General features: G+C 40.2%; 59 protein-coding genes and 1 pseudogene (2 of these 60 cut by a window edge). 36 read left to right on the top strand and 24 right to left on the bottom strand.

The features are described 5' to 3' along the window. A protein-coding gene (locus POD11_RS08985) for a LexA family protein (RefSeq protein ID WP_016141356.1) crosses the window boundary here: on the top strand, positions 1–44 show its final stretch. It extends 568 nt beyond the left edge of the window; 44 of the gene's 612 nt are visible here — the last part of the coding sequence; the start codon falls outside the window, past its left edge; it ends in the stop codon at positions 42–44. A gap of 73 nt (positions 45–117) precedes the next feature. Here the strand turns inward: POD11_RS08985 and POD11_RS08980 are convergent, their stop codons facing one another. Beyond that, on the bottom strand, positions 118–729 hold the full coding sequence (locus POD11_RS08980) for a LysE family translocator (protein WP_262456991.1): 612 nt from the start codon (positions 727–729) through the stop codon (positions 118–120). Positions 730–886: 157 nt separating this feature from the next. Here POD11_RS08980 and POD11_RS08975 point away from each other — a divergent pair, with 157 nt between their 5' ends. After that, positions 887–1342, top strand: coding sequence for an Lrp/AsnC family transcriptional regulator (locus POD11_RS08975; RefSeq protein WP_000376211.1), 456 nt, complete (start codon positions 887–889; stop codon positions 1340–1342). Between the two features lie 57 nt (positions 1343–1399). Here the strand turns inward: POD11_RS08975 and POD11_RS08970 are convergent, their stop codons facing one another. Next, complete coding sequence (locus POD11_RS08970; RefSeq protein ID WP_262456990.1) at positions 1400–3016, bottom strand: purine-cytosine permease family protein; 1617 nt, start codon at positions 3014–3016, stop codon at positions 1400–1402. Positions 3017–3220: 204 nt separating this feature from the next. Here POD11_RS08970 and POD11_RS08965 point away from each other — a divergent pair, with 204 nt between their 5' ends. The 3 genes from POD11_RS08965 (at position 3221) to POD11_RS08955 (ending at position 8060) form a co-directional block, all read left to right on the top strand. Then, entirely contained in the window at positions 3221–6676 is a 3456-nt protein-coding gene (locus POD11_RS08965) for a hybrid sensor histidine kinase/response regulator (protein WP_262456989.1), read from the top strand. Then, entirely contained in the window at positions 6673–7632 is a 960-nt protein-coding gene (locus tag POD11_RS08960) for a response regulator transcription factor (protein WP_262456988.1), read from the top strand. The genes POD11_RS08965 and POD11_RS08960 overlap by 4 nt, the downstream gene beginning before the upstream one ends. A 143-nt stretch (positions 7633–7775) precedes the next feature. Next, positions 7776–8060, top strand: a complete 285-nt coding sequence (locus POD11_RS08955) for a GNAT family N-acetyltransferase (RefSeq protein WP_017390443.1) — start codon at positions 7776–7778, stop codon at positions 8058–8060. 95 nt (positions 8061–8155) lie between these two features. Here the strand turns inward: POD11_RS08955 and POD11_RS08950 are convergent, their stop codons facing one another. Beyond that, entirely contained in the window at positions 8156–8269 is a 114-nt protein-coding gene (locus POD11_RS08950; protein WP_262446596.1) for a hypothetical protein, read from the bottom strand. Positions 8270–8333: 64 nt separating this feature from the next. On the opposite strand from POD11_RS08950, the gene POD11_RS08945 reads away from it, so the two are divergent. The 5 genes from POD11_RS08945 to POD11_RS08925 all read left to right on the top strand — a co-directional run bounded on the left by POD11_RS08945 (position 8334) and on the right by POD11_RS08925 (position 12223). Beyond that, a complete protein-coding gene (locus tag POD11_RS08945) occupies positions 8334–8993 on the top strand; it encodes an amino acid ABC transporter permease (protein ID WP_001104465.1) in 660 nt (219 codons plus the stop codon). Further along, on the top strand, positions 8983–9648 hold the full coding sequence (locus tag POD11_RS08940; RefSeq protein ID WP_000418067.1) for an amino acid ABC transporter permease: 666 nt from the start codon (positions 8983–8985) through the stop codon (positions 9646–9648). Before POD11_RS08945 ends, POD11_RS08940 begins: the two co-directional genes overlap by 11 nt. 2 nt (positions 9649–9650) lie before the next feature. Continuing rightward, positions 9651–10382 (top strand): amino acid ABC transporter ATP-binding protein, encoded by a 732-nt coding sequence (locus POD11_RS08935; protein WP_262456987.1) that lies wholly within the window; start codon positions 9651–9653, stop codon positions 10380–10382. A gap of 30 nt (positions 10383–10412) precedes the next feature. Then, positions 10413–11273, top strand: coding sequence for a transporter substrate-binding domain-containing protein (locus POD11_RS08930; RefSeq protein ID WP_262456986.1), 861 nt, complete (start codon positions 10413–10415; stop codon positions 11271–11273). 83 nt (positions 11274–11356) lie between these two features. Then, positions 11357–12223 carry a cysteine ABC transporter substrate-binding protein gene (locus POD11_RS08925; RefSeq protein WP_262456985.1) on the top strand — a complete coding sequence of 289 codons (867 nt, stop codon included), beginning with the start codon at positions 11357–11359 and terminating at the stop codon, positions 12221–12223. A gap of 249 nt (positions 12224–12472) precedes the next feature. On the opposite strand, the gene POD11_RS08915 is transcribed toward POD11_RS08925, so the two are convergent. After that, the gene (locus POD11_RS08915; protein WP_262456984.1) at positions 12473–13408 is read right to left on the bottom strand and encodes a LysR family transcriptional regulator; all 936 of its coding nucleotides are present in this window, start codon (positions 13406–13408) and stop codon (positions 12473–12475) included. A 91-nt stretch (positions 13409–13499) separates the two neighbouring features. Here POD11_RS08915 and POD11_RS08910 point away from each other — a divergent pair, with 91 nt between their 5' ends. Next, positions 13500–14138, top strand: a complete 639-nt coding sequence (locus POD11_RS08910; protein WP_262456983.1) for a LysE family translocator — start codon at positions 13500–13502, stop codon at positions 14136–14138. Positions 14139–14785: 647 nt separating this feature from the next. On the opposite strand, the gene POD11_RS08905 is transcribed toward POD11_RS08910, so the two are convergent. The 5 genes from POD11_RS08905 to POD11_RS08885 form a co-directional block, all read right to left on the bottom strand. Then, positions 14786–16747: a family 2A encapsulin nanocompartment cargo protein cysteine desulfurase gene (locus POD11_RS08905; RefSeq protein WP_262456982.1), complete on the bottom strand. Its 1962-nt coding sequence runs from the start codon at positions 16745–16747 to the stop codon at positions 14786–14788. Further along, entirely contained in the window at positions 16722–17654 is a 933-nt protein-coding gene (locus POD11_RS08900; RefSeq protein ID WP_001107602.1) for a family 2A encapsulin nanocompartment shell protein, read from the bottom strand. Before POD11_RS08900 ends, POD11_RS08905 begins: the two co-directional genes overlap by 26 nt. Before the next feature lie 240 nt (positions 17655–17894). After that, positions 17895–18836, bottom strand: coding sequence for a serine O-acetyltransferase EpsC (epsC, locus tag POD11_RS08895; RefSeq protein ID WP_262456981.1), 942 nt, complete (start codon positions 18834–18836; stop codon positions 17895–17897). An 18-nt stretch (positions 18837–18854) separates the two neighbouring features. Beyond that, on the bottom strand, positions 18855–19364 hold the full coding sequence (locus POD11_RS08890; protein ID WP_262456980.1) for a rhodanese-like domain-containing protein: 510 nt from the start codon (positions 19362–19364) through the stop codon (positions 18855–18857). A 238-nt stretch (positions 19365–19602) separates the two neighbouring features. Continuing rightward, positions 19603–20340 (bottom strand): SDR family oxidoreductase, encoded by a 738-nt coding sequence (locus POD11_RS08885; protein ID WP_262456979.1) that lies wholly within the window; start codon positions 20338–20340, stop codon positions 19603–19605. Between the two features lie 126 nt (positions 20341–20466). Between POD11_RS08885 and POD11_RS08880 the strand changes: the two genes are divergently transcribed. Together POD11_RS08880 and POD11_RS08875 are read left to right on the top strand one after the other, a co-directional pair. Next, the gene (locus tag POD11_RS08880; RefSeq protein ID WP_262456978.1) at positions 20467–21369 is read left to right on the top strand and encodes a LysR family transcriptional regulator; all 903 of its coding nucleotides are present in this window, start codon (positions 20467–20469) and stop codon (positions 21367–21369) included. Between the two features lie 28 nt (positions 21370–21397). Next, a pseudogene (locus POD11_RS08875) lies at positions 21398–21498 on the top strand (AraC family transcriptional regulator); the annotation flags it as partial. 49 nt (positions 21499–21547) lie between these two features. Here the strand turns inward: POD11_RS08875 and POD11_RS08870 are convergent. Then, the gene (locus POD11_RS08870; RefSeq protein WP_262457001.1) at positions 21548–22150 is read right to left on the bottom strand and encodes a LysE family translocator; all 603 of its coding nucleotides are present in this window, start codon (positions 22148–22150) and stop codon (positions 21548–21550) included. 153 nt (positions 22151–22303) lie between these two features. Here POD11_RS08870 and POD11_RS08865 point away from each other — a divergent pair, with 153 nt between their 5' ends. Beyond that, positions 22304–22711, top strand: a complete 408-nt coding sequence (locus POD11_RS08865) for a DUF2000 domain-containing protein (protein ID WP_262456977.1) — start codon at positions 22304–22306, stop codon at positions 22709–22711. Positions 22712–22786: 75 nt separating this feature from the next. On the opposite strand, the gene yghU is transcribed toward POD11_RS08865, so the two are convergent. From yghU to POD11_RS08850, 3 genes are all read right to left on the bottom strand, one after another. Beyond that, a complete protein-coding gene (gene yghU / locus POD11_RS08860; RefSeq protein WP_262456976.1) occupies positions 22787–23635 on the bottom strand; it encodes a glutathione-dependent disulfide-bond oxidoreductase in 849 nt (282 codons plus the stop codon). Between the two features lie 33 nt (positions 23636–23668). After that, positions 23669–24295: a glutathione transferase gene (yfcF, locus tag POD11_RS08855; RefSeq protein WP_262456975.1), complete on the bottom strand. Its 627-nt coding sequence runs from the start codon at positions 24293–24295 to the stop codon at positions 23669–23671. A gap of 98 nt (positions 24296–24393) precedes the next feature. Continuing rightward, entirely contained in the window at positions 24394–25299 is a 906-nt protein-coding gene (locus tag POD11_RS08850) for a LysR family transcriptional regulator (protein WP_262456974.1), read from the bottom strand. Between the two features lie 110 nt (positions 25300–25409). Here POD11_RS08850 and POD11_RS08845 point away from each other — a divergent pair, with 110 nt between their 5' ends. Further along, the gene (locus tag POD11_RS08845; RefSeq protein ID WP_262446616.1) at positions 25410–25841 is read left to right on the top strand and encodes a CidA/LrgA family protein; all 432 of its coding nucleotides are present in this window, start codon (positions 25410–25412) and stop codon (positions 25839–25841) included. Positions 25842–25853: 12 nt separating this feature from the next. Then, a complete protein-coding gene (locus POD11_RS08840) occupies positions 25854–26543 on the top strand; it encodes an LrgB family protein (RefSeq protein WP_016141336.1) in 690 nt (229 codons plus the stop codon). Here POD11_RS08840 and pdxR read toward each other — a convergent pair. Next, a complete protein-coding gene (pdxR, locus tag POD11_RS08835) occupies positions 26526–28040 on the bottom strand; it encodes a MocR-like pyridoxine biosynthesis transcription factor PdxR (protein ID WP_262456973.1) in 1515 nt (504 codons plus the stop codon). The genes POD11_RS08840 and pdxR overlap by 18 nt on opposite strands. 115 nt (positions 28041–28155) lie before the next feature. Between pdxR and POD11_RS08830 the strand changes: the two genes are divergently transcribed. Together POD11_RS08830 and POD11_RS08825 are read left to right on the top strand one after the other, a co-directional pair. Continuing rightward, on the top strand, positions 28156–28791 hold the full coding sequence (locus POD11_RS08830; RefSeq protein ID WP_262456972.1) for an FMN-binding negative transcriptional regulator: 636 nt from the start codon (positions 28156–28158) through the stop codon (positions 28789–28791). 42 nt (positions 28792–28833) lie between these two features. Beyond that, on the top strand, positions 28834–29427 hold the full coding sequence (locus tag POD11_RS08825; RefSeq protein WP_262456971.1) for a GNAT family N-acetyltransferase: 594 nt from the start codon (positions 28834–28836) through the stop codon (positions 29425–29427). Positions 29428–29434: 7 nt separating this feature from the next. Here the strand turns inward: POD11_RS08825 and POD11_RS08820 are convergent, their stop codons facing one another. Together POD11_RS08820 and POD11_RS08815 are read right to left on the bottom strand one after the other, a co-directional pair. Continuing rightward, the gene (locus POD11_RS08820; protein WP_262456970.1) at positions 29435–30622 is read right to left on the bottom strand and encodes an MFS transporter; all 1188 of its coding nucleotides are present in this window, start codon (positions 30620–30622) and stop codon (positions 29435–29437) included. Between the two features lie 9 nt (positions 30623–30631). Further along, a complete protein-coding gene (locus POD11_RS08815; RefSeq protein WP_262456969.1) occupies positions 30632–31306 on the bottom strand; it encodes a cupin domain-containing protein in 675 nt (224 codons plus the stop codon). 184 nt (positions 31307–31490) lie between these two features. On the opposite strand from POD11_RS08815, the gene gcvA reads away from it, so the two are divergent. The 10 genes from gcvA to madM all read left to right on the top strand — a co-directional run bounded on the left by gcvA (position 31491) and on the right by madM (position 39819). Further along, positions 31491–32405 carry a transcriptional regulator GcvA gene (gcvA, locus tag POD11_RS08810; protein WP_262456968.1) on the top strand — a complete coding sequence of 305 codons (915 nt, stop codon included), beginning with the start codon at positions 31491–31493 and terminating at the stop codon, positions 32403–32405. 109 nt (positions 32406–32514) lie between these two features. Continuing rightward, positions 32515–34194, top strand: a complete 1680-nt coding sequence (gene mdcA, locus POD11_RS08805; protein ID WP_262456967.1) for a malonate decarboxylase subunit alpha — start codon at positions 32515–32517, stop codon at positions 34192–34194. Further along, entirely contained in the window at positions 34194–35078 is an 885-nt protein-coding gene (locus tag POD11_RS08800) for a triphosphoribosyl-dephospho-CoA synthase (protein WP_262456966.1), read from the top strand. The genes mdcA and POD11_RS08800 overlap by 1 nt, the downstream gene beginning before the upstream one ends. A 2-nt stretch (positions 35079–35080) precedes the next feature. Further along, positions 35081–35380, top strand: a complete 300-nt coding sequence (locus tag POD11_RS08795; RefSeq protein WP_262456965.1) for a malonate decarboxylase subunit delta — start codon at positions 35081–35083, stop codon at positions 35378–35380. Next, on the top strand, positions 35373–36224 hold the full coding sequence (locus tag POD11_RS08790) for a biotin-independent malonate decarboxylase subunit beta (protein ID WP_262456964.1): 852 nt from the start codon (positions 35373–35375) through the stop codon (positions 36222–36224). The genes POD11_RS08795 and POD11_RS08790 overlap by 8 nt, the downstream gene beginning before the upstream one ends. After that, positions 36221–37048: a biotin-independent malonate decarboxylase subunit gamma gene (mdcE, locus tag POD11_RS08785; RefSeq protein ID WP_262456963.1), complete on the top strand. Its 828-nt coding sequence runs from the start codon at positions 36221–36223 to the stop codon at positions 37046–37048. Before POD11_RS08790 ends, mdcE begins: the two co-directional genes overlap by 4 nt. Continuing rightward, positions 37039–37647, top strand: coding sequence for a malonate decarboxylase holo-ACP synthase (locus POD11_RS08780; protein ID WP_262456962.1), 609 nt, complete (start codon positions 37039–37041; stop codon positions 37645–37647). The genes mdcE and POD11_RS08780 overlap by 10 nt, the downstream gene beginning before the upstream one ends. 12 nt (positions 37648–37659) lie before the next feature. After that, positions 37660–38589 (top strand): malonate decarboxylase subunit epsilon, encoded by a 930-nt coding sequence (gene mdcH / locus POD11_RS08775; RefSeq protein WP_262456961.1) that lies wholly within the window; start codon positions 37660–37662, stop codon positions 38587–38589. Positions 38590–38645: 56 nt separating this feature from the next. Beyond that, positions 38646–39062 carry a malonate transporter subunit MadL gene (madL, locus tag POD11_RS08770; RefSeq protein ID WP_224991694.1) on the top strand — a complete coding sequence of 139 codons (417 nt, stop codon included), beginning with the start codon at positions 38646–38648 and terminating at the stop codon, positions 39060–39062. Next, the gene (gene madM / locus POD11_RS08765; protein WP_262456960.1) at positions 39055–39819 is read left to right on the top strand and encodes a malonate transporter subunit MadM; all 765 of its coding nucleotides are present in this window, start codon (positions 39055–39057) and stop codon (positions 39817–39819) included. Before madL ends, madM begins: the two co-directional genes overlap by 8 nt. Positions 39820–39855: 36 nt before the next feature. Here madM and POD11_RS08760 read toward each other — a convergent pair whose 3' ends face one another. The 5 genes from POD11_RS08760 to POD11_RS08740 form a co-directional block, all read right to left on the bottom strand. Beyond that, the gene (locus POD11_RS08760) at positions 39856–40788 is read right to left on the bottom strand and encodes a LysR family transcriptional regulator (RefSeq protein WP_191899268.1); all 933 of its coding nucleotides are present in this window, start codon (positions 40786–40788) and stop codon (positions 39856–39858) included. 100 nt (positions 40789–40888) lie between these two features. Then, positions 40889–42307 (bottom strand): aminotransferase-like domain-containing protein, encoded by a 1419-nt coding sequence (locus POD11_RS08755; RefSeq protein WP_262446631.1) that lies wholly within the window; start codon positions 42305–42307, stop codon positions 40889–40891. 98 nt (positions 42308–42405) lie between these two features. Next, a complete protein-coding gene (locus POD11_RS08750; protein ID WP_000749813.1) occupies positions 42406–42540 on the bottom strand; it encodes a hypothetical protein in 135 nt (44 codons plus the stop codon). 14 nt (positions 42541–42554) lie between these two features. Continuing rightward, a complete protein-coding gene (gene cydB, locus POD11_RS08745; RefSeq protein WP_016141319.1) occupies positions 42555–43562 on the bottom strand; it encodes a cytochrome d ubiquinol oxidase subunit II in 1008 nt (335 codons plus the stop codon). Next, a complete protein-coding gene (locus POD11_RS08740) occupies positions 43555–45000 on the bottom strand; it encodes a cytochrome ubiquinol oxidase subunit I (RefSeq protein WP_016141318.1) in 1446 nt (481 codons plus the stop codon). The genes cydB and POD11_RS08740 overlap by 8 nt, the downstream gene beginning before the upstream one ends. A 643-nt stretch (positions 45001–45643) precedes the next feature. Here POD11_RS08740 and POD11_RS08735 point away from each other — a divergent pair. The 4 genes from POD11_RS08735 (at position 45644) to POD11_RS08720 (ending at position 51103) form a co-directional block, all read left to right on the top strand. Beyond that, positions 45644–46462 carry a hypothetical protein gene (locus POD11_RS08735; RefSeq protein ID WP_262456959.1) on the top strand — a complete coding sequence of 273 codons (819 nt, stop codon included), beginning with the start codon at positions 45644–45646 and terminating at the stop codon, positions 46460–46462. Between the two features lie 118 nt (positions 46463–46580). Further along, entirely contained in the window at positions 46581–47876 is a 1296-nt protein-coding gene (locus POD11_RS08730) for an acyl-CoA dehydrogenase family protein (RefSeq protein WP_262456958.1), read from the top strand. Between the two features lie 174 nt (positions 47877–48050). Further along, positions 48051–49442 carry an LLM class flavin-dependent oxidoreductase gene (locus POD11_RS08725; RefSeq protein WP_262456957.1) on the top strand — a complete coding sequence of 464 codons (1392 nt, stop codon included), beginning with the start codon at positions 48051–48053 and terminating at the stop codon, positions 49440–49442. 194 nt (positions 49443–49636) lie between these two features. Beyond that, positions 49637–51103: an MFS transporter gene (locus POD11_RS08720; protein ID WP_262456956.1), complete on the top strand. Its 1467-nt coding sequence runs from the start codon at positions 49637–49639 to the stop codon at positions 51101–51103. A gap of 60 nt (positions 51104–51163) precedes the next feature. Here POD11_RS08720 and POD11_RS08715 read toward each other — a convergent pair whose 3' ends face one another. Next, complete coding sequence (locus POD11_RS08715; protein ID WP_262456955.1) at positions 51164–52348, bottom strand: hypothetical protein; 1185 nt, start codon at positions 52346–52348, stop codon at positions 51164–51166. A 441-nt stretch (positions 52349–52789) separates the two neighbouring features. On the opposite strand from POD11_RS08715, the gene tauA reads away from it, so the two are divergent. From tauA to tauD, 4 genes are read left to right on the top strand one after another with little or no spacing between them, the layout of a single operon-like run. Then, complete coding sequence (gene tauA, locus POD11_RS08710; RefSeq protein WP_262456954.1) at positions 52790–53830, top strand: taurine ABC transporter substrate-binding protein; 1041 nt, start codon at positions 52790–52792, stop codon at positions 53828–53830. Positions 53831–53839: 9 nt separating this feature from the next. After that, complete coding sequence (locus POD11_RS08705; protein ID WP_262456953.1) at positions 53840–54634, top strand: taurine ABC transporter ATP-binding protein; 795 nt, start codon at positions 53840–53842, stop codon at positions 54632–54634. Then, on the top strand, positions 54631–55500 hold the full coding sequence (gene tauC / locus POD11_RS08700) for a taurine ABC transporter permease TauC (protein WP_001092656.1): 870 nt from the start codon (positions 54631–54633) through the stop codon (positions 55498–55500). Before POD11_RS08705 ends, tauC begins: the two co-directional genes overlap by 4 nt. An 8-nt stretch (positions 55501–55508) precedes the next feature. After that, positions 55509–56390, top strand: a complete 882-nt coding sequence (gene tauD / locus POD11_RS08695) for a taurine dioxygenase (protein WP_262456952.1) — start codon at positions 55509–55511, stop codon at positions 56388–56390. Positions 56391–56459: 69 nt separating this feature from the next. Here tauD and POD11_RS08690 read toward each other — a convergent pair whose 3' ends face one another. Together POD11_RS08690 and POD11_RS08685 are read right to left on the bottom strand one after the other, a co-directional pair. Further along, complete coding sequence (locus tag POD11_RS08690) at positions 56460–57194, bottom strand: aspartate/glutamate racemase family protein (RefSeq protein ID WP_262456951.1); 735 nt, start codon at positions 57192–57194, stop codon at positions 56460–56462. Continuing rightward, positions 57191–57671, bottom strand: the end of a protein-coding gene (locus tag POD11_RS08685; RefSeq protein WP_262456950.1) for an NCS1 family nucleobase:cation symporter-1. Its footprint extends 989 nt past the window's final position; 481 of the gene's 1470 nt are visible here — the last part of the coding sequence; its start codon lies beyond the right edge, outside the window; its stop codon occupies positions 57191–57193. Before POD11_RS08685 ends, POD11_RS08690 begins: the two co-directional genes overlap by 4 nt.

Genomic DNA, 57671 nt, shown 5'->3' with positions numbered 1-57671 from the left:
TGATTTGGGGAGTCGTGACGTATAACCTTAAACGAATGAGATAAATTTTTTTCTTATATTTTATTATTCAAGTTACTGAACCGAAAAGTGAGTCAGTAACTTTTTGCTAAATTATTTTTAAATTTGCCCAATCAATAAACACGTTGCGATAACGACCATCAAACCACCTGAAAAACGGCCGACTAATTGTGCTGCTTGTGGTCTGGTTTTTAAAATAGCCTCTGAACCATAACCCACCATGAAGTAAATAATCGCGCAGCTAATCATGTGTACAACACCAAAGGCAAGAATTTGTGTCGTCACTGACCATGAAGCAGTGGTGTCAATAAATTGAGGAAGCAGGGCTAAAAAGAGCAAAAAAACTTTCGGGTTTAAGCCACTCACATAAACGCCTTTAGTTGCCCAACTTAACCATGACTGCGCTTTTTCAGAATCGGACTGATTCGGGGTAGGAGGGGTAATGAGTAAATTTATTCCCATCCATAATAAATAAGCAGAACCCGCCACCGTCAGAATCATGAGGGCAGTTGGATGATTTGCTATAAGCAAACCAACACCAGCCGCTACCAATAAAATCGTAATAAAGTGCCCAAATAGCATACCTGCAACGGCGGGTACGACGACTTTGCCTTTAATTCCTGCCGAAATAGCATAGGCCCAGTCTGCCCCTGGCGTAATAATAAAAAGAATAGAGACGCTCCAAAATGCAATAAAAATATTAAAAGCCATATGCTTATCTCGGCAAATTATTTTTCCAAAGGTTTCGCTCGTGGTTTAGAAAAAATTCCTATTCATTCGAACTTGTTGAAAATAATATGCTCATGTATTTAGAATGTGCTTTTAAATGTTTGCTCATATCACACGCATTTGGGGTGAATTTTTCTAAATGGATCGCACAGATAAAAAGATTCTTGCTGAATTGCAATTAAATGGCCGATTATCTATTACTGAGTTGGCAGAAAAAGTCGGTTTGAGCATTTCACCTTGTCACAGACGGGTGAAGGCTTTAGAAGAGTCGGGAGCGATAAAAGGCTATCGGGCAGAGCTCGACCCAAACTTAGTGGGATTTGAATTTTCAGCGATTGTTTTTATTACGCTTAAAGAAGGTGATAAACAGGCAGTCGAAAAGTTTGAAAATGCCGTAATTGATATCCCGCAAATTATTCAGGCCCAGCGCTTGTTTGGTGAGCCAGATTATTTATTACATGTGGTCGCTAAAGATTTACCGGCTTTTCAGCGTTTGTATGATGAAAAATTATCTGCTATTCCAAGTGTGCAACGACTCATCTCAACCATTGTGATGAAAGATGTAGTGCCTGAGCGATTATTTCCGATTGGCTAAGAATTATCAGATATAAAAAAAGAAGCTTAAAAGCTTCTTTTTTAGTTTTGAAAGTATTTAAGCATCTAGTGTTTTACACAAAGAACAGATCGTACCGTTATGTTTGTGAGAGAACATAATATCTGGGCGCTCGTAACCTTGCTCACATACGCGGCAGTGGTAAACCGTTGCAACTGGTGTACCTTCAGCATCGTAACGTGGTTCTTTAATACCGTCATCATGTGACTTAATGTAGTATTTTCCTTTAGTTAATAAACCCATGATTGGCGTTAATACAAAAGCAAGTACAAGTGCGATAAGCGGTGAGTAAGGCGCCAAGAAGCTGCCTAGTAAACCGAAGAATGCTGCAATTGATAAGCCTGCTGATACAAGGAATGCAACCATACCGACAGGGTTTACGTTGTAAAGCATGTCACGGCGATATTCTGGCTCTTTCGGTGAAAGTTTTAAAACATATTTGTTGATTGAAATGTCTGTTGCGACAACCACAACCCAAGCAATCGCAAAGTTTGAATAGAACCCTAAGATTTTACCCAATACCGCAAACATGTTGCCCTCCATCAAAGCAAGCGCAATTGCCAAGTTCACCATCACAAAGACAATACGACCCGGATAATGTTTGCTAATACGGGTGTAGGCACTTGTCCAAGCAAGAGAACCTGAGTAAGCATTGGTCACATTAATTTTAATTTGAGAAATAACCACCAAAATCACTGCCAGTGTCAAAGCAGCCCAACCCGGAAGCATGTCATGAAATGCTGCATTAAACTGTTGAACAGGTTCAGTGCTGTTTACGCCCGGTATTTTAGTAAGTAAATAGAACCCTAAAAATGCCCCAATAATTTGTTTAATTGCACCTAAAATCACCCAACCTGGACCCGCTGAAATAACGGCTGCCCACCATGCTTTGCTATTTTCTTTTGTTTTCGCAGGCATGAAACGTAAGTAATCAATTTGCTCACCGATTTGCATAATTAGCGATAAACAAATACCAGCACCAAGCATAATCGCTGCCATGTCTACAGTTGCAAAACCTTCTTTACCTGTAAAAGTAGCAAATTGGCTGACTAAGGTAGGTTCTTGATAAATCAGATAGGCAACCGGACCAATCATTAGAACGAGCCAAAGTGGAGTGGTCCAGACTTGTAATTTACTTAAAGCTTTCATGCCGTAAATGACGAGTGGAATGACCATAACAGTTGAGATGAGATAACCTGCCCAAAGTGGAATACCTAAACCGAGCAATAACCCTTGCGCCATGATTGAACCTTCAAGCGCAAAGAAAATAAATGTGAAACTGGCGAAAATGATGCTAGTGAGGACTGATCCGATATAACCGAAACCTGCACCGCGGGTAATTAAGTCAAGATCGATGTTATAACGCGCTGCGTAGTAGGCTAAAGGAATGCCGGTTAAGAAGATAATAATCGCTGCAAATAAAATGGAGAAAACAGCGTTGGTTGTTCCATAAGACATACCAATACTGGCGCCAATAGAAAAGTCAGCAAGATAGGCAATACCACCAAGTGCAGTAATAGCAACAACTTTGGGACTCCAGCGTCGAAAGCTGTGTGGAGCATAACGTAAAGTATAATCTTCTAAGGTTTCATTCACTGCTTTTTGTGAATCTGTACCTTGCACAGTGTCCAGATTTGGATGTTCAGATACACTCATAACATCAATCTCCCAATCATTTTCGGTCAATCAACACAAATATTGATCATTGTTTTTTGATGTTTTTGAGTGTGTGATTTTTGGGAAAAATTGAAAATACGTTATTTTGCGTATATGTGCGTATTCGAGAAAATCGCCATGATAAATGACTTTTGGCATAAGGATTGCTGGGTTTAATACAGCCACCTGCCAAATACGAGTGTTATGTCAGATTCTTCACGCCCCCAACAAGCGCCACAACGTGTGATCAAAACACGCCGTGAATATAATATTTGGGTGGCAGATGAAAGTATTGAAGATTATGCGCTCCGCTATGCACCTACCTCGGTAAGAAAATGGTCACCTTGGACTGTGACCAACACCGCAATTTCGACCGTTAGTTTTCTGGCGATGGAAGCCATTGGGGCGACCATGCTTTGGCAGTATGGCTTTAGCAATGCAGTATGGGCAGCAATTGTCGTATGTACCATCATATTTTTAACCAGTTGGCCGATTAGTTACTACGCCGCAAAATATAATGTAGACGTTGATTTGCTTACTCGTGGTGCAGGTTTTGGCTACATTGGCTCGACCATTACATCTCTAATTTATGCCAGCTTTACCTTTATTCTGCTTGCGTTTGAAGCTGCAATTATGGCGATGGCACTTGAGCTTGCTTTAGGTATTCCACAAGTTATCGGGTACTTAATTTCTGCCTTAGTGATTTTGCCTTTAGTAGTCAAAGGCATTGGTTTTATTAATAAAGTTCAGGCAATCACTCAGCCAATCTGGCTATTATTGCTGTTATTACCGTGGTTTTTTGTACTTTGGAAACAGCCGCAAATTTTAAGCAGTAGTTTGCATTTTGTTGGGGCAGTTTCAAACTCAACCGATTTTAATCTGTATTACTTTGGTGCGGCGTGCACTCTTATTTTTTCATTTGTGATCCAAATTGGTGAGCAGGCCGACTATTTACGTTTTTTACCGCAAAAAGAAAAGAACAGAACTGCATGGCGTTTTGCCGTTTTTTTAGGTGGCCCATCTTGGATTATTTTCGGATTTCTAAAAGTTTTGATGGGCATGCTGCTGATGGTGTTGGCTTTTCAGCTGTTTATTCCTGTCTCTGAACTAGACAATCCGACTTATTTGTATTGGGTTGCCTATCAACAATTTATTCCAAATACTCAGCTTGCTTTAATTCTCACATTAGCACTGGTTTGCTTGGCGCAAATTAAAATTAATATGACCAATGCCTACGCTGGCTCATTGGCATGGTCAAACTTTTTTGCTCGTCTGACGCATAGCCATCCGGGGCGAATTGTCTGGCTTCTTTTTAACGTGTTTATTGCCATTGTTTTGATGGAAATGGGCATTAGCCATGCAGTTGAACGCATTTTGGGACTATATAGCAATATCGCTTTGGCATGGATTGGCGCTGTGGTTGCCGATTTAATTATCTGTAAGCCTTTAGGTTTAAGCCCAAAGGGAATTGAATTTCGCCGTGCTTATTTATATGACATTAATCCCGTAGGCGTGGGCGCTTTACTCATCGCTTCAGTGTTATCAATGCTGAGTTATTTGGGCTTTTTCGGACTGATGGCAAAAGGCTTGGCGAGTTTTATTGCTTTGGGGAGTGCGGTGTTATGTGTTCCTGTTATTGCTTACTTAACCAAAGGCAAATATTACATTGCACGCCAACCTGAAAAAATTCAGGCGACTTCGGTTGCTAACTGTGTGGTATGTGAAAGGGACTATGAACTCGCTGATATGGCGGGTTGCCCAGCCTATAACGGTACGATTTGCTCTTTATGCTGTTCACTTGAAGCCCGCTGCCACGATTTATGTAAACCTGATGCACGTTGGTCGGTACAGCTCAAAAAAGCCATTTGGCACTATTTACCAGAACGTTGGGCTAGCCGTTTAAATAGCAGGGTCAGTTTGTATTTATTACTGACTTTAGGGCTGTCGATCGTTTTGGCAGTGAGTTTAAGTCTGGTTTATATCCAAGAAAAAACCTATTTAGAAACGATTAATGCGGCAGCGGTTCCACAGCTCTTTACACTGTTTGTCAAAATTTACACCATTTTATTTTTATTAATGAGCGTTGCTGCATGGTGGTTAGTGTTAAACGACGAAAGCCGTCGTAATGCTGAAATCGAAACACATCAGCAAACGGCATTATTGTTTGATGAAATTGCTGCCCATGAAGTCACTTCAAAGCACCTGCAAGATGCCAGAATTTCAGCAGAGCGGGCAAATGATGCAAAAAGCCGTTATGTCATTGGCATTAGCCACGAACTAAGAACACCTCTAAATAGTATTTTGGGCTATAGCCAATTACTTCAGAAACAAGAGCAGCTTTCAGAACAAGGCAAAATGGCGCTCGGGGTGATTAGCCGTAGTGGGCAGCATCTGACTTCACTCATTGATGGTTTACTAGATTTAGCACGCATTGAAACAGGCAAGATTTCTTTAAATGTAGTGGATGTGCATTTCCCCAATTTTATAGAACAGATTATTCAAATGTTTCAGCCTCAGTTTGAACAGAAGAATTTGCAGTTTGTTTATGAAATTGGAGAGAACCTGCCGCACTATGTCCGTACCGACAAAAAACGCTTAGAACAAGTACTCATCAATTTACTAGGCAATGCTTTAAAGTTTACGACGAGCGGCACAATTACTTTGAAAGTTGAATATCGTTTTCAAACGGCTTATTTTGAAATTAGAGATACGGGCTGTGGTATTGCTGAGGCCGATTTAGAGCGAATCTTTAACCCGTTTGAACGGGGCAGTAATGTGGTTCAAGGCGGATTTACCGGAACAGGACTCGGACTACCCATTGTAAAATTATTAGTCGATTTACTCGGCGGACAGCTATCTGTGACTAGTCAGCTCAATCAGGGTTCACAGTTTAAGATTAAGTTTTATTTACCTTCAAAAGAAGTAGTTCATCCAATTTCAAATGTTTACGCCAACCAAATTACGGGTTATCAAGGCGAGCGAAAACGAATTTTGGTCGTCGATAATGAAGCGGTGGACCGAGGCTTAGTCGCTAATTTTCTAAAACCTTTAGGATTTATTATTGAAGAAGCCGAGTCGGGCATTGACTGTTTAAGACGTGTACCTATTTTCCAGCCTAACCTGATTTTGATGGATTTGAATATGCCTTTGATGGGCGGCTGGGAAACAGCACGATTATTGCGTCAGAATAATATTACCAATGTGCCGATCTTAATTATTTCGGCCAATGCAGGCGAGCGCGAAGTCAATCCACAAGATGCTGTCTTAAGTGAAGACTTTATGCTAAAACCAATCGATCTCAATTTGTTGCTGAGTAAAATTGGAGACAAGTTAGGCTTGGTGTGGATTGATTCCAAGACAGAAACACTCCTTGAAAATAATAAAGTTCAAGCACTTGATATAAACGTGTTTAAGCAGGAGCAATTCACTGTTCATATACCAATCCAACAACCAGAAAATAATGATCTGCTTGATTTACCGCAAAGCTTGCAGCAATTAAATGATTTGATTGGGCAGGGTTACATTCGAGGAATTCAACAGGCTTTAACGCAATGCCGTCAAAATTTTCCGGAGCATAACGAGTTATGGGAACAGCTTGAACAGGCTATTCAAAAATTTGATTTAAAACACGCCCAACGATTAATTCAGGATAAGCAATGAGTACGCAACATGTTTCTTTTCAGCAAGCTTCACCAAACGAGCAGGCTGTTATTCTGATTGTGGATGATGTGCCGGAAAATCTGGGCTTGTTACATGAAAGTCTAGATCAAGCTGGTTATCGCGTGCTTGTCACAACCGATGGGTTAAGTGCTATTGAAATAGCACATCGATGCTTACCGGATATGATTTTGCTTGATGGCAATATGCCACATATGGATGGTTTTGAAAGTTGTATACAGCTTAAAGCGAGTCCAATTACGCAGTTTATTCCCGTCATTTTTATGACAGGCTTGTCGGAAACAGAACATATAGTGCGTGGTTTTCAGGTGGGTGGGGTGGACTATGTGACCAAGCCTCTGAATATTGAAGAAGTACTGGCAAGAGTGAAAACGCATTTGGCACATGCCAAACTATTGCAACAACAAAAACAGGTGATTGATGCAACGGAAACAGCCATTCTCGCGCTAGATGTTCACGGTAAAATTGTTTGGAAAACTCAAAAAGCTAGTGATCTACTAAATCAATATTTACCTGAATTAGACGGTTTTGAAGCAGGCTTAAAAGCTTGGTTTTCAGACTTGGAAAATGAAAAAGACCCCAAAAAATTAACCAGCTGTTCTTATTCGACACCATCTCAGCAATTACAGCTTTTATTGCTCACGCCGTGGGAGACTAATCCAAGTGTGGCAAAAAACTATCTGATACAGATTAAGACTTCTACACCTGCCTTAGAAATGGCTGATATTTTGAAATATTGTCCGCAGTTGACTCAACGTGAGGCAGAAGTCATGCACTGGTTGTTGTTGGGGAAAACCAATAAAGATATTGCAGAAATTTTGGAGCTGAGCCCAAGGACGGTAAACAAGCATTTAGAGCATATTTTTGAAAAACTTTGCGTTGAAAACCGAACTGCTGCCGTGGCGCACATTAATAGTTTGGTGCAAGAATTTCATTAAGTTAATTGAAGATTGTATTTAAAAAGCATACAGACTCGCTGCTAAAAACAGGCTATTTTTTTACACTTAGATTTGTTCTTATAGATAAAGATTATACAAAGTCATTTCTAAATAAATATGAGTCGTAATACGAGGAATTCATTGTGAATATTCAACAAAAAGATGATACAAAACACGGCAGCTTTAGCTTACTTGATGGTGAAACCGTTGCAGGTGAAATGACTTATACATGGGCAGGCGAAGGCATGCTGATTATTGATGCTACAGATGTAAATGAAAATTATCGCGGACAAGGCGTAGGTCGCCAATTACTTGATGCGTTAGTTGCCTTTGTCCGTGAAAAAGAAGTAAAAGTAATTCCTCTTTGCCCATATGCTAAATCGGTTTTTGATAAAGACCCAAGCATTGGCGATGTACTGAGAAAGTAAGCAATAGATTAAAAATCATTTAATAAAAATCGGGCCTTGGTGTCCGATTTTTTTATTCATCTTTGTTTTAATGAATATGTTTTGAGCGGTTGTATTTAACTGATTCGAAGGTTTTCGATTGCCAGATCGAATTTATCAAACTTATAGAAAAGCTTATCTAATAAAAATAGTTTTAGACCAATTGGGAAAAAAATAAACTTGTTACACAAATATTTAATGGCTGATGAAAGCTAAATATTTATAACGTTTTAATATTATTTTTTGGAATTTTCCTTGAACTGGCAGTATATCCATAGTGTGTTGCCGCAATTTTTCTCTGCAACTTTGACCACGCTGAAAATCTCAATTATCAGCATTATTCTGGCGATTATTGTAGGGCTGATTTGCAGCATTTTAATCACATATCGCGTGCGGGTGCTAAATAGAATTGCCCAGTTCTATATTGAGTTATCTCGAAATACCCCTTTATTAATTCAATTGTTCTTTTTGTATTACGGTTTGCCAAAACTCGGTATCAAAATCGATGGTTTCGCTTGTGGTGTGATCGGACTGACCTTTTTAGGCGGAAGCTATATGGCTGAAGCTTTCCGAGCAGGTTTGCAGTCTGTTGCAAAAGGGCAGATTGACTCAGCAAAAAGTATTGGTTTGCAACCGACTCAAATTTTTAGATATGTCATTTTTCCTCAAGCACTGGCTATTTCAATTCCGGCAATCGGGGCAAATTGTCTATTTCTGATTAAAGAAAGTTCTGTTGTCAGTGCCATTGCTGTGGTTGAGCTGCTTTTTGTCACCAAAGACTTAATAGGTATGGACTATAAAACCACGGAAGCGTTGTTCTTACTCATCATGGCTTATCTGATTATTTTATTGCCCGTGTCTATTTTGACCAGTTATCTGGAGCACAGAAGTCGGAAGGTGAGCCATGGAACTTGATTATCTATTTCAAGCGAGTCACCTCGAACGTTTAATGTGGGGACTTTGGGCAACTGCAAAAATTGCATTTATTTCGGTGTTTTTCTCTGCAATTTTCGGCACAGTTTTCGGCGTCATTATGACTTCTAAAAATATAGTCGTTAAAGCATTGTGCCGCCTGTATTTAGAGGCCATTCGAATCATTCCAATTTTAGTTTTGCTGTTTGTGTTTTATTTCGGCTTTGCGACATGGTTTAACTGGCAGTTTTCCGCAATGTGGGTCTGCGTTGTTGTGTTTGTTTTATGGGGAACCGCTGAAATGGGCGATTTGGTTCGTGCAGCCATTACTTCAATTGACCAGCATCAACGCGATTCAGCCTATGCGCTCGGACTAACTCATGTTCAAGCTTTGGTCTATGTCATTTTTCCGCAAAGTCTAAAACGAGTAACTCCAGGCGCGATTAACTTATTTACCCGAATGGTGAAAACCAGCTCTTTGGCAGTCCTGATTGGTGTGGTTGAGGTCATTAAAGTTGGCCAGCAAATTATTGAAAATTCGCTGTTGACCGTGCCGAGCGCTTCTCTTTGGATTTATGGCTTTATTTTTATTTTGTATTTTCTGATTTGCTATCCCTTATCGCGTTTGGCGGCACATTTGGAAAAGGTCTGGGAGTAATTATGCCTTTGTTATCGATACAACAATTACAGAAATCATTTGCACAAAGTCATATTTTACAGGGCATTGATCTGGATGTAGAACAAGGAGAAGTGGTTGTTATTTTAGGCCCATCAGGCTGCGGTAAAAGTACCTTATTGCGCTGTATTAACGGCTTAGAACCGATTCAGGGTGGCGAGATTCGTTTAACAGGCTCAGGTGTTTTGGGTCAAGATGTGGACTGGACTAATGCTCGTCAAAAAATTGGCATGGTTTTTCAGAACTATGAGCTATTTGGGCATATGAACGTCATTGACAATATTTTGCTTGGACCACTCAAAGTACAAAAACGCCACCGCGATGAAGCAGAACAAGTTGCAGATGAGTTGTTAAAGCGAGTGGGGCTGTTTGAGCGAAAACTTGATTATCCACGACAGCTTTCAGGCGGACAAAAACAACGTATCGCTATTGTGCGTTCACTGGTTATGCAACCTAAAGTCATTTTGCTTGATGAAATTACCGCTGCGCTTGACCCGGAAATGGTCAGGGAAGTACTCGATGTCGTACTCAAGTTAGCGAATGAAGGAATGACCATGCTGATTGTGACACATGAGATGTCCTTTGCCCGAAAGGTTGCCGACCGCATCATTTTTATGGATAAGGGCAAAATTATTGAACAGGCTTCACCAGAAGAATTTTTTAAACAGCCAAAAACAGAACGAGCGAAAGCCTTCTTAAATATTTTGTCGTACTAAATTTTTATTATTTGAATCATGAGGAAGTGAATGTTTAAACGTAATTCAATAAAAATATTAAGCAGTCTTGCCATTGCTGGGGTGTTACTCACTGCATGTAGTAAAACGCCATCCACTGAACAGGCAAGTAATACTCAAGAAGACCATTCTTTAGAACAAGTCAAAAAAAATGGAGTTCTACGAGTTGCCGTTTTTGCCGATGATCCGCCGTTTGGTTACGTTGATAGTGCAGGTAACAATCAGGGCTTTGATGTGGCCTTAGCAAAACGTGTGACCAAAGACTTGCTCGGTGATGAAAAGAAAGTTGAGTTTATTGTGACTGAAGCTTCAAATCGGGTGGAGTTTCTAAAATCAAATCGTGCCGATGTTGTATTCGCGACATTTACAGTAACGCCAGAACGTAAGGAGGTTGTCGATTTTGCTGAACCTTATTTAAAAGGTGCTTTCGGCATAGTCTCTCCTAAAGCCAAGCCGATTACCGACATTGCCCAATTAGAAGGTAAAACTTTAATTGTCAATAAAGGCACAAGTTCAGATACCTACTTTACCAAGCATTATCCAAAAGTGAATTTACTCAAGTTTGAAAGAAACTCGGATGCCTTTAAAGCCTTAACTGATGGTCGTGGCGACGCGATTTCACAAGATAGTACCTATGCTCTGGCATGGGCCGCGAAGAACCCAAGTTATGTGGCAGGTATTCAGTCCATTGGTGATCAAGAATTTATTGCACCAGCAGTTAAAAAGGGCAATACCCAATTGTTGAATTGGCTCAATACTGAAATCAAGCAACTCAGAACAAGTGGTGAAATTAATAAAATTTATGATGAAACCTTGAAGCCAATTTACGGTGACTCGGTCAATCCGAATGTGTTCTTAGATGTAGGCCAATAATTTTCGATATTGCTAGAGCAGTGTCTAAAAGTAGGCGCTGCTATTTTTAAATAAGACTTTTACAAGAACGATAGGGTGAAATAATGACAACATTAACATTTCAAAACGTGAAATATATTTTAGCTGCATCTTTACTGAGTTTAGGTTTAGTTGCATGTGACAAAGGAACTCAATCTACTGAAAAAACGGCTGATACCACACAAACTGTGTCGAGTATTGAACAGATCAAAAAGAATGGCGTGGTACGAATTGGCGTATTTAGTGATAAACCGCCGTTTGGATATTTAGATGCTCAAGGTAAAAACCAAGGTTTTGATGTAGAAATTGCTAAGCATGTCGCTAAAGATTTGTTGGGTGATGAAAACAAAGTTGAGTTCGTTTTAACTGAAGCGGCTAACCGTGTTGAATATTTAAAAGCCAATAAAGTGGATATTATTTTTGCGAACTTTACCGTTACACCAGAACGTAAAGAAGTGGTCGATTTTGCTAAACCGTATCTAAAAGTCGCGCTGGGCGTGGTTTCTCCTAAAAGTCATCCGATTACTGATGTGGCTCAACTTAAAGATAAAACTTTATTGGTAAACAAAGGTACAACGGCTGATTCATTCTTCACCAAGACTCATCCTGAAATTAAGCTACAAAAGTATGAGCAAAACACTGAAACTTTTGATGCTTTAAAAGATGGTCGTGGTGCTGCGCTTGCACATGATAACTTGCTGGTTTTAGCTTGGGCTAAAGAAAATCCAAATTACACTGTTGGCATTACCAATTTAGGTGAGCAGGATTTAATTGCACCAGCAGTGAAAAAAGGCGATAAAGAGTTATTGGACTGGTTGAACCAAGATTTAGAAAAATTGACAAAAGAAGGTGTGATTCATCAAGCTTATGAAAAGACTTTAAAACCAGTCTATGGCGATACGATTAATCCAAAAGATCTATTAGTTGAGTAATCATACTCATAATTTCTAAAGATTAAGAGCCTTCTAAATAGTATTTGCTCGAGCTAGGATTCATCTACAGCCTGCCCATAATTTATAAAGATAATGTTTTGGCAATATTTTTTATAGATGTAAACAGTGGTCAGGTTCTGTAGATGAGAAAGTTTTTTGGTTACTTTTTTCAAAAAAAGTAACAGAATTAGCTGAGTGCTTTAGAGGTTAAAAGGTAGGATTCTATTGTGCTAACACCTTGACTTTATATTACTTTAACTTAAATAAAGTCGGCTCTGCTGCTAATTTATCAGCCAAATATTGAATCAACACACTCAATTTAGGCGGGACATGCCGTGTCGGTGGGTAGAGTAACCACAGCCCACCACTATAATAGGTTTTAAAATACCAATCTGGTAAAACCTGCACTAAGGACCCTTGTTGTAGAGCATGACGTGCAACGAAGTACGGCAAGCTTGCAATACCTAAATGCTGTAATGCAGCACTCAAACGCACACCCGTATGGTTTGCAGCATAACGCCCACGCACAGCAACACTTATCGATTTATTTCCTTGTTGAAATTTCCATTTTGAGTCACTGGCTTGTTCACCCAAGTAAATACATTCATGCTGCTTTAAATCATGAGGATGACTCGGTGTGCCATGCTTTGCCAAATACTCAGGTGTTGCACAAACCAAATGATCAATATCAATAAGTTTTCGACCCATAAGGCCACCTGGTGGTTGTTCTGTAATCCGAAGCGCTAGGTCAACTCCATCATCAATGAGATCTACATAGCGATCTTCTAAAAGCATTTGTATATCAATTTTTGGGTAGCGTTCTAAAAACTCGGGTAAATGCGGATGAATCATAAAATGCCCAACAGCTTTGGGAACACTCATGCGAATAATACCTTCAGGTTCGATATGAAATTGGCCTGAACTTTCCATCACTGCTTGTGCCGCATTCACCATATCTAAACAACGTTGATAAACCTGTTGTCCACTTTCACTTAAACGAAGTTTTCGTGTGGTCCGGTAGAGTAATCGTGTACCTAACGCGCGTTCTAAACGGGCAATCGCACGACTAACAGCGGAAGGTGTAGTACCAAGCTGCCTTGCAGTTTCAGAAAAACTTTCCGACTCGACAACCTTAACGAAAGTCGCCATTTCATTTAACAGAACCAGACTTTGATTTGTGCTCATGAGGCAAAAGTTATTTGGATTTTGATTGGATTATCGCGTCTAAAAAATCGCAATACAATCTTTTAAGTGATTTTCAGGAAATTAAATTGTTATGTGGCAGTTATATGGGCATGAGTTTTTGACGCTAGCTGTAATTCATTTTTTAGCCGTAATTTTACCGGGGCCTGATTTTGTGATTACGGTCAGACAAAGTGTGCGTTATGGCTATTTGATTGGATGTTTAACCGCGATTGGTATTGGTGTTGGGATTTCAGTCCATGTGTTTTATACACTGGTTGGTATTGGTTTTTTAATTCAGCAAAGTGAATGGCTCATGTCTCTTATCAGAACAGCGGGGGCAGCTTACTTAGTGTATTTAGGATGGCAGTGTTTACGTAGCCAGCCGAATACCAATCTTGAAATTAATGGCCAAGCAGGCAGTGACACGCCGAGTTTATTTAAAGCGTTTACAATGGGTTTTCTTACTAATGCATTGAACCCCAAGGCTACTATCTTTTTTCTGGCAATTTTTACGACGATTGTAAGTACGGCCACACCAATGAAAGTTCAGGTTTTTTATGGGGTATGGATGTGTATGGTTAATGCCATTTGGTTTATGGTGGTGAGCGTACTATTTGCTCAGCCTATTGTACGTAAACGTTTTTTAGAATTTGGAATTTATTTTGAGAGGGTAATGGGAGTTTTATTAATTGGGATTGCATTGAGATTGATTTGGGGGTTATTTAATTAAGTTGAATATCTATTAATATTTCCTCTGATTAAAGTCATCTACAAGTTTTTAGACTAGCACAACGGAGTCCATACTTGCATTTGCTAGTGCTAAATTTCATCCACAGCCTGCCCATAATTTATAAAGATAATGTATTTGCAATATTATTTGAAAAATGAAAACAGAGAACAGGTTCTGTGGATGAGAAAGTTTTTCTTGCGTGACGTTGTCACTCATTTTTTAAAAAAGTAATGGAATTAGCTACTTTCTTTGGAGATAAAACGGTAAGACTTCGTCGTGATAACCACTAATAATTTTTAGCTCAACCTAAAGTCATCTGCGAACTATTGCATAGTACGACAGAGTATTATCGCTTAAAGTTTTAATTTCTTCAGTCGCCTTCGGCTGGACTTACTTTGGTTTCGCTCAAAGTAAGCAAAAGCATTGTCATCTGCAAAACCTGTCGACTTATTTCATTTAACTAGTATTTCACAGAAACAGAATCTTTTTGATGCTACGCAGGTTGCAGACGACTTTTGCTCGAGTAAATGTAGTGCTAGGACTATTTGAGTTTTAATAGTTTCCTCATAGAAAAATTGAATTTTAATAATGGCAAATTACTTATAAAAAAAGACCGCTCGAAAGCAATCTTTTTTGCAAAAATAGATTTAATTGCTACGCCTATTACGTGTCAGTTGATGTAATACCGAAACCAATAAATCAATTTCTTCCGTCGTATTATAAAAAGCCAAAGACGGACGCACGGTTTGTTCTACACCAAAACGACGTAAAATTGGCTGTGCACAATGGTGTCCAGAACGTACGGCAATACCATGTTGATTTAAAGCTTTGCCCACTTGTTCCGTTGAATAGCCTTGTAAAGTAAAGGACATAACACTGGCTTTGTGATGCGCTGTTCCGATCAAACATAAACCAGACACACTGCTCAGTGCATTTTGACCATATTCGAGTAGATCATGTTCATAGCGAGCAATGTTATGAATACCTAGACTTTCAACATATTCAAGTGCAGCACCTAAACCAACAGCATCGGCAATGTTGCCAGTTCCAGCTTCAAACTTATTGGGTGCAGGTTGGTAAACTACCTGTTCGAAGGTGACATCCTGAATCATGTTACCGCCACCTTCCCAAACAGGCATGCTCTCTAGCAGTTCTGGTTTTGCATAGACCGCGCCAATACCCGTTGGCCCAAATACTTTATGTCCAGAAAACACAAAAAAGTCTGCATCGAGAGCTTGTACATCAGTCGGTATATGAGAAACAGATTGAGCACCGTCAACTAAAACACGGACACCTTTGGCATGCGCAATTTTAATGACTTCAGCAACAGGTGTGACTGTTCCTAAAGCATTCGAAACTTGGGTAATCGACAGCAGTTTAGTGCGTTCATTAATCAGTTTTGGCAACTCTTCTAAAATAATCTGGCCAGTGTCATCCACAGGAATGACTCTTAATTTCGCTCCAGTTTTTTTAGTGAGTTGGTACCAAGGCACAATGTTGGCATGGTGTTCTAAGTGAGAAACAATAATTTCATCACCTTCACCAATATTTTGCTCACCCCATGTTTTTGCAATCAGGTTAATGCCTTCGGTTGTTCCTCGAACAAAGATAATTTCTTTAGAAGAGGGCGCACCAATGAATCGGGCAACTACATTTCTTGCATGTTCATAGGCGTCGGTTGCACGAGCCGCTAACTCATGCGCAGCACGGTGAATATTTGAGTTTTCATGCTGATAAAAATAAGCAATCCGGTCAATCACGCGCTGCGGTTTTTGTGTAGTGGCAGCATTATCCAACCAGACCAGAGGTCGACCATTGACGCGTTCCTGTAAAATTGGAAAATCGCGACGTATAGCATGTACATCGAGTGGTTGAGCACTACTTGCTACAAAAGTGGGTTGCGATGGTTGATAGTGACTATAACTTTGTCCACTTTGAGGCAAGTCTAAAAAATAAAATGCAGAGCTTGCTGCACTTTGGGGTGGCGTGTTCGTTGCAAAACGATCTTCCGTCAGCAATGATTTCAGCTGGTCACCATGTGGTAACTGAAAAGACTGTGCGACCGAATAATTATCTTCAACACCTTTAACAGAAGGTTCTGCTGCATTAGGAGCAGAAAAATCATTTAAAAAATAATAAGGTGATTCACCTGTACCAGTGGGCAAGCTTGGTTCAATGCGTGGCACGTTGGGTTCACTATGGGCAGTTTGTGGCAAATGTGGTTCAAATGGTGGACGTGGCAAATTAGCCCCACCAACCACAGGTGCAGACGCTACAATTCGACGTTCAGGGTAGTCTGGCAAATTTGGAATATGTTCAGGATATTCCGGATTGAGGCTTTTCTGAAAGGCGATATTGGGCGCACGACCACTGAGTGCAGAAAATGGTTCACCCGGTTGTGGTGGGTGCGGTGGCGCTCCGACAGGTAAGTCCAAGTTAAGGCCCGATGGAGAAGCTGAACTGCTTGAGCTTGGTAATGCTGAAAAAAACGCATTAGCAAGTCGAGCAATGGTGGACTCATTGGGTAAGTTGGCTGGTGGGTGAGCACCAGTCACTTCAGGCCCCGTTGGACTACCTTGCAGATTACTTGTAGTTAACTGGGTAGTCATGATATTTGTCCACCTCCACATCATCTAACACTGCTAACGCATCGTCTGTTAATACTGCAAGTGAGCAATAGAGCGAGATCAGATACGACGCAATCGCGTTACGGTTGATTCCCATAAAGCGTACTGAAAGCCCCGGTGACTGTTCACCAGCAAGACCTGGTTGGAACAATCCAACAATCCCTTGACGCTTTTCACCTACACGAAGCAACAAGATTTTAGTTTTTCCATCTTCTACAGGAATTTTATTTGATGGAATGAGTGGAATACCGCGCCATGTAATGAATTGCGAACCGAATAAGCTAACCGTTGGAGGTGGTACACCACGGCGTGTACATTCACGACCAAATGCTGCAATTGCATCAGGATGCGCTAGGAAAAAACCCGGTTCTTTCCAGACTTTACGTAGCAAATCATCAAGATCATCTGGAGTAGGTGGGCCATTTAAGGTAGAAATACGTTGGTCATCTGTCACACTTGCCAGTAAACCGTATTCAGGATTATTGATGAGCTCGCTTTCTTGGCGTTCTTTAATGGTTTCAATGGTTAAACGGAGCTGTTCTTTAATTTGGTCGTGTGGGCTGCTGTAAAGGTCGGCAACACGTGTATGTACATCTAAAACAGTAGATACGCCATTTAAAAAGTATTCACGTGGCTCTGGGTCATAATCAACAAAAGTTTGAGGTAAAGTTGCTTCATCACGTTGTGTGCAAGCCACCTGAATATCATCGGTATTATTTACACGGTTTAAGCGATAAATACCTGCTTCAACAGGAAGCCATTGCAGTAAGTGAGTCAGCCATCTGGGAGTAATTGTAGAAAGTTGAGGAGCTGTCTTGGTTGCATTGGCCAGTTGGCGGGCTGCGTGGTCCCCAAGTGCAAGTTGGGCTTTGTCAGTATTTTTCGCCATGAATCATTTTTCCTTATTACATTGGCTTTTTGAAAATAAAAATTCTAGGATATATATAAACTAGAATTAGTTCTGGTTTTAAAATTAAAATAGCGTTGTATATTTTTCTAAGTAGAGGGCTTATTAATGAGTTATCTATTTTTAAATAAAAATATATTTAAACTAGAAATAAGCATTTAATTAATATGCAAGTTTTTTGTTTATTCATCCCCTTATCTATTTATTACACATCTATAGTTTTTAACTGGCAATATGATTTTTTTGATAAGACTCATTCGGTGACTGTAAAATCTGGCTACCTGCGGCCACACTATGTGTTAGCCAGACATTACCCCCAATAATGGACCCTCGACCAATGGTAATACGGCCTAAAATAGTGGCACCTGCATAAATCACCACGTCATCTTCAACAATTGGATGGCGTGTATAGTCTTTTTTCAAACCACCATCATCATTGGTTTCAAATCGTTTTGCTCCAAGGGTCACTGCCTGATAAATACGGACACGTTCCCCAATGACACTGGTTTCACCAATCACCACACCCGTACCATGATCGATGAAGAATCCTTTACCGATTTTTGCACCCGGATGAATATCAATACCCGTTGCAGAGTGTGCCAGCTCGGAAATAATGCGAGACAATAAAGGCACTTGGACATAGAGCTGATGCGCAATTCGGTGATAAATAATTGCAAATATGCCCGGATAGCAAAGTAATACCTCATCCACACTATGCGCCGCCGGATCACCTTCATAAGCAGCACGCACATCGCCGTCTAAAAGACGTCGTATAGAGGGCAAGGTGTTGGCAAAATCCTGCACAATATTTTGAGCAAGTTCCTCGGGTTGTTGGACTGTATTCGAATGACTCAAATGACGTTTTGCTTCATAATTTAAAGCCAGTTGTACTTGCGCATGTAAGGCTGTGAGTACCCGATTTAAAGTATAGGCAATATAAGAATCTTCAGTTTCTTGACGTAAGTCGGCAGGGCCTAAACGCATTGGAAATAAAATTCCGCACAGGTCATCTACAATGGCTTTTAAAGCTTCTTTAGATGGAAGTTCACGGCCCCCAAATTCTTTGGTTCTGTGCTGTTGCTGACGCCAGTCATGCCTTGCCTGTTGTAAACCTTGTACAACCGCATTAATGTTCCATTGAGTCACAAGCTTTCCTTGATTCACTGAAAATTGATTAGAGTATTAGTCTTGTTGCCAAGGAAGTTGATGGATGCGCCAGCCATTTTTCTGATTACGCTGTTGCTGATCATTTAGATCGCCTTCAAAGCCTTCAAGAACGTTATAGGTATGCTCAAAACCAGCATTAAATGCGGCCTCGGCTGCCTGTGCCGAACGGTTGCCACTACGGCATAACAAAAGAATGGTTTTATCTTTGCCGACCTTTGATTCGAGTTCTTTTAAAAAGCGTGGATTGCGGTTAAAGGATGTGCCTGTTGCCCACGCGACATGAACACTTTCAGGGACATAACCCACAAATTTACGTTCTTCATTGGTACGCACATCAACTAAAACAGCTTCGCCTTGTTGTACAAGTTGCCATGCATCATGTGGTGATAAACTGCCCCTAAAATTCAGCTCATGGTCTTGTGCGTATTGCTGTGCTTGAGAAAGAATTTCTTCATTTGACAAGGATGGATTTGAATCATTTGAGATAAAGCTTTGTGGAGCTTCTGTATTTAATTTTGCATTCATTGAATATATCCTTATCTTTGATTCAGATTGTTATTGTTCAATTTACGCGTTTTTAAATATAAGCAAAAATAAGGAATATCTATTTATATATATTATTTTCATAAATAAGAATGGCGGATATTTTTATAAAAAAGTATTCATTAAGCTTATATCGTTCTTTAATTAAAATTGATGGATTAATTATTTTAATAGTTAATAAAAGCCGTGTGAATTAAAATAATCCACACGGCTTTAAAATTTAAGCAAATCCACCATTTACTCGAATGACTTGTGAATTTACCCAACGTCCATCTGGACCAGCTAGCATGGCAACTACATTGGCAATTTCTTCAGGTGTTCCAATTCTTTCCAATGGAGCAAGTTTTGCAATAGCCGAAACCTGCTCGTCAGTTTTTCCATTGTAAAAAAGGTCAGTACCTGTCGGGCCGGGCGCAACTGCATTTACAGTGATATTGCGTCCGCGTAACTCATTTGCTAACACATGTACCAAGCCTTCTACACCTGCTTTTGAAGCAATATAGGGGCCATATGCCGGAAAAGATTTAGCAATTACACTGGTGGAAAGCGCAATAATTCGACCACCATCCGGCACTGTTTCGGCTGCATGCGCCAATATTAAAAATGCACCCCGTAAATTGGTATGAATTACTTTATCGAAATCAGGTAGGGCTTCAGGTGTAATTTTTGCCATAGGCATAATGCCTGCGCTATGAACCACAACATCTAATTGACCATTAATGGCTTTTGCTTCTTGGAATAAACGGCTGACATCATGTTCATTTGCAACATCGGCTTGAATGGCAGAGGCTTTGCCACCTTGCTCAATAATGTGATCTACAGTTGCTTGAGCATGAGTCGCATTGCCAGCATAATTAATGATCACATAAAAACCATCTTGAGCTAGGCGTTCGGCAATAGCACGACCAATACCACGAGATGCACCAGTGACAAGAGCTGTTTTTTTCGAAATATTCATTGTTAACTAGCCTGTTCAAGTAAGTATGGTTTATTTTAATAATGTAGAAATATGGGATAAAGCCTCATAATTGGATAAGATAATTCCATATACATTAATAATATGGTTGGCTAAAAAGAGAGCATTATGGATAAATTTGATACCTTACAGCTTTTTACCCGCATCGTAGAGCTGGGTAGCTTTAGTCAGGCAGCCGACCAATTGAATATCCCACGCGCTACAGCAAGTAATGCCATTAAAGAATTAGAAAATAATTTACAGTGCCGTTTACTTGAGCGAACTACACGGCATGTCAGGCCATCACTCGATGGGCAGGCATTTTATGAGCGCTGCACACAAATATTATCGGAACTCGATGATGCTGAATCGTCTTTGCGCAATGTCGTGGCACAGCCACGCGGCTTATTACGTATTGATTTATCTGGTGCGCATGCGACTAAAATTGTTTTACCCAGCATTGATCAATTTCACGAGTTATATCCCGATATTGAACTCGTAATTAGTACAGGAGACCGTTTGGTTGATCTTATTAGAGAGGGGATAGATTGCGTTGTAAGAGCAGGACGTCTGGATGATTCATCTTTAATTGCTCGGCATTTGGTCGATATGCCACAAGTCATTTGTGCAAGTCCTGACTATTTAAATAAACATGGAACACCTCAGCAACCAGAAGATTTGTTATCACATTATTGTGTTAATTTCTTCTCGACATCAGGTGGACGAAACTACCCATTTGAATTGATGGTGAATGGCAAAAAACAAGATTATTTTTTGAAAAGCTGGATAGCGGTAAATGACGCTGAAAACTATGTATTAGGTGCTTTACGTGGGGCAGGTTTAATTCAGGTGCCACGCTACCATGTGGCCGAACATTTAAAAGATGGGCAATTGGTTGAGGTTTTGTCTGACTGGAAAAGCCCCGCCATGTCGGTTTCTGCATTGTACCCGCAACATCGACAACTTTCGCCACGGGTGCGGGCATTTGTGGCTTGGCTGAGTGACTTATATACAGGCTATTTCTCAAAATAACGATACCGACTCTAATAATCTAGAGCGAATTGTAGGATTTTTTGATCAAAACCATATGACACGTCATTTCTAAAAGCCTTCGGTTTGACTCCAGCTAGATGGCGAATGATCAATAAACTATCTTCTTAATCAAGCTATTGAAAAGTCAGCCTGTGTATAGACTGACCTCAACTTTGTTTTAAATTAGATGTATGCCTTTCAAAAAATCATAAAGCATAAATATGCCAGAAATGATCAGCATCATTCCCATGGCTTTGTTTAGGCGATTAAACCAGATTTTATTTTTAATTTTTTTACCTAACACTGCACCTGCCCAAGAGTAAAGGCAGGGTGCGCCGGCGGCACCTATGGAAATGAGCAATGACACTAAAAAGATTTGAATGCCAGTAATATGTGCAGTTGGATACATAATCGTGGTTACAGGCAAAATCACTAATATCCCTTTTGGATTTAAGGCTTGTATCCAAAAGCCATTCCAGAAAGACAAAGTCTGAACTCCAGTGTTTTCATCACGAATATCAATGTCTGCCTTTAACATTTGGTATGAAAGATAAAAGGTATAAAGTGCACCGAACAAAGCAATATAGTGCAAGGCATTTCTTGGAATGATCGCTGCGCCAATATATCCAAAAATCATGAATAACATCAGCATGGCACAACCAACACCTATAAAAAAATAAATCGTTTTTTTGAATTGTCCTGTTAGCCCAGCATTTAGACCCATAAAATTTACTGGACCGGGGCTATACATCACACTCAAGGTATAAAAAAAGATTTCCATAAACGCATCTACTAAAACAAAACAACCCAGCATAGTGACTCGCAAATTTAGAGTCTTGTACGTTTGTGATCGTTCCTGCACAAACGTACAAGACGAGAAAAATCTGAAGAGTCATGATGAGCGACTTAAAGTTATGACTCAGGATAGGGGTTTATGTTTGACACAAAAATTGCGCTGATTGTCCGTAATGATCTTGCGACGTGGCAAAGGCTAAATGTGGTGGCTTTTTTAGCAACAGGGGTTGCCTCGGCTGTTCCAGAAATGTTGGGTAAACCTTATGTCGATGCCAATGGGTATGAATATGGCAATATGCTAGGTCAGCCGATGTTAGTTTTTGAGGGAGACTTATCGGGTCTACAAAAAGCGCATCGGAAAGCAATTGAGCAAGATTTAACGATTATTCCCTATGTACACGCCATGTTTTCTACAGGCAATGATGAGGACAATCGAGCGGTCTTTTTGGCCGACGATGCGAATCAATTAAATTTGGTCGGGTTGGCGTTAAGAGGGCCTAAAAAAGTGGTCGATAAAGCAATTAAGGGGCTTTCTTTGCATCAATAAGAAATAAGATTTTTATTGGAAGAACGATAAAACCCACTGTTTGAGCAAAAGTGGGTTTTATTTTAACAATGAAAATTAAACTTTATCTTGGGTTTTGGTTTCAAAGTCGCTGGCATCATGGCGTTCATGCAATTGGGTAGCTAAATCACCAAAAGTACGGTTGACCATACGACCACGTTGAACCGCAGGGCGTGCTAAAATCGCATCTGCCCAGCGTTGAACATTTTTATATTGACCGACACTCAAAAACTCCGCGCCGTTATACACCCAGTTTTTAACAAGACCACCATACCAAGGAAATGCAGCAATATCCGCGATGGTATATTCAGAGCCTGCCAAATATTCATGCTTTGCTAGATGTTGATCTAACACATCAAGTAAGCGTTTTGTTTCCATGGCGAAGCGATTAACCGCATATTCAATTTTAACAGGGGCATAGGCATAAAAATGCCCAAAACCACCACCTAAATATGGTGCGCTACCCATTTGCCAAAATAGCCAATTGAGACATTCGGTACGTGCAGCAATATCAGTTGGAATGAAAGCTTTAAACTTTTCAGCCAAGTAAAGCAAAATTGAACCAGACTCAAACACTCTTAATGGCGGGTTCTGGCTATGGTCAACCAATGCTGGAATTTTAGAGTTTGGATTAATTTCTACAAAACCGTTGCCAAATTGCTGTCCTTCACCAATTTTGATGAGCCAAGCATCATATTCAGCATCTTGATGTTCTAATGCTAAAAGCTCTTCTAGCAAAATCGTGACTTTTTGACCATTAGGCGTTGCTAAAGAGTAGAGCTGGAGCGGATGTTTCCCTACTGGAAGTGTATGTTCATAACGCGAACCTGAAGTAGGTTGGTTTAAATCGGTTTTTTCTCCAGTCCATTGCCAAACTTGTGGAGGAGTATAGTTTGAATCACTCATTTTTTATCTCATGTTTGGTGTAAATATAAGGGATTAGTTATGTCGCAAGGCAAGCCATTTTTTTATGCTCGGCCGTTGCCATTGTTGCAGTGCATAGTTTTTCAGGCGTTCTGGTACAGCATCGCCGTTTTGAATAAGGCGTTGCAACATCAGGGCAAGTTCAGCATCCACAATGCTCCATGAACCAAAAAGAAATTCGGCGTTCGAGGCAAGAAGTTTTTCTGCAACAAAGAACAGTTTTTCTGCTGCTTTTTGACCTTCCTCTGAAAGTGGAGTGGACTTGGGCTGAATAAAAATAACATCGGTTGGTCGTTCAGTTCTTAGAACCACTAAGTCTGATCGGAGCCATGCTTGAATTTGTCGTGCTCTTGCACGCGCTTGGATATCTTTTGGATAAATAGATGTGTTTGGATAAAGCTCTTCAAGATATTCCAAAATGGCAGAAGATTCTGATAAGGCAAAATCATTATGCTCGAGTACAGGCACTTTGGCAGTTAATGACTTTTCTACATAAGATTTTTCAAACTGGCCTTGCTGGTCTAAGTTGATAGTTGCTATTTCAAATGGAATTTGTTTTTCATGTAGCCCTACAAAAACTGTAAACGCATAGGGACTTAGAAATTGTGAATCTGTGTACAGCTTAAAATGTTCATTATTCATTGTTATTGTCCATGTCATAAAACAGATGCGATCTAGTCTAAGTGAGCTAAGCCAAGATTGGGTAGCTTTTTTGTGGAAAAGCTTTATCGGTTTTTAAATTAAGCTTTAATGTGCTGAAAATGTTGGCGAACAATGCTGAGCCAAGCTTGAACTGCTGGTGAGGCAGGAAGATTCTTTTTCCAAGCCATGACTAAGTGCCATTGAATATTTGGTTTTTCGAGTGGTACTGCTGCAAATAAACTAGGGTCAAGCATATCGGTATAATATTGAGGAAGAAGTGCGATCCCCATACGTTGTAACACCATGTCTGCCAGAAGATGCCATTGGCTGGTACGGCAAGCAATGGTTGGGTAAAAACCATGCTGTTTACATGCATCGAGAATAATACTGTTTAAAGAGAAATTTTCAGGAAACATTAAAAATGATTGGTGTTGTAGCTCTTCTAGATTTATTTTTTTACGGGTTGCCCAAGTGGCATCACGACGTAAAAGAACCATTAAAGGGTAGTTACATAGCTCAATGCTATTGAAAATTTGCGTATCAAAAGGCTGCAATAAAACGCCAACGTCTAGTTCATTGTTAAGCAAAGCTTGTTCAATACCACGTGAACCCACTTCCATAAAAGCCAATTCAATATCAGGCCACTGTTGGTGATAATCAAACAGGGCAGTCGTTAGAAGCTGCGAACCTAAAGGCGGAACGCCAAGTTTTAAAGTCCCTGTTTTTAATTGTTGATAATTTTCTATCTCAAGAAAGATGTTCTGTTCTGCCTGAAGAAGCTCGACTGCATGTTGATAAATGCGTTCTCCAATTTGGGTTAATTCAATTTGTCTTTTTCGGCCGTGCTCAGGTTTGACCAAAAGTTGGACCTGAAGCTGTTCTTCAAGCTGTTGTATTATTTTACTAATGGTGGGCTGAGTCAGATATAACTCGTCAGCAGCACGGGTAAAGCTTTTAGTTTTTACCAGTGTAACGAAGCATTGTAATGATTTTAGAGAAAGCATAATAAAGAATAGATTATTCCATTTTTGAATAATTTTAACATGAATAATTCATATTTAGCAGCTTTAACCAAGATAGCATAATAGTGTAGTTAACCATTTAATTTCGCAAAATGAGTACTGAATCTGCTTCGGGAACACCCACACAACCTTCATTTTTAATTTTAGTTAAACAAATTTTGATTTTGGCTGGATTTTGGTGGGTAGGATATCTATTACATCAAAAACTCGGTGTACCTGTCTCGGCAGGCATTTTAGGGATGTTTTTATTGCTTTTATGCCTGTTCTTTAAAATTATCAAAATGGATCAGGTGGCAATGGGAGCAACTGTTGTTTTAGGTGAACTGTTACTGTTTTTTGTGCCTGTTGTGGTCGCCGTAGTTCAGTATAAAACCTTGTTTATGACTGAAGGGTGGCAAATTGTCTTGAGCATTGCAGTTGGGACTATTTCGGTCATGCTCAGTACCTGCCTGACCATTCACTATTACAATCGTTTGAAAGCTTATTTACAGGCTCGAAAACGTCTTCAACATAAGCATATCTAAAGAGCAAACGACATGAATATTTGGTCAATTCTTTGTCTGATCTGGACTTTGGCAGCCTATGTTGTGGCAAAGCGGATCTATCAGAAAAATCCAAAACTTTGGTTATCACCCGCAATTAGTGTGCCTGTACTCACCATTATTTTGATGACGATTTTTGGAATTTCATATCAAACTTATGCAGAAGATACCCAGTGGATTGTGAATTTATTAGGGCCTGCAACGGTTGCTTTTGCTGTACCGATTTATCGCTATCGGGAAACGATTCGTAAAAACCTCGGGGTTCTCTCGATTGCAATTATTGTCGGCATGAGTGTAGGTGTGATGTCTGCCTATGAAATGGCACAGTGGTTCCATTTTAGCCCTGAAGTGACCAACAGTTTAATGGCTCGTTCTATTTCAACACCATTTGCCATGATTTTAGCGGAAGATATTCATGGTTCGGCAGCATTGGTTTCTCTATTTACGGTTATTACGGGTTTGGTTGGTATGATCTGCGGCGATGCAATTTTAGCGATTACTAAAATCCGTTCTAATGTAGCCAATGGGGCAGCCTTCGGTAATGCAGCCCATGGTTTTGGTACAGTTAGAGCACAGCAGCGCAATAGTGAAGAAGGTGTAATTGCTAGTTTGACTATGGTTATTGCCGGTATTTTAATGGTATTAATTGGGCCATTTGCGATTCATCTATGGTTGGTGCTGTAGGTTTTCCGATGTGGGCTTGGCATGTTGTTGAATAATGTTTGATAGTTTTTTAATGGCTTGTTTCATCAGCTCAGGTTCAAAATCCCCTAAACCGACAATCAGACCCGGACGTTGCTGTTCTTTTGAAAATGTCGGTGAAATTGCTTTAATGGCAATACCTGCATCGACTGCCGAGCTTGCAACGTCAATATCATTAATATGATGAGCAAGCCATAACACCATATGCATGCCTTGATCGCCCGGCTGTAACCAAGCCAGTTCTTGAGGGATGTGTTTTTCAATCAAGCCAATAATGTATTCTCGAACTTCTGCATAGACATTTCGAGTCCGTCGAATATGTCGCTCTAAATAACCCTCTTGAATAAAAGCAGCTAAAACATGCTGGTCGGCAGCAGGCGGGTGCCGATCAATTAAGACTCTAAGCCCACAAAAAGGGGCTACCAGTTCTTTAGGCAACACTGCATAGCCAAGTCTAAGTGACGGAAATAACACTTTGCTGAAAGTACCCAAATAAATCACTTGGTCGGGTGCCATGCCTTGTAAAGATGGGAAGGGCTGGCCGTTATAACGAAGTTCGCTGTCGTAGTCATCTTCAATGATCCATGCATTTTGCTGTTTTGCCCAAGCCAATAAAGCAGTACGTCTTGCTAGACTCATTGGCATACCAAGTGGGTATTGATGAGATGGCGTCACAAAAGCAGCACGTGCATGTTTTGCAAGCTTAATGCCAGTTTCAACCTGAATGCCTTCTTCATCGACAGGAACACGAACCATACGAATATTTTGTACGGCATGCTCAAAAATGGCTGTGGTCCCCCGATAAGCTGGATCTTCAACCCAAACTTCATCTTTTGCTTCAAATAAAATCTGACTGCAAATATAAAGTGACTGTTGAATGCCAGGAGTAATCACAATTTGGTCAGGTTCGCAGTGTACAGAGCGTGATCGGCGTACATAGTCTGCTATAGCAACTCTGAGTGATAACACACCTTGCGGCTCGCCATATCCTGAAGGAATTCCTGCACCTCGTGATCTAAATTTATTGCCAAACTTACGCCAGATATCACTTGGTTGAGTACGACCGACGGGGACAGATACTGCAAAAGGAACATGAGGAAGTGGCTTAAATTCTTTGAGTACCTCGGCATAAGAACATGCCGATTTGGTCAAAGATATCGAGTTAGGTTTATTTTCTTTTTGAGAATGTTGCGGTGTAGTTTTTTTAGTTAAAGCATGAGACACATAGGTGCCAGTTCGTGCTTGAGAGTCAAAAACACCTTCAGCTAAAAGCTGATCATAAGCTTCAATAATGGTTCCGCGAGCGACACCTAGGGTTAAAGCCAATTCTCGTGAAGAAGGCAATGGATCACCAGGTTGTAAATCACCACTTTGTACAGCTTCGCGTAAAGCTTGGGTCAGTTGAGCACTAATCTTTCCTTGGCTTTTATCAATCTTTGCAATAGACGGAAGTTCAACAACTTTTGCCATTCTTGCCATAATTCTGGTCTACTTAAAAAAATACAAAGTGGTTCTTTTTAATAAACCACAGAAACCAGAAAATTTACAACACAAAATATAAATAACCCTGATATTTACAGCGAGGTTTTGAGTCATGTATATCCCTGATGATTTTGCAGAAAACCGGTTGGATGTGTTGCATTCTCTTATTGCAGAATATCCATTTGGGGTGCTTTTCACGCATGGAAGTAATGGCTTAGATGCAAATCATCTCCCATTCGAGTTACAGGCAAATGAAGGGAACTTGGGTATGTTACATGCGCATGTGTCTCGAAGTAATTCTGTTTGGCAGGACATTAAAAATGGAGATGAGGTACTCGTCGTGTTTCAAGCTGGCGATGCGTATATTTCACCAAACTGGTACCCATCCAAACATGAACAGCACAGACAAGTACCGACATGGAACTATAGGGTTGTGCATGCTTATGGAAAAGTGACGATTCGAGATGATGAACGCTATGTTCGTGGTGTAGTAGCTCGTTTAACCCGTACCCATGAAGCATCTCAACCTGAACCATGGAAAATGTCAGATGCACCAAAAGACTATCTTGAACCAATGTTAAAGGCGATTGTGGGAATAGAAATTGAAATTACTAAGCTGCAAGGAAAATCAAAACTTGGGCAAAACAAAGAATGCCGAGATATTTTAGGCGCGGCAGATGGCCTATTGACGTCTGGTCATCAAACTATAGCGAATGCCATGTACAGTGTGGGTGAGTTAAATAAATAATTTTGAAAACATAAAATTTTAATATCAATTGAGGAGATAAAGATGTCTTTGACTACATCTGTTGAGTTAGTGGGTGAACACGTTATTTTAAAGCCGCTAGATGTAACTCAGGCTGAAGCGCTCAAAGAGGCCGTTTGTGATGGGGAACTCTATAATCTTTGGTATACCCGTGTGCCAAGACCTGAACAAATGGCTGCTGAAATTGAAAGACGTCTCGGTTTGCAAAACTCTGGTTCTATGTTGCCTTTTTATATTGAAGACCGAAAAATGGGGCGAGCGCTGGGCATGACAACTCTCATGCATATTGAAGAAGTGCATCGCCGTGTAGAAATTGGTTCGACGTGGTATCGAAAGTCTGCACAGCGTACGCCTGCAAATACTGAATGTAAAAAGCTGCTATTGGCTCATGCATTTGAGACTTTAAACTGTATTGCGGTTGAATTACGTACCTCTTCTTTAAATGTTCAAAGTCAAGCCGCGATTGTACGTTTAGGTGCAAAGCTCGATGGTGTGCTAAGAAGCCATCAAATTGTGAAAGATGATATTTTGAGGGACACTCATGTTTATAGCATTTTGAAACATGAGTGGCCTGCGGTCCGTCAAAATCTGGAATGGCTATTGAGCAAACCGCGTTAAAAAGAATTTAAACAAACTGCTTTTCTCTTTTTTGGCTTAGCCAGAAGAGAGAAGCTGCGGCAATCACCAACCATGGTATTAACGCCATATTCATTGCTTTCCAGCCAAATAAATCCAGTAAAGCACCTGCACTAAACGAACAAATCAACCCCACAACAAAAACCGTCATATCGTTAATGGCTTGAGCCTTGGCTTTTTCAGCCACGGTATAGGTTCCTGTGAGTAAAGAAGTACTGCCAATAAATAAAAAGTTCCAACCCACGCCTAATAGAATTAAAGAAATAGCAAAAGATGCGAACTGAATACCTGAGAGAGCAAATCCGATATAGCAGGCAAATAATAAAAGACCTGCAAACATGATTTTAATTACCCCAAAACGTGCAATTAAATTTCCAGTAAAGAATGAAGGTAGGAACATACCAAGCACATGTAGCTGAATGACGGTGGTAATTGATCCAAGTTCATGGTGTGAATGTCGCATAGCAATTGGTGTAGCGGTCATACCTAAAATCATAATGCCGTAGCCTGTTACTGCGCCAAACAGAGCAACCAAATAGGTCGGTTGAAAGACAATCTGTTGCCATGGGCGACCAGCAGTAAAGTCAGACTTTTGCTCAACTGTATCGGCAATATGTAGGCTAGATAAAATTCCCATTGCCACAAATGAGATAATACTAATAATTAAAAATGAACCGATATATTCTAAATGCTGGAATAAGGGTCCACCAAAACGGGCTAAAGTCGGACCAATCAGTGCTGCAACAATTCCACCTGCCATCACCCAAGAAATAGCACGTGAGCGAAACGCGTCAGTTGCCACTTCACTGGCAGCAAAACGGTAAAACTGAGCAAAGGACTGATAGGCCCCGACACATAGCGTACCCAAAGCCAGAAGCATGAGTGAACTATAAAAAATACCGATTGATGCAATAATGCCGCCGAGTACACCTAAGAAAGCGCCGAATAGAAAACCATTACGTCGTCCTACACGTGCCATGAGCATTGAGGCCGGAAACATCATTAAGGCTGTCCCCAAAAACATAGATGCGATGGGGAGGGTTGCAAGTGTTGGGGTGTTTGCAATATTAGCGCCAGCCAAGCCACCAATGGTCATGACCATGACGGAAACGGTTTGGAAAAGTGATTGAGAACTCGCCAGAATTAATACTTGGCGGTGCATGGTATTTTGAAGCATAACGAGCCTTTAATTATATTCAGCAATAGCTGAGGCTAGGTGTCCGGTTTTTACATAAATAGAAGCGCCAGACAAACCCGCTTGAAAATGGGCATGTGTTTTCGGAGGTAGGCGTATCCATGTTCCAGCGTCAAAAACCATTTTTTTATCAACTAATTGACCTTGGGTAATCAAAATTTCGATTCCACCCTCAGCATCTTCCATAAAAAGTTGCTGCGGCTTGAGTTTTTCTAAATAGGTGTGCTCATAACTTGCATCAACCAATGTGCAAATTAAACGCGAATCTATTTCTTGCCATTGTGTTGGATCGTTGGTATTGATCCGTAAGGCTTGCGTTTCTGACGTAGGAATTTGCATAAGTTTGACAAAAATCAATGCACCTTCTTCGCTCGACGGTTGATGTACCGACTGATGGGGACTGCGTAAATACCATCCAGCGGGGTAGTGCTGATTTTGATTTTCAGTAAATACGCCTGAAAGTACGAGGATTTCTTCACCATGATGATGTCGATGTTCAGGAAAGACAGTGTGGGGCGCATATTTTACCAAACTGGTTGCACGAGCTATTTCATAGCCAATACGATCGAGCATGACACGATCAACTTCCCCACGGTGAGATTTCACCCAATGATAGTCTTTAGGTTTGACAATCACAGCCTGTGAAAAATCGGCATGGATCAACATGAATACTTTCCTCGTAAACTAAATTCTCTTTATTTAATAACAAAATAAATAAAATGAATGAGCAAGCCCGTTTAAGATGTAAAAATTTAATCATTATGAATAGATTACAGAACATTTTAGAAATAAAGATTTATAAGTACAAATGAGATAATCTATTTCTACAGTAAAGAAAATCTTTAGCGTTATGAATTCACCAGTTTATTTGAATGCCCTCCGTGCTTTTGAAGCCAGCGCACGCCACAAAAGTTTTTCTGCGGCGGCAAAAGAGTTAAATGTTACTCCGGCTGCGGTGGGGCAATTGGTACGTACACTCGAAGATTGGTTAGGCTTTCCTTTGTTTCATCGGCAAACTAACGGTAAAAATCGACTGGTCGCTACTGAACTGGCTGAATCGGTTTTACCGGATATTCGGACGGGTTTTGATAAGCTGACTTTGGCTTTGGAAAAATTAAAGCAAGATTCTCTATCAGGTGTGCTTAATATTGCGGTAAGTCCAGCATTTGCTGAAAAATGGTTATTACCAAGAATTGACCATTTTCAAAAACAATATCCAGACATTGATATTCGTTTAGACATTAACTTGAAAACCGTAGATTTTTTAGAACAAAAAGTTGATGTAGGGGTGAGATATGGTCAAGGCCAGTGGCAAGGGCTAGAAGCAGTTAAACTTATGGATGAAGAGGTTTATCCCGTATGTTCACCCGCATTCTTAAATGAACATTCATCGCTCTTAACCCCAAATGATCTGAAAAATATCACTTTAATTCATGATCTTTCTATGGAAAAACATCAACAATTTCCGGGGTGGCAATCTTGGCTAAAAAGTGTAGGTTTGAATGACATCAACGTTAGCCGTGGTATGCAAATCAACAGTTCATCTGCAGTTTTACAAGCTGCAATGGAAGGACATGGTGTTGCATTAGCGCGTAGTGTTATGGTGCAAAAAGATATACAAACTGGGCGTTTGGTACGATTATTTCCTCAAATTCACTTCTCATCGCCCTTTTCTTATTATTTGGTGTACCGACCACAATACGCAAATTTGCCTAAAGTCAAAGTCTGTCTAGATTGGTTTTTTGAAGAAATTCATCGAATATAAAATTAATCGTTAACCTGAGGTTAATAACGACTCATCTAGGTTGATTGATCGAAAGTCCATAAAGCGTTTTTATAGATTCAGAACAAAACTGCGATCTATAGGTAAACACATGGAAGGCTCAGTTCAGAATAAAGAACGGTTATGGACAAAGCGGCGTCATGCCAAACAACTAAAACTAGAGATGGCAAACCAATATACCGATGGTGTGGTGATTCCAACTCAAGACATTATTAAAGTTTTAGAAACCCTGATTACACCGGGTGACCGAGTTGTACTCGAAGGGAATAACCAAAAGCAGGCAGATTTTTTATCGCGCTCTTTGGCTCAAACCAATCCTGATATTTTGCATGATTTGCATATGATCATGCCGAGCGTTGGGCGTTCGGAACATCTTGATCTATTTGAAAAAGGCATTGCGCGTAAACTCGATTTTTCTTTTGCTGGCCCACAGAGTTTACGTATTAGTCAGTTAGTTGAAGATGGGCTGCTAGAGATTGGTGCGATTCATACCTATATTGAGTTGTATTCACGTTTGGTGGTTGACCTTATTCCAAATGTGGTGCTGTCGGCGGGCTTTATGGCAGACCGCCAAGGCAATATCTATACAGGCCCAAGTACCGAAGATTCTCCAGCACTTATTGAACCTGCTGCTTTTAGCGACGGTATTGTGATTGTTCAGGTGAATGAGCTGGTCGATGACGTTTCAGATTTACCACGTGTCGATATTCCTGCTTCTTGGGTGGATTATGTGGTTGTGGCAGATCAGCCATTTTATATCGAACCGTTATTTACTCGTGACCCGAAACATATCAAGCCTGTGCACATACTCATGGCGATGATGGCAATTCGCGGAATTTATGAGAAGCATAATGTGCAATCGTTAAATCATGGTATTGGTTTTAACACTGCGGCAATTGAACTGATTTTACCGACCTATGGTGAGTCTTTAGGTTTAAAAGGAAAAATTTGCCGAAACTGGACACTAAATCCGCATCCAACCTTAATTCCAGCGATTGAGACAGGTTGGGTTGAAAGCGTGCATTGTTTTGGTACCGAACTCGGTATGGAAAAATATGTTGCAGCTCGACCAGACGTTTTCTTTACAGGTCGTGATGGCGCGTTACGCTCTAACCGCATGATGTGTCAGCTCGCAGGACAATATGCTGTTGATCTATTTATTGGTGCAACTTTGCAAGTCGATGGAATGGGACATTCTTCGACGGTAACCAAAGGTCGTTTGGCTGGTTTTGGTGGTGCACCAAACATGGGGCATGATCCACGCGGTCGTCGTCACGATACGCCAGCATGGTTAGATATGCGTTTGCAAGGTGCCAATGAAACAGAAACCTATTTGGCACGTGGTAAAAAGTTAGTTGTACAAATGGTGGAAACCTTCCAAGAGGGTGGCAAGCCGACTTTTGTAGATCGTCTCGATGCGATTGATGTCGCTAAAACAGCAGGCCTACCTTTAGCCCCGATCATGATTTATGGCGATGATGTGACCCATTTACTCACCGAAGAAGGCATTGCTTATCTATATAAAGCAAGCAGCCAAGAAGAGCGCCAAGCCATGATTGCTGCAGTGGCAGGTGTGACTAGTATTGGTTTAACTCAAGACCCGAAAACAACAGCACGTTTAAGAAGTGAAGGCTTGGTGGTATTCCCTGAAGATTTAGGCATTCGTCGCACCGATTCAACACGTGAGCTTTTAGCTGCAAAAAATATTGCTGACTTGGTGACATGGTCTGATGGTTTATATCAACCCCCTGCAAAATTTAGGAGTTGGTAATGATGGCACAAGTTCAATATCAAACACTTAGCGATAGTCAGCTTTTGGCAAGTTTAGCGGTCGAGGCTTTAATTGATGAAGTTAACCTGACACCAAAACCAGCCTTAGTCGACCGTCGTGGTAGTGGTGCACACGATGATCTGACTTTGGAATTAATGGAGCGTTCTGCGAAAAGTTTAGGGCCTATGTTTGAGGAAATGGCTCAAGCAGCCATGCACCATGGTGAAGTTTGTTTAGCCCTGCGTGAAGATATTGGTGAAATTGGTCGCCAAGGCGAAAACACCATGATGTTGGCAACAGATGGCGTCAATACACACCGCGGTGCAATTTGGGCCTTGGGTTTAATGGTGACGGCAGCAGCAGTAGCACGCACCAATCAACAATATTTATCGGCTGTTGAGCTATGTCAGTTAGCAGGTCAGATTGCCCAGTTTGAAGATCGCTTTATTCCAAAGCAGGCTTTAAGTCATGGTCAGCAGGTACAGAAAAAGTTGGGCGTCTTAGGTGCAAAAGAACAAGCTCAGCAAGGTTTTCCAACCGTTGTGAACTTTGGTTTAAAGCAGCTTTATCAAAGCCGTAGTAAACCCATGAAAGAAGAGTTCGCACGCTTAGATGCCTTACTTGCCATGATGACTGATCTAACCGATACCTGTGTGCTTTATCGATCTGGAACAAATGGCTTAAAGCGTATGCAACAAGGTGCTCAGCAAGTACTGGATTTGGGCGGTAGCTCAAGCTTAGAAGGTCGTCGCGCTTTGCATTTTTTAGAGATTGATCTACTTCGGATGAAAGCCTCCGCTGGTGGTGCCGCAGATTTGTTGGCAGCAACATTGTTTATAGATCGTGTTCAGCAGTCATCTTTAAAAAATAAAGAGGGATTTTAATAATGGAAACAATTCATTTTGAATTTGTGGCGACAGAGCCACCTGTAAAAAAAGCATTGGTAGGATGTGTCGGCTCGGGCGATTTAGAAATTTTGATGGAACCTGGTGAAACAGGCAAAGCCTCTATTCATGTCGTTACCTCTGTAGATGGCAGTGCAGCACGTTGGCACAATCTTTTTGAACGAATTTTTACTGCGCAAATACCACCTGCCGTCAATATTGATATTCATGACTTTGGTGCAACCCCTGGTGTTGTTCGTTTACGTCTGGAACAAGCTTTAGAGGAGATTGCTCATGACTGATATCGAGAGCTTGTTAAATAAACAAGATTTTATTGAGCTGAGTGCAAGAGAACGTGCCAAAGCATTATTAGATGAAGGGACGTTTCGAGAGTTACTCGACCCATTTGCCCGTGTTATGTCGCCTTGGCTCGTTAAACAGAATATTGTGCCGCAAGCCGATGATGGTGTAGTGATTGCAAAAGGATCTATTCAAGAACAGCCAGTGGTTTTAATTTCAATTGAAGGTTTATTTCAAGGTGGCAGTTTAGGTGAGGTGGGTGGTGCCAAAATTGCAGGTGCCTTAGAACTTGCGGTTGAAGATAATCTAAAAGGTATTCCAACAGCAGCAATTTTACTACTAGAAACGGGAGGCGTTCGCTTACAAGAAGCAAATCTGGGCTTGGCAGCCATTGCTGAAATTCAGGCTGCAATTGTGAACTTACGTCAGTATCAACCTGTGATTGCAGTGGTTGCAGGCAGTGTAGGGTGCTTCGGTGGAATGTCAATTGCGGCTGGACTATGTAGCTATATTGTAATGACACAAGAAGGACGTTTAGGTCTAAATGGCCCACAGGTGATAGAACAAGAAGCTGGTGTACAAGAATATAACGCCAAAGATCGTCCATTTATATGGAGTATTACGGGGGGTAATCAGCGTTTCGCTAGTGGTTTGGCAGATGCTTATGTTGATGATGATCGCCAGAAAATTCGGCAGCAAGTCATCGATTATTTAACTCAAGGCGTACCTCATCAGCATCGTAGTTCAAATTACACATTCTATTTAGAAAAGCTACAACAAGTTGATACTGCTGAGCAGATTACCCCAGCACAAGTTCAAGTTTTGTATCAAGGAGAGCAAGCATGAATATCGCCGTTGATACATTAAAAGCATCTACTCGGGGTGCGCATTGGTTTAAAGCGCTCACGCAAGGCTTTAAGACAGTTGAAGGTTTTCCAGCTTCAGTTTGGGTAGCTGATGGTCAGATTGACCAGCAAGCGGTGCGCGTGATTGCAGTTGTCCAAGACAGCAATAATCTGTTCCCTCGGGCAAAACAAGGTGAAGTTGGACTGCTAGAAGGCTGGAATTTAGCAAAAGCAGTTGATGAAGTGATTCAAGCCGATGCACAGACTGGAACTAAACGCGCTATTTTATGTTTGGTTGATGTGCCAAGTCAGGCCTATGGGCGCCGTGAAGAATTATTAGGTATTCATCAAGCTTTAGCGGGTGCAGTAGATAGTTATGCCAGAGCCAGATTGGCAGGCCATCCTGTTGTCAGTTTATTGGTAGGTAAGTCGATGTCGGGAGCTTTCTTGGCGCATGGATACCAAGCCAATCGTATTATTGCCTTAAAAGATTCAGGTGTTATGGTGCATGCAATGGGTAAGGAATCTGCTGCACGCGTTACCTTACGCTCGGTTGATGAGTTAGAGCAATTGGCCTCAAGCATTCCGCCAATGGCTTATGACATTGAAAGCTATGCCACGCTTGGTTTGTTATCTGAACTGTTATCTGTTGAAAACGCTGAACAACCGACAACCGCTGATCTTTCGTTAGCGAAGCAGGCAATTGCACAAGCGTTTAAAGAAATTAATGCTGAGCAATCGAGAGGATTAGAACAAAGACTTCACGGCCAAAACCGTCAGATGTCTAAAAGGGTCCGTGAATTATTGCGTGAGCAATGGTCATGAAACTTAAGCTCGAAACCCATGATTTACTGTGGGGCATGACGGTCGACTGCTTAGCCGATGATGCTCCGCATTGGGTGAAAGAGGTGTTACTACGAGGCGATCCTGTTGTGGTTCGACGGGCAATTACTCCTGAAGATCAGGTGGCGGTAGGTGTAAGGGGGCAATTTCGCTATCAACGATATGCAGCTCAAATGCCAATATCTGCGATTAGCAGACAGCTTAAACCCGAAGCACTGACTTATGTAGATATGCAGCAGTTTGCACATTTGGCAGAACGTTTACAGACCATTTCCAGCATTATGAAAAACTTTTCGGGATGTTGGGGATATACAGGAAGTTTCGGGTTTGAACTGGCAACCGGCATTAAAACAGTTACTCAGCAAAGTGACATAGATTTGTTGATTCGAGCTGAACAACCTTTTGCCAAAAAGCAGGCGATTGAGCTACTCGAAAATTTTCAGCACGCAGGCCTCAATGTGGATATACAGCTTCAACTTCCACAAGGTGGTTTGGCTTTAAAAGAATGGGCTGGGAACAGTGGAAAAGTTCTATTAAAACGTCCTGAGGGTGCTGTTTTAGTAGAAAACCCATGGAATTAGGGAATAGATATCATGGCTTCAATTTGGGTATATCCGGGACAAGGTGTGCAACGAAGTAATATGTTGCACGACTTACCTCAAATCGCTCTAGTTAAAGAGTACCTTGAGCGGGCATCAGATGCACTCAAAGAAGATGTCTTGATGTTAGATAGTCCGGCTGCATTGCAATCGACACGTGCAGTACAGCTTTGTTTACTGATTTCAGGTGTGGTGAGTTCAGCTTTATTAACAGCGGAAAACTTAACACCAGATTATGTTGCGGGTTTATCAATTGGCGCATGGTCGGCTGCGGTTGTAGCAGGAGTTCTAAACTATGAAGATGCTATTCGTTTAGTTGCCTATCGAGGTGAACTCATGCAAAACGCTTATCCCACTGGATATGGCATGACGGCACTAATTGGTACAGATCGTGCAGCTGTCGAAACATGGGTCAAACAAATTTATGAAATAACGCCAGAGGTGTTTGTTGCAAATATTAATGCACATAACCAGATCGTTATTTCAGGAAGTTTTGAAGCCATGAACCAAGTTGCTGTTTTGGCAAGGCAACAAGGCGTGGTGGCAAAAAAATTAGATGTATCGGTGCCATCGCACTGTGAATTATTAAGTCAGCAAGCAAAGCAACTTGCAGCGTCTATGGAGGGAGTCACTTTAAAGCAGCCTAAAATACGTTATTTAAGTGGTACAACGGCTCGTACGCTGAGCAGACCAGAACAGATTGGTGATGACTTGGCTTTTAATATGAGTCGAACTGTAGATTGGGAAAGTACCATCCAAGCTGCATGGGAGCGAGGTGTAAGGTTGCAGATAGAAGCTTTACCGGGAACGGTACTTACAACACTTGCACGTCGAACATTTAAAGAAGGAACCGTGTTGTCATTTCAAGGGACACGTATAGATAGCATTCAGATTGCGATGCAAAAAGAACAGCAGAATTATTGATCTTTTTGATTCTGATTTACAAAAGCATAAATGATCCAAGGATATGAGGGATTGTCATGATTATATATGGAGTTGGTTTACTCGCACTTTGCACCTTGGTGGGTGTTATTGTCGGCGATCTGTTGGGCGTTTTATTGGGAGTAAAGTCCAACGTTGGTGGCGTGGGTATCGCCATGATTTTACTCATTTGCATACGGTTATGGATGGAAAAACGCGGTGTTATGACAGTTGAAACTGAAAAAGGCGTTTCATTCTGGGGCACTATGTATATTCCTGTTGTTGTTGCCATGGCAGCGCAACAAAATGTGGTTGCCGCTTTATCTAGTGGTCATATGGCACTATTTGCTGCTGTAGTTTCAGTTGCAGTTTGTACACTCACTATTGCCGGTTTAAGTCGTTACAACAAAGCAAGCCCTTTACCTAAAGAAGAGGACACCGCATTAAACCGCATTGGAGGTAAAGTTCATGGTTGAATTATTATTAAAAGACTTAACCCATTTAGGTTTAATTACAGCTTTTGCCTTAATTGCCTTAATTATGTGGCTGTCGACCAAGCTCTCTAAATATTTAACCAACGGACGAGTGCATGCTTCAGCAATTGCGATTGTGATTGGTTTGATTTTGGCATGGTTTGGCGGAAAAATGACAGGTGGTGAAAAAGGTTTGACTGACCTTGCGCTCTTTACGGGTGTAGGACTTATGGGCGGTGCAATGCTTCGTGACTTTACCATTGTAGCAACAGCCTTTGAGGTACAAGCGACTGAGGCGAAAAAAGCAGGATTTATTGGCGCCTTCTCTTTATTTCTCGGGACCATTTTGCCGTTTATTGTCGGTTGTATGTTTGCGTGGATTTTCGGCTATCGTGATGCGGTAAGTATTACTACAATTGGTGCGGGTGCAGTGACTTACATTGTGGGGCCAGTGACGGGGGCTGCAATTGGCGCGAGTTCTGAAGTTATGGCCTTATCAATTGCAACGGGGCTGGTGAAAGCAATTTGTGTAATGGTGTCAACGCCGCTTACCGCAAAATTTATGGGACTTGATAATCCACGCTCTGCCATGATTTTTGGTGGCTTAGCTGGAACAGTAAGTGGTGTGTCAGCTGGTTTAGCAGCGACAGACCGTCGCTTGGTTCCTTACGGTGCGCTTACAGCAACGTTCCATACAGGCCTTGGCTGTTTAATGGGACCAACCGTTTTGTTCTTTGCTGTTAATGCTTTAGTCGGTTAATCAGTATTTAATACTCAGTCAAAAAGGCCGTTGCTATTAACAACGGTCTTTTTTATTTTTGAAATTAGAGGCAAACATTCGACATTCAGCAATCAGCGCAAGTAAGTTAGGGTCTCGTTCCTTACTTTTTAAAAAGACCAGACCAATTTCTTGTTGCATATGATATTGCTGTTTTAAAGGAATAAGTTTGACCGAACTTTCATAAACAGCAGAAATACGACCAGGTAGTAGAGCAAAACCGACACCTGAGCTGACCATACTAATGAGGGTAAAAATATCATTGACCTGTAAAGCAACTTTAGGTGAAAAACCAGCTTTTTTAAAAATGATGTCGCTGTCGTTATGAGTAGCAAAACCCTTAGTTAAAGTTAAAAAAGTTTCTTCTTTTAAAAGGCTTAAATCAATATCTTTAAACTCAGCATATTTAGAATCTTTATTGACTGCCAAAAAAATGTCGTCTGAAAACATTGGCAAAATTTCAAAGTCATCATCTTGAGTGGTTTCATTAAGAGCTACGATAATGGCATCAAGCTCTGTCGCTTTAAGCTTTTTCACCAAATCCTGATTTGAACTCAGCAAAAGTTGAATATCAAGCTCACTACGTCTGAGCTTAAGACCGCTAATCACATTTGGAATTGTGTTTACCGTCAGAGAATAAAGCGAACCTAAATGTAAAACCTTAGCCGCAAAACCAGCAGCTTCTCTGGTTTTATTTACGGTAATAAAAATGTCTTGTACGATTTTTTGTGCCCGTTCTTCAAAGACATAAGCACTTTTTAAAGGAATGAGGTTACGGCCTTCATTTTTAAAAAGAGGGCAACGCAAAGCACTTTCTAAAGAATGTAAGGCTTTATGAACACTGACATTACTCAACTGCATTTCTGTGGCTGTTTTAGACAAATTTCCACAGCGCATAAAAGCTAAAAAAATCTGTATTTTTTTAAGGGTGAGTTCTTCATCAATTTCCATATTAATTCCTTGAACCTGTTTCCCTTAAAACTATAGATTTGAGTTATAAAGTTACCACAAAATAAAGTCTATAAAATTGTGCTTAGGTCGAAGCATTTCTCTAGAGATTTACTTCAACTCTTTGTTGAATGGTTTTGATAACCTGATCTAATGCGCTTTGAATTGTAGTGTTCCATTCAAAAGAACAATTGATTCGTAAATAATGCTGTTGTGCGGGTAAAACACTAAACAGAGGGCTTGGCGCAACGCCAATGTCTTGCTGAATCAATTCTTCATAAATTTGCATACTGTCTAGCGTACTAGGAAGTTTAACCCATAGAAAATAACCACTTGGGTAGTAATACACTTCGCAAGAGCTTGGTAAATGTTGTTTTAAATAGTGATAAAACTGCTTTTTATAACGCTCAAGTGAAAGCCTAAGTGTGCGTAAGTGCTTTTCATAATGATGGTGAGACAAGAATTCAACCAATGCATTTTGAATGAGTGCATTGACTGAAATGGTACTCATAAGCTGCAAGTGTTGAATATGGTCTGAAAACTTACCCGCATAGACCCAACCAACCCGAAAACCAGCCCCTAATGTTTTAGAAAAAGAAGAGCAGTGAAGCACCAGATTTTGTTGGTCAAAATACTTCATTGAAAGTGGTTTTTGGCCGCCATAAAAAAGTTCTTCATAGACATCGTCTTCAATCAAATAAATTTGGTGTTCGTGAAGCAACTTGGCAATTTTATATTTAATGTCATCACTGACTGTAAAACCAATCGGGTTATGGGCATTCAGCATCAGCCAACACACCTTAATTGGATATGTTTGAATAACCTGTTCAAAAGCCTCTAGATCAAAACCATGTTGCGGATGTTCAGGAATGGTAATCACTTTAAGTCCTAAACGCTCTGCGGCTTGCCAAGCTCCATAAAACACGTTTTGCTGTAATAAAATATAATCGCCGGGTTGAGCGACAGCTTGTAGCGAAAGGTTTAGTGCATCCAAACCACCTGATGTAATGACAATGTCATCTGGATCTGTCTGTATGCCTTGCATACAGTAGCGCTGAGCAATTAACTTTCTTAAGGCTAAATTGCCAGGCGGTAGGCTCGTGGTCTGGTCATAACTTTGTCTTTGACGGGCAAGCTGTCCCATAATTTGAATAAGTTTGGGTGCTGTTAGAAGTTGACTATCAGGAAAAGCTGAGCCAAAAGGTACGACAGACTCATGTTGAATCGATTTAAGATATTTAAAAACTAATGAGTTAATTTCAATTTTAGAATTCAGGGAAACAACTGAATATTGCTCTAAAGGTTTAAGTGCAATTTGCTCGGCAACAAAGTATCCAGATTTTTCTTTTGAATAGATCAGACCTTGTGATTCAAGCTCCTGATAAGCATTCATTACGGTCATTAAACTAAAACCAGAGCGTTGTACCTGATCTCTCAATGACGGTAATTTTTCATGTGCATTTAAAGTGCCACTCTCAATGAGTTGGCGAATGCTATGAGCGAGTTGTTCTGATTTATACATGTATGAGCTGCACGAAATAACAAAATGAAAGATGCACTTAATCAATAATAAATGCCGTTTGCAGAATCTACAAACGGCATTTGTTTAGAACGATAGATTTACTTTAAGTAAGGGGCAGCATAAATCAATATAACTTTAAACAAACCCGCAATCACAGCTAAGGCTAAAAAACCGCCCAGCCATAACAGAATAAACCATTGAGTTTGATTGAGTTTAACGGATGACTTTTTCATAAAACCCTCCATACTTAATGATAACCTTCGTCACCTACACGCACTTTGTCACGGAATACCCAATAAGAGACAATGGTGTAAGCAATAATAATTGGAATCAGAATTAACGCGCCGACCAAAGCAAACATCTGGCTTGAATGAGGCGCTGCTGCCTGCCAAATGGTGACTGATGGCGGAATAATATAGGGCCATAAACTAATCACAAAACCAGTAAATGCAAGGAAAACAAGCGCTAATGTATATGCAAATGGTTTAAGGTCATGATCCTGCTTTTTACATGCTGATAAAATCAGGCCAACAAATAATAAGACCAAAATAGGTACAGGGCTAAAATAGAACAGATTTGGTAAAGAGAACCAGCGATCTGCAATTTCAGGATGAGTCAACGGCGTATATAAACTTACGCCACCAAAAATGATCAGCAGTGCAATAATCAGTTTTGGCATAAGCTCATACATGCGTTGCTGTAAACCTTTTTCAGTTTTTAAAATAAGCCATCCACATCCTAAAGTAGCATACATCGCAACTACGCCAATACCTGTGAAGACTGTAAATGGAGATAACCAATCAAATGGACCACCAGCATAAATACCATTTTCGGTTTTAATCCCTTGGATATAGGCACCCAAAATAATCCCTTGTAGGAAGCTGGTTAAAACTGAGCCCCAAATAAAGGCTAAGTCCCACAGATGCTTGGTACGGTGAGCTTTAAAACGGAATTCAAACGCAACGCCACGGAAAATCAGGGCAATGACCATGAAAATAATAGGCAGGTAGAGTGCTGATAAAACTGTTGAATAAACCAGTGGAAATGCTGCATATAGCCCAGCACCACCGAGTACCATCCACGTTTCGTTACCATCCCAAACAGGGGCGACGGTATTCATCATCACGTCACGTTCTTGGCTGTTCTTAATGAAAGGGAACATAATCCCGATTCCTAAGTCAAAACCATCCATGACCACGTAAATCAAAACACCTAAACCAATAATACCGACCCATATTAAAGAAAGATCAATCATGATGTTTCTCCCCAGATTTTTGATTATCGTCAATGTTTTCATCGACAGCACTGAGTGGACGCATTGGTGTTTTAAAGTGTCCAACGCCACCAGATTCAATAGTTGGTGTATCGATAAATACAGGGCCTTTATTAATGAGTTTTAAGGTGTAGTAAATACCGCTACCAAAAACGATGGTGTATACCACCACAAAAATAAAGAGACTTAGACCCACCTGATCGGCAGAAACTGTATGTGAAAGCCCATCTTTGGTTCGCATAATGCCGTATACAACCCACGGTTGACGGCCGACCTCAGTGGTAATCCAACCTGCAAGCATTGCCACATAACCTGCAGGTCCCATTAATAAAGCGAATTTATGGAACCATGAAGTTTCATAGAGTTTTCCACGCTTACGTAACCAAAGTGCAATGAGTGATAGGGTGACCATGAGTACACCAAGACCCACCATCACACGGAAGCTCCAGAAAATAATGGTTGAGTTTGGACGATCTTCAGGCGCGAACTCTTTTAACCCAGTCACTTGACCATCTAAACTGTGCGTTAAAATTAAACTACCCAAATATGGAACGCCCACTTCAAAGTGGTTACGCTCTTCTTTCATATCCGGAATGGCAAATAACAATAATGGCATCGGCTCATTGTGATTGGTTTCCCAGTGTCCCTCCATTGCTGCAAGTTTGGCAGGTTGATGTTCACGAGTATTTAAACCGTGGTTATCGCCAATCACCACTTGCAAACAAGAAGTCACAAGCACCATCCATAAACCCATCGAGAATGATTTTTTCACCAACTCATCACGACGGCCTTTTACTAAATGCCATGCAGATGTTCCTACAACCAATAATGATGAAACCAAGAAAGCGGCAGCACCCATGTGTGCAAAGCGGTAAGGGAAGGACGGGTTAAAGACAATTGCAAACCAGTCTTTTGGCACAATAATGCCATTTTCGATGGCAAAGCCTTGAGGGGTCTGCATCCAGCTATTGGAAGATAAAATCCAGAACATGGAAATACACGTTCCGATGGCAACCATAAGTGTTGCGAAGAAATGGGCTCGAGGACCGACACGTCCCCAACCAAATAACATAATGCCTAAGAAACCTGCTTCTAAGAAGAAGGCACTCAAGACTTCATAGGTAAGTAAAGGACCAGTAATACTTCCGGCGACGCGTGAAAATTCACTCCAGTTAGTACCGAACTGGTAACTCATGACCACGCCCGAGACCACACCCATACCAAAGGCAACGGCAAAGATCTTAATCCAGTATTTAAATAGATCTTTATAAATCGGGTTTTGGGTTCTTAACCACTTCCACTCTAACACTGCTAAAAAACAAGCAAGACCGATAGAGGTGGCCGGAAAAATAATATGGAACGATACTGTAAAAGCAAATTGTATTCGTGCTAATTCTAAAGCGGTTAGACCGAGGCTCATAAACTTTCCCCCTGTGAACTAGCTGATGATGGTTGAATGAGTTAAATACTTATTTTCAGGCAACAAAGTATTTTGACGATTAAACTTGCATCTGTGATAAATGTTCTTAGCAAGTAAAATGCCAACAGGGTAAAGCAATATAATTGCTTGATATTTCAAGAGAATAGACTGATTAATTGTTCTCAGTCTGTTAACAAAGTTTATGCTTGATGTTGCATTTGTAAAAAAGCATGTTGCATTGAAACATTGATGAAATATCTGGCGATATGCAATAGATCGTCTCATGAAAACTACCTACCTTAAGAAGTTTCCTTAATCATGCACTTACTATCTTTGTATATGTAGATACAGAAATTTTTTATAAAACTATAACAGTCTGGAGCTGTCATGAGGTGTGCTATAGTTTTTTTTCAATTATCTGTAGCTATGTATCCATTCTTCAAAAGTTCAAAATAAATGAACAAGATTTACGAATGGCCAAAATCACTTTCCAAAACAAAGTGAATGCGACTTTGGGTAATAAGCGCAGAATAGTTTCTTCTCTTTTATTCCTTTGTTGTTTTGCGTGAGGTCTGGTTGTTACGTAGGTTATTAAAGACCTGATTTAAGTGTAGCTCTTCTAAAATAGCTTGGATGTTAAAAAATGTTTATTACTTCTCAACTCAATGTCCTGCATAAAATTATTAAAAATCAGCCTATTCCTGCATCTATATTGGCTCAGTTAGAGCAAACCTACGTTAATTTTGAAGCTACTTTATTAAGAGCGAAAGTACTCAGAGACTTTTCTAAATCTGAAACTGTATATTTAATCCAATCTCATATTGAGCCACAGCAAAGTAGCGTGGCCTATCTATTTTCACCTTTTATTTTTGCAAACTTAAACAAGCCTGCCATTTATACGACACCTGCAACTGCACCTGTACTTTCTATTCTCAATAAATATTATCAAGCAGATAAAAAGGTGCTATTTAAGGTAGATGAAGTTTTAGAAAGTCTAAAAATTTATATTGATTTGGAACTTGCAGAGCTTAATGAAGTTGAGTTTATTTATTTAAGCTTAATCAAAGCTCTGTGTCGAAGTGAGCTTTCTACAGTTTTTTTAATTACAAGTTTAGACATAGATATTGAGCATTTAGAAGCTCTTGAGCAATTTCTAAAGGTCAAAATTTATTGGATTAAAACGACAAAAGATAAGGACTTAAAAAACTTTAATAGCTTAGAAATGCGGAAATTATTATTCAAAAATAAAGATGAAACCTATGTACAGCTATGTGCACAATTTGCTCAGATGAATGCGAAGCTTGTGGGACTATGTGATACCTTCACGACGCATCAAATGACTCATTTAATTGATGATATGTTTTATTCAGAGCATATTTTCGAAAAGCTATCTGTCTATTCAGAATATATGCAAACCTTATTGCAAAGTCAGCATAGTCTTAACAAGAAAGAAATCGCTTAGCGTTGGCATGCTTTTATTGTGCGTTATATAAAGTTTGAATACTGTTATAAAAAAATAATCGTTTTCATGTGAAATAAATATTTTATGGTAAAAGCAAAGCAATATTGGTTTTACTTATATGACAAATTTAAATTTTGAGCATCATCTCGGTTCACTAACGCATGCGGCACTTAGTCAGGCCACAATTATTTCTCGGGTGTGGGGTGAAGGGCCGTCATCACGTTATGATGAGTTGGCACAACATTTCAGACCGACTTTTGCTCGTATTAAAGAAGGGGTTTTAATTCGTGAGCAACAGCATATTTTGCCCTATGAACAACTTCAGTGGCTCAAAGATGTTGGTTTTACACGGTTAAGACTTCCCAAAGCTCATGGTGGCTTTGATGCAACCATTCCTGAATTATTTGCATTACTCATTGAACTTGCTGAAGCGGACTCAAACTTACCGCAAGCTTTGCGTGTGCATTTTGGTTTCACTGAAGATGTGTTGGTAAGTAAAGACAAAACGTTTCAACAGCGTTGGCTTAGCCGAATTGCCAATGGGGAAACGGTGGGCAGTGCTTGGTCAGAAGGCGGGAAAGAGTCAATTGATCAATTTGAAACTCATTTGTATCGAGACAGTGAAGGAAAAATTCGCGTTAAAGGTAAAAAATATTACACCACTGGAAGTCTATATGCCGATTGGGTGGACGTTGGTGTAACAGATTTAAAGGGTGAATCTGGCTCAGTCGTTGTTCGCCGTGAAGATGAAGGCGTTGAAATTGTCGATGACTGGAACGGCTTTGGTCAGCAACTTACTGCAAGCGGTACAGCATATTTCCATGACGTATTGGTCGATGAAACTGAAATTTTACCTGACGATGATCGCTTTAAATATTCAGCGGCTTACTATCAACTGGTCCAACTGGCAATCATTACAGGTCTAGGACGTGCTGCAACCTATGATGTTTCTCAAGCTGTTGCTAAACGTACCCGAAACTACACGCATGCAAATGCCCAATTTGTAAAACAGGATCCGCAAATTTTACAAGTAGTAGGACAAATCCGTGGCGCGGCTTACAGTGCAGGAGCGATTGTTGAAAAAGTTGCACAAAGCTTGCAGCGTGCTTACTTGGCAGCATTTCAAAATAATGAGCAGCTTGAAGAGGAGCAAAATGCACTTGCCGAGCTTGAAAGTGCACAGTCACAAACCATTATTACCGATTTAATTTTAAATGCTTCTACGATTTTATTTGATGCTTTAGGTGCTTCTGCAACAGACAAAGATTTAGGCTTAGATCGATACTGGCGTAATGTACGAACTTTATCTTCACACAACCCTAGAGTATTTAAAAATCGAATTGTGGGTGATTTTAGTGTAAACGGCACATTACCACCGTATCAATGGCGAATAGGGAATGTTGCTAAACAATAAATTATAGTTTTAGATATTAAGCTGCTATTTTAGTGGCTTAATCTTATTTTGTTTTTAAAATGAATTATAAAAATCTATTAGAATAAAATCATATTTTGTTTGGGGTTTATATTATAAAGAAAACCTAAAAATTGCTTTAGTATAAAAATTAAATAAAATGCTGGCTGATATTTTATGACTAAGAAAATTAGTTTTAATGCTTTTGAAATGAATTGTATTGCTCACCAATCTCCTGGATTATGGCGACATCCTCAAGACCGATCTGTTGAATATAAAGATTTAGAATATTGGACAGACTTAGCACAAATTCTTGAGCGTGGTTTTTTTGACGGTATTTTTATTGCAGATGTGCTTGGTATTTATGACGTTTATCATCAAAGCGCTGAGCATGCCTTAACAGGAGCGGTACAAGTTCCGGTCAATGATCCTTTGCAGATTGTGCCAGCGATGGCGGCAGTCACAAAGCACTTGGGCTTCGGTGTCACAACCTCGATTTCCTTTGAACATCCTTATCCTTTTGCTAGACGTATTAGCACGCTAGACCATTTAACCAAAGGGCGAGTTGGTTGGAATATCGTGACTTCTTATTTGGAAAGCGGTTCGAAAAATTTGGGCCTAAAAAATCAAGTTAATCATGATAATCGTTATGATATTGCTGATGAATACTTAGAAGTCCTTTACAAACTTTGGGAAGGTTCTTGGGAAGAAGGTTCGGTACTGCGTGATCGTGAAAGCGGTATCTTTGCTGACCATAAAAAAGTACATCCAATTCAGCACGAAGGTAAATACTTTACGGTGCCGGGCATCCATATTTGTGAACCATCACCGCAGCGAACCCCAGTACTCTACCAAGCAGGCGCATCTTCACGCGGTCAGAAGTTTGCGAGTCAAAATGCTGAGTGTGTATTTATTGCAGCGCCGTCTAAAATTGCCACAAAAAAAGTGGTGCAGGGTATTCGCCAAAAATTGGCTCAAGAAGGCCGCGATCCGTACTCAGTTAAAATTTATGCACTTTTGTCGATTGTCACTGATGAAACCGATGCAAAAGCACAGGCTAAGTTTAAAGAATATCAAAGCTATGGAAGCTATGATGGCGCTTTAACATTGCTATCTGGCTGGTCTGGTGTCGATTTTTCACAATATCAACCCACTGACAAAGTTGAATATATTCAAACCAATGCCATTCAATCTTTATTAGACTCTTATGTAAATGCAGATCCAGAACGTGTTTGGACTATTGAAGAAATTGCAAACTGGAACAGCTTAGGTGGTAATGGGCCTGTGTTAGTGGGTTCGGCAGAAACAGTTTCAGATGCTCTACAACAATGGGTTGAAGATACCGATGTTGATGGCTTTAACCTTGCCTATATTTTGGCGCATCAAACCTTTGCCGATGTGGTCGAATTTATTGTTCCAGAGTTGCAAAAACGTGGGGTATATCAAACTTCATATACACAAGGAACATTAAGAGAAAAACTATTTGGTGCTGGCCCATATTTACCTGAAAATCACCGTGGTGCAAAATATCGTAATCTAAAAGAGTTAAAACTTGCTGAGGCGAGTTAATATTTTGGAAAGCCTTTAAATAAATAGCTGGTTAAATACCAGCTTTTATTTTGTCTTTTTATATCGGTTTTATTGCTGAGTTAATAATGAAAAGATAATTCTATAATTTAGATTAAAACATCAGATTAATTTGTTTTTGTATTGTGTGAATAATCATTATTTTGTTCCTGTTATTAAAATTCAGGAATTATTAAGTGAGCACACAAGAACTCGACCATAACCACCGTTATGAAATTAAATCTCCCGATGATGTTTCACAATTAATTTCCAAATTTGCAGGGAAGGGTAAATCGAATAAAGTTATTTGGTTGGCATTGATTGGGGTGTTTATTGATGCCTATGATTTAACAACGCTGTCCTTTGGTATTGAGCAAGTCATCTCAGAGTTTTCTTTAAGCCCTGTCATGACTGGTGTGGTGGCTTCAGCAATTGTCTGCGGAACCATTGTTGGTAACCTGATTGGTGGTTGGCTGACAGATAAAATCGGCCGTTATCGGGTATTTATGGCGGACATGGTGCTGTTTGTCATTGCGGCAATTGTCGCAGGCTTTGCACCGAATGTATGGATTTTGATTTTAGCCAGATTTATTATGGGAATTAGTGTTGGTATTGATTTGCCTGTGGCAATGTCATACTTATCTGAGTTTTCCAAATTTAACGGTAGTAGCAACAAGGCAGCGCGTTTAGCTGCATGGTGCCCAATGTGGTATGCCGCTTCTTCGGTGTGTTTTGGTCTAGTTCTGGCACTTTATTTTCTTTTACCACCTGAGCATAGCAACTGGTTATGGCGAGCATCTTTAATTTTTGGAGCAGTGCCGGCGTTACTCATTATTTTTATTCGTGGTAAATATTTAACTGAATCACCAATCTGGCTTGCAAACCAAGGCGATTTAAAAGGGGCAGCTAAGGTTCTACAAGAATCCTATGCAATTAATGCAGTCGCTACAGTTGAAAAAGTAGAAAGAACTGCTGAAAAGAAAAAGCGCGAGGGGTTTGCAGTTTTATTTAATAAAACCTATTTACCAAGAACGATTGTGGCAATTGTGATTCACATTTCGGTGGCATTTCAGTACACGACCATTGCCTTCTTTTTACCTTCTATTTTAACGCGTTTCTTTCATACTGATGTTTTGACGACCATTACTACCACACTTGGACTCAATTTACTGTTTGCATTTACGGGCGGCCTGTTAGGCGTATTTGTTGCCAGCAAATTTAAATCTCGTCATGTGTTGCTTATAGGTTTTTTACTTCAGTTTATTGCCCTGATTGCTTTGGCATTAATTGGTGAACCTGGTAATAGCTTTTTACTCTATACCGCAATTGGCATGCTCGGTTTGTGGCTTTTTGCCGAAGGCTTTGGACCTGGGGCACAAATGATGGTTTATCCAACTATGGCTTATCCTGCTTCGATTCGTGGTGTTGGAGTTGGCTTTAACCGTGCAGTAACGGGTGTTGCTCAAGCAATTGCTTTGTTTGTTTTACCGATCTGGATGGCGGGATATAAAACCGATGTTTACCTGATTATTTCTATCTTTGCTTTTATTCCTTTAATTGTGATTGGGCTACTGATTAAGTTTGAGCCTACTGCCCAAGATGTTGATGTGATTGATGAAGATAAAACAGAACTTCCTCTCAGCAATTCACCAGTAATCGACTAGAGCAAAAATAAATATCTAGATAAAACAAAGGCCAACATCTGTTGGCCTTTGTTTTAAAAATTAGAAGTAATAAGCAAAAATCACAAACGCTTTTTTATTCCATTTATCATTGCTTCCACCAGTCGCAAGGCCTTCACTGTCTCCTAGATATGGATCATGTTTACCCATCAGTAATTCGGCTTGTACTGTCAATTTTTGATAGTTAAAGGCAATGCCGGGAATAAAACGGGTAGAGTCTTTAAAGCCATCTTGTTCTTTTCGATAAGAACTATAGTTCAGGTAAGGACGAACAGAGGTGATTGGGCCAAATTGCTGAGGAAATAAATAGCTGAGTTCGGCTGAATAAATCTGACCTTTGGTTGCAGAGTTAAATGAATAATCGAAACCGCCCAAGGTCAGATGATCTTTATATTGGGTGTCGGCATTATCAATGTCTTGATAACCAGCCAAAAGCTGTAAATTCCATTGGTTATAATTGGTATTGCTAAAAACCGAATAAACTTGGCGATCGCCATCTTGCCCTGAACGCTTATTTTCAATGGTGGAATACCATGCGGAAGCACCCAGTTGAGTAGAGAAATTTTCTTGGCCTAAGACATTTTTAAAGGTATGAGCACCGCGAACCACAATCGAGTTCTTTTCTTTAGTATTGGTGCCTTGCGGTACAGAGTCATCCGCATTGACAGGGTTGATACTAAATCGACTTGAGTCTTTGCTTTTACCTCTATAGGTGCCACCATCGGTAGGATAAAAGGCGAGTTGTGCTTCATTGATTCCATCATTGAAATCATATTTCACCCCAAGATTGTGTACATCTTCCCAACCTGCACTATTGGCAATGCCTAAATAATAAGTATTTCCCCAAAATCGACCCAAGCCAAAAGGAACTGGGTTTAAGCCAGCAATAATTTTACTGTTGTCATTAATTTTATAACCCAACCACGCATCGGTAAGCCAATTAGCATCGCCTAAACGCCCGTAATATTCATAAACCCGATAATCTAGGCGGCCAATCCAGTTCGGGGAGTTGTAATCTAGCCATAATACCGCGTCATTAAAGGAAAATTTACTGGTAGTGGGATCAGAGTCAAAGTCATAAACATATTTAGCTCGAACAGTACCACTTACTTTAAGTTGACCTTCTTCCGCATTACCAAAGGTAAGGGCTGCATGACTTGAGAGGCTGAGTGTAATTAAAGACGCTGTAATTAATGTTTTTTTCAAAATTTGATAATGTTTAAACAAAAGAATTTTTCTCCTCTTAAAAATAAAAATTAAATTTGCGTCATGTATAAACCAGAAAAAGATTTGTTCAAATCTTAATATTTGCAGAAGTTTTAAGATAAAAAGATAATAAAATCTGAACTTTATATAAAAGAATGAAAATTAATTAGATGCAAAACTCTGGGTGCGATAAGCAAAAAATAAAAATGACGAAATGAGTAGGATAAAATAATTAGAGTAGGTATGTCAGGTTTTTCTCATCATGTGTTTTTTGAATATCCTTTTTAATTATTGATATATAAGTATTTTAATTTTATGGCTAATCTGTAAGTTTGGTTGATATCTGCTTTTTACCAAAAAATAAAAACTTATAAGGAAAAGTTATTTATAAAAATTAGATAAGCAACTCATATTTTTTTATTTTTCATTATAAAGCCAGCTGCATACCATGAGCTTATATTATTGAAAGATCATGAAATTATGAGCACTAAAACCAAACCGTTGATTATCACGGCAATTGTAGTAGTCGCAATTGTTGCATTTATCGTATGGCAGAATAAGAAAGATAATAATACGGGTGCTTCAGTTCGTGAAAACAAACCTGTCGTTATTGCTTATCAAACTGGGGTTGACCCAAGCAAAGTGGCGCAGGCGAATGGGGAATATGAAAAACATAGTCAACGTACTATTCAATGGAAAAAATTTGATGCGGGTTCAGATGTTGTAAACGCACTTGCTTCAGGCGATGTCGTACTTGGCAATATTGGCTCAAGCCCACTTGCTGCTGCGGCCAGCCGTGATTTACCGATTGAAGTATTCTTAATTACATCAAAACTTGGTGGGTCTGAAGCACTCGTGGTGAGTAATAAATCAGGGGTTAAAAACCCTCAAGATTTAATTGGCAAAACCATTGCTGTACCGTTTGTTTCAACCACGCATTACAGCCTTTTGTCTGCACTGAAACATTGGAATATTCCAGAAGATAAAGTAAAAATTATTAACTTGCGTCCACCTGAAATTTCAGCGGCATGGGAACGTGGTGATATTGATGCTGCCTATGTGTGGGAACCTGCTTTAAGTAAAGCCAAAGCATCTGGTACGGTTTTAACTGACTCGAAACAAGTCGGTGAATGGGGTGCTCCAACTTATGACTTATGGGTGGTGCGTAAAGATTTTGCAGAGAAAAATCCTGACTTTTTGAAAGCTTTTGTTCAAACCACACTTGAGCAACTCGAAAAATATAACCAAGACCCAGCCGCTTACGTTAAAGATGCTGATAACGTGCAAAAAATTGCGCAGCTCACAGGTTCTGATGCAAAAGATATCCCGCTTTTATTAAGTGGAAATATTTACCTTGACCACGCTCAGCAAAAACAAACGTTAGACGGTGAATTTGCGCAAAATATTTTTGATACAGCGAAGTTCTTAAAAGGTCAGGGCAAGGTCGATCAACTTAAAGCCGATTATAAAGGCAATGTGAATTCTTCATTTTTGCAGCCTTAAGGAGTTGTCATGAGTGTACTTGAAGCCAAACATATTCATCTGACTTTTCCTAAACAGCAAAAGCCAGTTTTACAAGACATTAACCTAACCATTGAAGAAGGTTCTTTAACCGTGATTTTAGGTGAGTCAGGTTGCGGTAAAACGACTTTGCTTAATATCTTGGCAGGGTTTCAAAAGCCGAGTTCAGGTGATGTGCTTGTAAATCATGAAGTGGTAGATGGACCAGATGTAACTCGTGCTGTTGTATTTCAAGATCACGCCTTACTTCCTTGGCTAAATGTTGCAGATAATGTTGGTTTCGCTTTGCAGTTAAAAGGTTTAAAGCGTGCAGAAATTGAGAAACAAGTGAGCGCAATTTTAAAAATTGTAGGTTTAAGTCACGTTGAAAAAGCCAATATCTGGGAACTTTCCGGTGGTATGAAGCAACGTGTTGGTATTGCCAGAGCTTTGATCAGTCACGCGCCGTTTATTTTATTAGATGAACCTTTTGCCGCATTAGATGCTTTTACACGTGAAAACATGCAGCAGTTAGTGCTCGATTTATGGATTCAACAAAATAAAAGCTTCTTTTTGATTACTCATGACATTGAAGAAGCATTATTACTCAGCAATCAGCTGGTACTAATGACAGCGCATCCAGGCAAAATTGTAGAAACTCTACACCTCGATTTTGCTCAACGATATCGTCAGGGCGAGTCTATTCGCTCAATTAAATCGGACCCTCAATTTATTCAGTTCAGAGAACAGTTATTTGAAAGTTTAAGAGCACAAAAACAAAGCGGTAAGGAGGCGTTACCTACATGAACACTAAAGATAACGTCTATGAATATGACAAAGCAGAGCTTAAACCTGAGTTAAATGTGCAAACAGAAAATGCTTCATTTCTATCGTCATTTTTTGAGAAGCATCGCACTTTGGCAGTCAGCATAATTAGTGTGGGAAGTGTGGTTGCGCTTTGGTTTCTCATTACTGCTTTGCATGTCGTACCTGAACTGTTTTTACCGAGTCCACAGGCAGTCTGGCAAAAATTTATATCGGTCAGCCAAGAAGGCTTTATGAAGGCAACTTTGTGGCAACACTTGGCCGCTAGTATCTCGCGTGTGTTTTTAGCATTGATCGCTGCCGTGGTGATTGGTGTACCACTGGGTTTATGGATGGGCCTGAACAAATGGGTTCGCGCTGTTTTAGACCCTTTGGTTGAATTATTACGTCCAATTCCACCGTTAGCTTATTTGCCATTACTCGTAATTTGGTTCGGTATTGGTGAAACCACAAAAGTACTTTTGATTTTCTTCTCGATTTTGGCGCCTGTCATTATTAGTAGTGCGCACGGTGTATTAAGCCATCAACTGAATCGTGAACGGGCGGCATTGTCATTAGGGGCTAGTCAGTCACAAGTCTTTTGGCATGTCATTTTGCCAACAGCTTTACCTCATATTATTACCGGTATTCGTATTGGTCTTGGGGTGGGCTGGTCAACATTAGTTGCAGCAGAGTTGGTTGCAGCGGACCGCGGTATTGGTTTTATGGTGCAATCGGCAGCACAGTTCTTAATTACCGATACGGTGATTCTGGGCATTATTGTGATTGCGATTGTCGCAGTTAGTTTTGAGCTGTTTTTACGTTGGTTACAAAAACAGTTTTCTCCTTGGTATGGTCAGCAGTTGTAGTAAAGAAGATGAATACAGTAGTAGCAAACTTAAATATTGAAGTGATCAAGCCTACCATTGGCGCAATTATTCACGATATTGATTTGAATGCGTTAAATGAACAAACAAGGCAACAAATCCAGCAGGCTTTGCTTGATCATCAAGTCATTTTTTTTCGAAAGCAACAATTAGCACCGCAAGCACAGGCAGACTTGGCACGTAGTTTTGGCAGCTTACATGTGCACCCGATTTATCCTTCAATTGAAGATGTACCTGAAGTGATGGTGCTCGATAGCTGGAAACAAGATTTGCGTGACAATGAACTTTGGCACACAGATGTGACTTTTAGTAAAAATCCACCTTTAGGTTGTGTGTTGCAAGCTATTAAAATTCCACCTGTAGGCGGTGACACGTTGTGGTCGAGTAATACAGCAGCTTTTAAAGGGCTCTCGCTTGAGTTACAGCAAAAATTACGTGGCTTAACTGCAACACACGATATTCGTAAGTCTTTTCCGATTGAGCGTTTTGCTCATAACGAAGAAGAACGTGAAAAGCTTTTGCAAACATTTAAGCGTAACCCGCCAGTGGTTCACCCAGTGGTGCGTACCCATCCGGTTATAGGTGAGCCTTTGTTGTTTGTAAGTGAGGGCTTTACCACTCGCATTAATGAGTTACCTGAACAAGAAAGTGAGCAGTTGCTTAATTTCTTGTTTGAACATGCGACTCAAGAACAGTTTCATTTGCGTTGGAAATGGCAAGATGGTGATGTCGCGATTTGGGATAACCGTTGCACACAACATAAAGCATTATTTGATTATGGCGATGCTCATCGCATCATGCACCGTGCAACCATTAATGGTGATGTGCCATTTTATAAAAATGAACAACAGCCAGAGTTAGCCGAAGTTTAATTCTTTGGTTTTCAGCCGTTTCAATTCCAACGCCGCATTTTGAGTTGGAATTGAAACAGTAATTTATTTCTAATGTGCTCCAAATTCTGACAATATGCCTGTGTAATTTTTCACGGGAGGTGAGGCCCAATCACCAACTTTGCTGGTTTTTAAATTTAACTGGACTAACATTTCAGCTTGTTTAACTGCTGCTGCAACGCCGTCAATAACAATCACTCCCAGCTCTTTTTGTAGCTTTAAACATAAATCACTCATACCTGCACAGCCCAAAACAATCGCATCGCTTTTATCTTCTACTAGTGCTTTTTTGCACTCATCTCGTATGGTTCGATAAGCATCTGAGTCAGGAAGCTCCAATCCTTCAACTGCAATGTCACAAGCTCGAACATTTTTGCAAAATGGTGTAGCCCCATAGCGATGAGCCAGATGCCAGCCCATATTCACTGTGCGTTGTAAGGTTGTGACCACACTAAACCCAGTACTAACATAACTTGCAGTTCGCATAGCTGCTTCGGCAATTCCAATCACAGGTGCTGACGTCATTTCACGGGCAGCATAAAGCGCGGGATCACCAAAACAAGCAATAATATAAGCGTCTATACCTAGAAGTTCACCTTGTCGTATTTCCTCCAGCACACCTACTGCACTTAGGGCTTCATCATAATAACTTTCAATCGTTGCTGGGCCCATTTGAGGGCTTACTGCAATAATTTGAGTACCAGAACCTGCGACTATCTTGGCTGATGCAGCAATTTTATCGGTCATGCTTTGAGTGGTATTGGGATTAATAATTTTAATTTTCATTGTACTTTTACCTTAGTCATTGTCGATTTAGCATGAGTAAGTGGTTGATTAAGAAATCGGTAGATAATGAAACCGAATCCCATCCCAATAAACCATGTGAAATTAGCCAGCCCAGACAGTTGTGGTAAAAGTACGCAGAGAATAGGAATTAATGAAGCTGGAATTAAGGCATAAAAGGCAGAGTGGTTATAACCATTTTTGTACCAATATGAACCTTTGATATCTAAGGTATATAAATCATCTACCACAATTTTCTGTTTTTTAACGAGGTAAAAATCGGCGAGCAATACACCAAAAAGTGGACCGATAAATGCACCTAAAATATCAATGGTGTAATGGATTACTTGAGGGTTATTAAATAAATTCCATGGGGTAATGAAAATTGAACCTACTGCTGCAATCATTCCACCCATGCGCCAGCTAATTTTGCTCGGTGAAACATTAGAAAAATCAAACGCCGGAGAAACAAAGTTAGCG

The sequence above is a fragment of the Acinetobacter sp. P1(2023) genome (genome assembly GCF_028367635.1).
GTDB classification, from domain to species: Bacteria; Pseudomonadota; Gammaproteobacteria; order Pseudomonadales; family Moraxellaceae; genus Acinetobacter; species Acinetobacter pittii_E.
This window is presented reverse-complemented; position numbering and strand designations above follow the sequence as displayed.

Excerpts from the sequence above, each read along its gene's own strand:
- POD11_RS08980 (WP_262456991.1), bottom strand. The coding sequence starts at position 729 with ATGGCTTTTAATATTTTTATTGCATTTTGGAGCGTCTCTATTCTTTTT.
- POD11_RS08975 (WP_000376211.1), top strand. The coding sequence starts at position 887 with ATGGATCGCACAGATAAAAAGATTCTTGCTGAATTGCAATTAAATGGC.
- POD11_RS08970 (WP_262456990.1), bottom strand. The coding sequence starts at position 3,016 with ATGAGTGTATCTGAACATCCAAATCTGGACACTGTGCAAGGTACAGAT.
- POD11_RS08965 (WP_262456989.1), top strand. The coding sequence starts at position 3,221 with ATGTCAGATTCTTCACGCCCCCAACAAGCGCCACAACGTGTGATCAAA.
- POD11_RS08960 (WP_262456988.1), top strand. The coding sequence starts at position 6,673 with ATGAGTACGCAACATGTTTCTTTTCAGCAAGCTTCACCAAACGAGCAG.
- POD11_RS08940 (WP_000418067.1), top strand. The coding sequence starts at position 8,983 with ATGGAACTTGATTATCTATTTCAAGCGAGTCACCTCGAACGTTTAATG.
- POD11_RS08935 (WP_262456987.1), top strand. The coding sequence starts at position 9,651 with ATGCCTTTGTTATCGATACAACAATTACAGAAATCATTTGCACAAAGT.
- POD11_RS08930 (WP_262456986.1), top strand. The coding sequence starts at position 10,413 with ATGTTTAAACGTAATTCAATAAAAATATTAAGCAGTCTTGCCATTGCT.
- POD11_RS08925 (WP_262456985.1), top strand. The coding sequence starts at position 11,357 with ATGACAACATTAACATTTCAAAACGTGAAATATATTTTAGCTGCATCT.
- POD11_RS08915 (WP_262456984.1), bottom strand. The coding sequence starts at position 13,408 with ATGAGCACAAATCAAAGTCTGGTTCTGTTAAATGAAATGGCGACTTTC.
- POD11_RS08910 (WP_262456983.1), top strand. The coding sequence starts at position 13,500 with ATGTGGCAGTTATATGGGCATGAGTTTTTGACGCTAGCTGTAATTCAT.
- POD11_RS08905 (WP_262456982.1), bottom strand. The coding sequence starts at position 16,747 with ATGACTACCCAGTTAACTACAAGTAATCTGCAAGGTAGTCCAACGGGG.
- POD11_RS08900 (WP_001107602.1), bottom strand. The coding sequence starts at position 17,654 with ATGGCGAAAAATACTGACAAAGCCCAACTTGCACTTGGGGACCACGCA.
- POD11_RS08890 (WP_262456980.1), bottom strand. The coding sequence starts at position 19,364 with ATGAATGCAAAATTAAATACAGAAGCTCCACAAAGCTTTATCTCAAAT.
- POD11_RS08885 (WP_262456979.1), bottom strand. The coding sequence starts at position 20,340 with ATGAATATTTCGAAAAAAACAGCTCTTGTCACTGGTGCATCTCGTGGT.
- POD11_RS08880 (WP_262456978.1), top strand. The coding sequence starts at position 20,467 with ATGGATAAATTTGATACCTTACAGCTTTTTACCCGCATCGTAGAGCTG.
- POD11_RS08870 (WP_262457001.1), bottom strand. The coding sequence starts at position 22,150 with ATGGAAATCTTTTTTTATACCTTGAGTGTGATGTATAGCCCCGGTCCA.
- POD11_RS08865 (WP_262456977.1), top strand. The coding sequence starts at position 22,304 with ATGTTTGACACAAAAATTGCGCTGATTGTCCGTAATGATCTTGCGACG.
- yghU (WP_262456976.1), bottom strand. The coding sequence starts at position 23,635 with ATGAGTGATTCAAACTATACTCCTCCACAAGTTTGGCAATGGACTGGA.
- yfcF (WP_262456975.1), bottom strand. The coding sequence starts at position 24,295 with ATGAATAATGAACATTTTAAGCTGTACACAGATTCACAATTTCTAAGT.
- POD11_RS08850 (WP_262456974.1), bottom strand. The coding sequence starts at position 25,299 with ATGCTTTCTCTAAAATCATTACAATGCTTCGTTACACTGGTAAAAACT.
- POD11_RS08845 (WP_262446616.1), top strand. The coding sequence starts at position 25,410 with ATGAGTACTGAATCTGCTTCGGGAACACCCACACAACCTTCATTTTTA.
- POD11_RS08840 (WP_016141336.1), top strand. The coding sequence starts at position 25,854 with ATGAATATTTGGTCAATTCTTTGTCTGATCTGGACTTTGGCAGCCTAT.
- pdxR (WP_262456973.1), bottom strand. The coding sequence starts at position 28,040 with ATGGCAAGAATGGCAAAAGTTGTTGAACTTCCGTCTATTGCAAAGATT.
- POD11_RS08830 (WP_262456972.1), top strand. The coding sequence starts at position 28,156 with ATGTATATCCCTGATGATTTTGCAGAAAACCGGTTGGATGTGTTGCAT.
- POD11_RS08825 (WP_262456971.1), top strand. The coding sequence starts at position 28,834 with ATGTCTTTGACTACATCTGTTGAGTTAGTGGGTGAACACGTTATTTTA.
- POD11_RS08820 (WP_262456970.1), bottom strand. The coding sequence starts at position 30,622 with ATGCTTCAAAATACCATGCACCGCCAAGTATTAATTCTGGCGAGTTCT.
- POD11_RS08815 (WP_262456969.1), bottom strand. The coding sequence starts at position 31,306 with ATGTTGATCCATGCCGATTTTTCACAGGCTGTGATTGTCAAACCTAAA.
- gcvA (WP_262456968.1), top strand. The coding sequence starts at position 31,491 with ATGAATTCACCAGTTTATTTGAATGCCCTCCGTGCTTTTGAAGCCAGC.
- mdcA (WP_262456967.1), top strand. The coding sequence starts at position 32,515 with ATGGAAGGCTCAGTTCAGAATAAAGAACGGTTATGGACAAAGCGGCGT.
- POD11_RS08800 (WP_262456966.1), top strand. The coding sequence starts at position 34,194 with ATGATGGCACAAGTTCAATATCAAACACTTAGCGATAGTCAGCTTTTG.
- POD11_RS08795 (WP_262456965.1), top strand. The coding sequence starts at position 35,081 with ATGGAAACAATTCATTTTGAATTTGTGGCGACAGAGCCACCTGTAAAA.
- POD11_RS08790 (WP_262456964.1), top strand. The coding sequence starts at position 35,373 with ATGACTGATATCGAGAGCTTGTTAAATAAACAAGATTTTATTGAGCTG.
- mdcE (WP_262456963.1), top strand. The coding sequence starts at position 36,221 with ATGAATATCGCCGTTGATACATTAAAAGCATCTACTCGGGGTGCGCAT.
- POD11_RS08780 (WP_262456962.1), top strand. The coding sequence starts at position 37,039 with ATGGTCATGAAACTTAAGCTCGAAACCCATGATTTACTGTGGGGCATG.
- mdcH (WP_262456961.1), top strand. The coding sequence starts at position 37,660 with ATGGCTTCAATTTGGGTATATCCGGGACAAGGTGTGCAACGAAGTAAT.
- madL (WP_224991694.1), top strand. The coding sequence starts at position 38,646 with ATGATTATATATGGAGTTGGTTTACTCGCACTTTGCACCTTGGTGGGT.
- madM (WP_262456960.1), top strand. The coding sequence starts at position 39,055 with ATGGTTGAATTATTATTAAAAGACTTAACCCATTTAGGTTTAATTACA.
- POD11_RS08760 (WP_191899268.1), bottom strand. The coding sequence starts at position 40,788 with ATGGAAATTGATGAAGAACTCACCCTTAAAAAAATACAGATTTTTTTA.
- POD11_RS08755 (WP_262446631.1), bottom strand. The coding sequence starts at position 42,307 with ATGTATAAATCAGAACAACTCGCTCATAGCATTCGCCAACTCATTGAG.
- POD11_RS08750 (WP_000749813.1), bottom strand. The coding sequence starts at position 42,540 with ATGAAAAAGTCATCCGTTAAACTCAATCAAACTCAATGGTTTATTCTG.
- cydB (WP_016141319.1), bottom strand. The coding sequence starts at position 43,562 with ATGATTGATCTTTCTTTAATATGGGTCGGTATTATTGGTTTAGGTGTT.
- POD11_RS08740 (WP_016141318.1), bottom strand. The coding sequence starts at position 45,000 with ATGAGCCTCGGTCTAACCGCTTTAGAATTAGCACGAATACAATTTGCT.
- POD11_RS08735 (WP_262456959.1), top strand. The coding sequence starts at position 45,644 with ATGTTTATTACTTCTCAACTCAATGTCCTGCATAAAATTATTAAAAAT.
- POD11_RS08730 (WP_262456958.1), top strand. The coding sequence starts at position 46,581 with ATGACAAATTTAAATTTTGAGCATCATCTCGGTTCACTAACGCATGCG.
- POD11_RS08725 (WP_262456957.1), top strand. The coding sequence starts at position 48,051 with ATGACTAAGAAAATTAGTTTTAATGCTTTTGAAATGAATTGTATTGCT.
- POD11_RS08705 (WP_262456953.1), top strand. The coding sequence starts at position 53,840 with ATGAGTGTACTTGAAGCCAAACATATTCATCTGACTTTTCCTAAACAG.
- tauC (WP_001092656.1), top strand. The coding sequence starts at position 54,631 with ATGAACACTAAAGATAACGTCTATGAATATGACAAAGCAGAGCTTAAA.
- tauD (WP_262456952.1), top strand. The coding sequence starts at position 55,509 with ATGAATACAGTAGTAGCAAACTTAAATATTGAAGTGATCAAGCCTACC.
- POD11_RS08690 (WP_262456951.1), bottom strand. The coding sequence starts at position 57,194 with ATGAAAATTAAAATTATTAATCCCAATACCACTCAAAGCATGACCGAT.